The 54,284-nt window shown below is 70.6% G+C and carries 58 protein-coding genes, 1 tRNA gene and 1 riboswitch (2 of these 60 only partly in view); of the genes, 19 read left to right on the top strand and 40 right to left on the bottom strand.

Translation table 11 applies throughout. From position 1 onward, the window contains the following. Positions 1 to 1,279 carry the 3' portion of a transglycosylase domain-containing protein gene (locus tag ACFYW5_RS06235; RefSeq protein WP_389415764.1) on the top strand. 1,061 nt of this gene lie to the left of the window's left edge, so only the last 1,279 of its 2,340 coding nucleotides appear in the window; the start codon falls outside the window, past its left edge; its stop codon occupies positions 1,277 to 1,279. Here ACFYW5_RS06235 and ACFYW5_RS06230 read toward each other — a convergent pair whose 3' ends face one another. The 3 genes from ACFYW5_RS06230 to ACFYW5_RS06220 form a co-directional block, all read right to left on the bottom strand. Beyond that, entirely contained in the window at positions 1,280 to 1,600 is a 321-nt protein-coding gene (locus tag ACFYW5_RS06230; RefSeq protein WP_389415763.1) for a DMT family transporter, read from the bottom strand. A 36-nt stretch (positions 1,601 to 1,636) separates the two neighbouring features. Continuing rightward, a riboswitch (guanidine-III (ykkC-III) riboswitch) is annotated at positions 1,637 to 1,700 on the bottom strand. A gap of 56 nt (positions 1,701 to 1,756) precedes the next feature. Further along, positions 1,757 to 2,110: a co-chaperone GroES gene (locus ACFYW5_RS06225; RefSeq protein WP_250076311.1), complete on the bottom strand. Its 354-nt coding sequence runs from the start codon at positions 2,108 to 2,110 to the stop codon at positions 1,757 to 1,759. A gap of 43 nt (positions 2,111 to 2,153) precedes the next feature. Further along, the gene (locus ACFYW5_RS06220; protein ID WP_389415762.1) at positions 2,154 to 2,483 is read right to left on the bottom strand and encodes a DUF3618 domain-containing protein; all 330 of its coding nucleotides are present in this window, start codon (positions 2,481 to 2,483) and stop codon (positions 2,154 to 2,156) included. Positions 2,484 to 2,576: 93 nt separating this feature from the next. On the opposite strand from ACFYW5_RS06220, the gene bcp reads away from it, so the two are divergent. The 4 genes from bcp to ACFYW5_RS06200 all read left to right on the top strand — a co-directional run bounded on the left by bcp (position 2,577) and on the right by ACFYW5_RS06200 (position 4,426). Then, positions 2,577 to 3,044 carry a thioredoxin-dependent thiol peroxidase gene (bcp, locus tag ACFYW5_RS06215; protein ID WP_389415761.1) on the top strand — a complete coding sequence of 156 codons (468 nt, stop codon included), beginning with the start codon at positions 2,577 to 2,579 and terminating at the stop codon, positions 3,042 to 3,044. Between the two features lie 139 nt (positions 3,045 to 3,183). Then, on the top strand, positions 3,184 to 3,846 hold the full coding sequence (locus ACFYW5_RS06210; RefSeq protein ID WP_389415760.1) for an HNH endonuclease signature motif containing protein: 663 nt from the start codon (positions 3,184 to 3,186) through the stop codon (positions 3,844 to 3,846). Continuing rightward, entirely contained in the window at positions 3,843 to 4,343 is a 501-nt protein-coding gene (locus ACFYW5_RS06205; protein WP_389415759.1) for an HNH endonuclease, read from the top strand. Before ACFYW5_RS06210 ends, ACFYW5_RS06205 begins: the two co-directional genes overlap by 4 nt. Then, positions 4,343 to 4,426, top strand: a tRNA-Leu gene (locus ACFYW5_RS06200). Before ACFYW5_RS06205 ends, ACFYW5_RS06200 begins: the two co-directional genes overlap by 1 nt. 52 nt (positions 4,427 to 4,478) lie before the next feature. Here ACFYW5_RS06200 and rdgB read toward each other — a convergent pair. The 4 genes from rdgB to ACFYW5_RS06180 form a co-directional block, all read right to left on the bottom strand. Then, the gene (gene rdgB / locus ACFYW5_RS06195; RefSeq protein ID WP_389415758.1) at positions 4,479 to 5,081 is read right to left on the bottom strand and encodes an RdgB/HAM1 family non-canonical purine NTP pyrophosphatase; all 603 of its coding nucleotides are present in this window, start codon (positions 5,079 to 5,081) and stop codon (positions 4,479 to 4,481) included. A gap of 10 nt (positions 5,082 to 5,091) precedes the next feature. Next, on the bottom strand, positions 5,092 to 5,493 hold the full coding sequence (locus ACFYW5_RS06190; protein ID WP_389415756.1) for a hypothetical protein: 402 nt from the start codon (positions 5,491 to 5,493) through the stop codon (positions 5,092 to 5,094). A gap of 143 nt (positions 5,494 to 5,636) precedes the next feature. Next, positions 5,637 to 6,374, bottom strand: coding sequence for a ribonuclease PH (gene rph, locus ACFYW5_RS06185; RefSeq protein ID WP_389415755.1), 738 nt, complete (start codon positions 6,372 to 6,374; stop codon positions 5,637 to 5,639). A gap of 77 nt (positions 6,375 to 6,451) precedes the next feature. Continuing rightward, the gene (locus ACFYW5_RS06180; RefSeq protein ID WP_389415754.1) at positions 6,452 to 6,685 is read right to left on the bottom strand and encodes a glucose PTS transporter subunit EIIB; all 234 of its coding nucleotides are present in this window, start codon (positions 6,683 to 6,685) and stop codon (positions 6,452 to 6,454) included. A 127-nt stretch (positions 6,686 to 6,812) separates the two neighbouring features. On the opposite strand from ACFYW5_RS06180, the gene ACFYW5_RS06175 reads away from it, so the two are divergent. Both ACFYW5_RS06175 and ACFYW5_RS06170 read left to right on the top strand, forming a co-directional pair. After that, entirely contained in the window at positions 6,813 to 8,105 is a 1,293-nt protein-coding gene (locus tag ACFYW5_RS06175) for a PTS transporter subunit EIIC (RefSeq protein ID WP_389415753.1), read from the top strand. 134 nt (positions 8,106 to 8,239) lie between these two features. Beyond that, positions 8,240 to 9,496 (top strand): PTS transporter subunit EIIC, encoded by a 1,257-nt coding sequence (locus tag ACFYW5_RS06170; protein ID WP_389415752.1) that lies wholly within the window; start codon positions 8,240 to 8,242, stop codon positions 9,494 to 9,496. 63 nt (positions 9,497 to 9,559) lie between these two features. Here ACFYW5_RS06170 and ACFYW5_RS06165 read toward each other — a convergent pair whose 3' ends face one another. Continuing rightward, the gene (locus ACFYW5_RS06165; RefSeq protein ID WP_389415751.1) at positions 9,560 to 10,312 is read right to left on the bottom strand and encodes an MBL fold metallo-hydrolase; all 753 of its coding nucleotides are present in this window, start codon (positions 10,310 to 10,312) and stop codon (positions 9,560 to 9,562) included. 212 nt (positions 10,313 to 10,524) lie between these two features. Here ACFYW5_RS06165 and ACFYW5_RS06160 point away from each other — a divergent pair, with 212 nt between their 5' ends. Next, entirely contained in the window at positions 10,525 to 10,956 is a 432-nt protein-coding gene (locus tag ACFYW5_RS06160; RefSeq protein ID WP_389415750.1) for a type II toxin-antitoxin system PemK/MazF family toxin, read from the top strand. 4 nt (positions 10,957 to 10,960) lie between these two features. Here ACFYW5_RS06160 and ACFYW5_RS06155 read toward each other — a convergent pair whose 3' ends face one another. The 7 genes from ACFYW5_RS06155 to clpS form a co-directional block, all read right to left on the bottom strand. Beyond that, positions 10,961 to 11,911 (bottom strand): PLP-dependent cysteine synthase family protein, encoded by a 951-nt coding sequence (locus ACFYW5_RS06155; protein WP_389415749.1) that lies wholly within the window; start codon positions 11,909 to 11,911, stop codon positions 10,961 to 10,963. A gap of 6 nt (positions 11,912 to 11,917) precedes the next feature. Further along, a complete protein-coding gene (locus tag ACFYW5_RS06150) occupies positions 11,918 to 12,205 on the bottom strand; it encodes a MoaD/ThiS family protein (protein WP_389415748.1) in 288 nt (95 codons plus the stop codon). Positions 12,206 to 12,302: 97 nt separating this feature from the next. Continuing rightward, positions 12,303 to 12,398, bottom strand: coding sequence for a putative leader peptide (locus ACFYW5_RS06145; protein WP_389415747.1), 96 nt, complete (start codon positions 12,396 to 12,398; stop codon positions 12,303 to 12,305). An 89-nt stretch (positions 12,399 to 12,487) separates the two neighbouring features. Beyond that, a complete protein-coding gene (locus ACFYW5_RS06140; protein ID WP_250076341.1) occupies positions 12,488 to 12,910 on the bottom strand; it encodes a Mov34/MPN/PAD-1 family protein in 423 nt (140 codons plus the stop codon). Positions 12,911 to 12,987: 77 nt separating this feature from the next. After that, on the bottom strand, positions 12,988 to 14,412 hold the full coding sequence (locus ACFYW5_RS06135) for an amino acid permease (protein WP_389415746.1): 1,425 nt from the start codon (positions 14,410 to 14,412) through the stop codon (positions 12,988 to 12,990). Between the two features lie 334 nt (positions 14,413 to 14,746). Then, on the bottom strand, positions 14,747 to 15,349 hold the full coding sequence (locus tag ACFYW5_RS06130) for a DUF2017 domain-containing protein (RefSeq protein ID WP_389415745.1): 603 nt from the start codon (positions 15,347 to 15,349) through the stop codon (positions 14,747 to 14,749). Positions 15,350 to 15,361: 12 nt separating this feature from the next. Then, entirely contained in the window at positions 15,362 to 15,679 is a 318-nt protein-coding gene (gene clpS, locus ACFYW5_RS06125; RefSeq protein ID WP_389415744.1) for an ATP-dependent Clp protease adapter ClpS, read from the bottom strand. A 57-nt stretch (positions 15,680 to 15,736) separates the two neighbouring features. On the opposite strand from clpS, the gene ACFYW5_RS06120 reads away from it, so the two are divergent. Continuing rightward, a complete protein-coding gene (locus ACFYW5_RS06120; protein WP_389415743.1) occupies positions 15,737 to 17,083 on the top strand; it encodes a nicotinate phosphoribosyltransferase in 1,347 nt (448 codons plus the stop codon). Between the two features lie 74 nt (positions 17,084 to 17,157). Beyond that, complete coding sequence (locus ACFYW5_RS06115) at positions 17,158 to 17,748, top strand: isochorismatase family protein (protein ID WP_389415742.1); 591 nt, start codon at positions 17,158 to 17,160, stop codon at positions 17,746 to 17,748. Between the two features lie 12 nt (positions 17,749 to 17,760). Here ACFYW5_RS06115 and ACFYW5_RS06110 read toward each other — a convergent pair whose 3' ends face one another. Then, positions 17,761 to 18,105 carry a hypothetical protein gene (locus ACFYW5_RS06110; RefSeq protein ID WP_389415741.1) on the bottom strand — a complete coding sequence of 115 codons (345 nt, stop codon included), beginning with the start codon at positions 18,103 to 18,105 and terminating at the stop codon, positions 17,761 to 17,763. A gap of 121 nt (positions 18,106 to 18,226) precedes the next feature. Continuing rightward, a complete protein-coding gene (locus ACFYW5_RS06105; RefSeq protein ID WP_389415740.1) occupies positions 18,227 to 20,581 on the bottom strand; it encodes an immune inhibitor A domain-containing protein in 2,355 nt (784 codons plus the stop codon). A gap of 400 nt (positions 20,582 to 20,981) precedes the next feature. Here ACFYW5_RS06105 and ACFYW5_RS06100 point away from each other — a divergent pair, with 400 nt between their 5' ends. Then, positions 20,982 to 21,242, top strand: a complete 261-nt coding sequence (locus tag ACFYW5_RS06100; RefSeq protein ID WP_389415739.1) for a hypothetical protein — start codon at positions 20,982 to 20,984, stop codon at positions 21,240 to 21,242. A 9-nt stretch (positions 21,243 to 21,251) separates the two neighbouring features. Here the strand turns inward: ACFYW5_RS06100 and ACFYW5_RS06095 are convergent, their stop codons facing one another. Beyond that, on the bottom strand, positions 21,252 to 21,911 hold the full coding sequence (locus tag ACFYW5_RS06095) for an RDD family protein (RefSeq protein WP_389415738.1): 660 nt from the start codon (positions 21,909 to 21,911) through the stop codon (positions 21,252 to 21,254). Positions 21,912 to 22,000: 89 nt separating this feature from the next. Beyond that, positions 22,001 to 23,713 (bottom strand): RDD family protein, encoded by a 1,713-nt coding sequence (locus ACFYW5_RS06090; RefSeq protein WP_389415737.1) that lies wholly within the window; start codon positions 23,711 to 23,713, stop codon positions 22,001 to 22,003. Positions 23,714 to 23,932: 219 nt separating this feature from the next. On the opposite strand from ACFYW5_RS06090, the gene ACFYW5_RS06085 reads away from it, so the two are divergent. Next, positions 23,933 to 24,409 carry an SsgA family sporulation/cell division regulator gene (locus ACFYW5_RS06085; protein WP_389415736.1) on the top strand — a complete coding sequence of 159 codons (477 nt, stop codon included), beginning with the start codon at positions 23,933 to 23,935 and terminating at the stop codon, positions 24,407 to 24,409. 14 nt (positions 24,410 to 24,423) lie between these two features. Here ACFYW5_RS06085 and ACFYW5_RS06080 read toward each other — a convergent pair whose 3' ends face one another. Further along, complete coding sequence (locus tag ACFYW5_RS06080) at positions 24,424 to 25,794, bottom strand: FAD-binding oxidoreductase (protein WP_389415735.1); 1,371 nt, start codon at positions 25,792 to 25,794, stop codon at positions 24,424 to 24,426. A gap of 98 nt (positions 25,795 to 25,892) precedes the next feature. On the opposite strand from ACFYW5_RS06080, the gene ACFYW5_RS06075 reads away from it, so the two are divergent. After that, on the top strand, positions 25,893 to 27,284 hold the full coding sequence (locus tag ACFYW5_RS06075; protein ID WP_389415734.1) for a tetratricopeptide repeat protein: 1,392 nt from the start codon (positions 25,893 to 25,895) through the stop codon (positions 27,282 to 27,284). Here the strand turns inward: ACFYW5_RS06075 and hppD are convergent. Continuing rightward, positions 27,281 to 28,426, bottom strand: a complete 1,146-nt coding sequence (gene hppD, locus ACFYW5_RS06070) for a 4-hydroxyphenylpyruvate dioxygenase (protein ID WP_389415733.1) — start codon at positions 28,424 to 28,426, stop codon at positions 27,281 to 27,283. The two genes, ACFYW5_RS06075 and hppD, sit on opposite strands and share 4 nt — an antisense overlap. Before the next feature lie 124 nt (positions 28,427 to 28,550). On the opposite strand from hppD, the gene ACFYW5_RS06065 reads away from it, so the two are divergent. Genes ACFYW5_RS06065 through ACFYW5_RS06045 form a run of 5 tightly spaced genes read left to right on the top strand, consistent with a single transcriptional unit; the run spans position 28,551 to position 32,758 of the window. Beyond that, positions 28,551 to 29,033: an Lrp/AsnC family transcriptional regulator gene (locus tag ACFYW5_RS06065; protein ID WP_389415732.1), complete on the top strand. Its 483-nt coding sequence runs from the start codon at positions 28,551 to 28,553 to the stop codon at positions 29,031 to 29,033. A gap of 24 nt (positions 29,034 to 29,057) precedes the next feature. Continuing rightward, positions 29,058 to 29,705: an ABC transporter permease gene (locus tag ACFYW5_RS06060; RefSeq protein WP_389415731.1), complete on the top strand. Its 648-nt coding sequence runs from the start codon at positions 29,058 to 29,060 to the stop codon at positions 29,703 to 29,705. Then, positions 29,698 to 30,945, top strand: coding sequence for a betaine/proline/choline family ABC transporter ATP-binding protein (locus ACFYW5_RS06055; protein WP_389415730.1), 1,248 nt, complete (start codon positions 29,698 to 29,700; stop codon positions 30,943 to 30,945). Before ACFYW5_RS06060 ends, ACFYW5_RS06055 begins: the two co-directional genes overlap by 8 nt. Continuing rightward, positions 30,942 to 31,802 (top strand): ABC transporter permease, encoded by an 861-nt coding sequence (locus tag ACFYW5_RS06050; protein ID WP_389415729.1) that lies wholly within the window; start codon positions 30,942 to 30,944, stop codon positions 31,800 to 31,802. The genes ACFYW5_RS06055 and ACFYW5_RS06050 overlap by 4 nt, the downstream gene beginning before the upstream one ends. Then, positions 31,799 to 32,758 (top strand): glycine betaine ABC transporter substrate-binding protein, encoded by a 960-nt coding sequence (locus ACFYW5_RS06045; RefSeq protein WP_389415728.1) that lies wholly within the window; start codon positions 31,799 to 31,801, stop codon positions 32,756 to 32,758. Before ACFYW5_RS06050 ends, ACFYW5_RS06045 begins: the two co-directional genes overlap by 4 nt. A 3-nt stretch (positions 32,759 to 32,761) precedes the next feature. Here ACFYW5_RS06045 and ACFYW5_RS06040 read toward each other — a convergent pair whose 3' ends face one another. From ACFYW5_RS06040 to ACFYW5_RS05965, 16 genes are all read right to left on the bottom strand, one after another. Next, on the bottom strand, positions 32,762 to 33,562 hold the full coding sequence (locus ACFYW5_RS06040) for a S16 family serine protease (RefSeq protein WP_389415726.1): 801 nt from the start codon (positions 33,560 to 33,562) through the stop codon (positions 32,762 to 32,764). A gap of 47 nt (positions 33,563 to 33,609) precedes the next feature. Beyond that, positions 33,610 to 34,251: an IclR family transcriptional regulator gene (locus tag ACFYW5_RS06035; RefSeq protein ID WP_389415725.1), complete on the bottom strand. Its 642-nt coding sequence runs from the start codon at positions 34,249 to 34,251 to the stop codon at positions 33,610 to 33,612. Positions 34,252 to 34,551: 300 nt separating this feature from the next. Beyond that, the gene (locus tag ACFYW5_RS06030) at positions 34,552 to 36,345 is read right to left on the bottom strand and encodes a DEAD/DEAH box helicase (protein ID WP_389415724.1); all 1,794 of its coding nucleotides are present in this window, start codon (positions 36,343 to 36,345) and stop codon (positions 34,552 to 34,554) included. A 106-nt stretch (positions 36,346 to 36,451) separates the two neighbouring features. Beyond that, positions 36,452 to 36,826, bottom strand: a complete 375-nt coding sequence (locus ACFYW5_RS06025; protein WP_389415723.1) for a type II toxin-antitoxin system death-on-curing family toxin — start codon at positions 36,824 to 36,826, stop codon at positions 36,452 to 36,454. Beyond that, positions 36,823 to 37,023: a hypothetical protein gene (locus ACFYW5_RS06020; RefSeq protein ID WP_389415722.1), complete on the bottom strand. Its 201-nt coding sequence runs from the start codon at positions 37,021 to 37,023 to the stop codon at positions 36,823 to 36,825. Before ACFYW5_RS06020 ends, ACFYW5_RS06025 begins: the two co-directional genes overlap by 4 nt. Positions 37,024 to 37,045: 22 nt before the next feature. Then, positions 37,046 to 38,506, bottom strand: a complete 1,461-nt coding sequence (locus tag ACFYW5_RS06015) for an MFS transporter (RefSeq protein ID WP_389415721.1) — start codon at positions 38,504 to 38,506, stop codon at positions 37,046 to 37,048. 58 nt (positions 38,507 to 38,564) lie between these two features. Next, positions 38,565 to 39,098 (bottom strand): SUKH-4 family immunity protein, encoded by a 534-nt coding sequence (locus tag ACFYW5_RS06010; protein ID WP_389415720.1) that lies wholly within the window; start codon positions 39,096 to 39,098, stop codon positions 38,565 to 38,567. Positions 39,099 to 39,169: 71 nt separating this feature from the next. After that, the gene (locus tag ACFYW5_RS06005) at positions 39,170 to 41,482 is read right to left on the bottom strand and encodes a xanthine dehydrogenase family protein molybdopterin-binding subunit (protein WP_389415719.1); all 2,313 of its coding nucleotides are present in this window, start codon (positions 41,480 to 41,482) and stop codon (positions 39,170 to 39,172) included. Beyond that, positions 41,479 to 42,918: a 2Fe-2S iron-sulfur cluster-binding protein gene (locus ACFYW5_RS06000; protein ID WP_389415718.1), complete on the bottom strand. Its 1,440-nt coding sequence runs from the start codon at positions 42,916 to 42,918 to the stop codon at positions 41,479 to 41,481. Before ACFYW5_RS06000 ends, ACFYW5_RS06005 begins: the two co-directional genes overlap by 4 nt. Beyond that, a complete protein-coding gene (locus ACFYW5_RS05995) occupies positions 42,915 to 43,808 on the bottom strand; it encodes an FAD binding domain-containing protein (RefSeq protein WP_389415717.1) in 894 nt (297 codons plus the stop codon). Before ACFYW5_RS05995 ends, ACFYW5_RS06000 begins: the two co-directional genes overlap by 4 nt. Positions 43,809 to 44,033: 225 nt before the next feature. Then, positions 44,034 to 45,662, bottom strand: coding sequence for a beta-N-acetylhexosaminidase (locus ACFYW5_RS05990; protein WP_389415716.1), 1,629 nt, complete (start codon positions 45,660 to 45,662; stop codon positions 44,034 to 44,036). Between the two features lies 1 nt (position 45,663). Then, positions 45,664 to 46,509, bottom strand: coding sequence for a carbohydrate ABC transporter permease (locus ACFYW5_RS05985; protein WP_389415715.1), 846 nt, complete (start codon positions 46,507 to 46,509; stop codon positions 45,664 to 45,666). Then, positions 46,506 to 47,387, bottom strand: coding sequence for a carbohydrate ABC transporter permease (locus ACFYW5_RS05980; RefSeq protein WP_389415714.1), 882 nt, complete (start codon positions 47,385 to 47,387; stop codon positions 46,506 to 46,508). Before ACFYW5_RS05980 ends, ACFYW5_RS05985 begins: the two co-directional genes overlap by 4 nt. A gap of 5 nt (positions 47,388 to 47,392) precedes the next feature. Beyond that, positions 47,393 to 48,685 (bottom strand): extracellular solute-binding protein, encoded by a 1,293-nt coding sequence (locus ACFYW5_RS05975; protein ID WP_389415713.1) that lies wholly within the window; start codon positions 48,683 to 48,685, stop codon positions 47,393 to 47,395. Positions 48,686 to 48,885: 200 nt separating this feature from the next. Next, positions 48,886 to 49,197 (bottom strand): DUF3039 domain-containing protein, encoded by a 312-nt coding sequence (locus ACFYW5_RS05970; RefSeq protein WP_389415712.1) that lies wholly within the window; start codon positions 49,195 to 49,197, stop codon positions 48,886 to 48,888. A gap of 30 nt (positions 49,198 to 49,227) precedes the next feature. Further along, complete coding sequence (locus tag ACFYW5_RS05965) at positions 49,228 to 49,800, bottom strand: YqgE/AlgH family protein (protein ID WP_186287200.1); 573 nt, start codon at positions 49,798 to 49,800, stop codon at positions 49,228 to 49,230. Positions 49,801 to 50,053: 253 nt separating this feature from the next. On the opposite strand from ACFYW5_RS05965, the gene murA reads away from it, so the two are divergent. Further along, the gene (gene murA, locus ACFYW5_RS05960) at positions 50,054 to 51,394 is read left to right on the top strand and encodes a UDP-N-acetylglucosamine 1-carboxyvinyltransferase (RefSeq protein WP_389415711.1); all 1,341 of its coding nucleotides are present in this window, start codon (positions 50,054 to 50,056) and stop codon (positions 51,392 to 51,394) included. 302 nt (positions 51,395 to 51,696) lie between these two features. Here murA and ACFYW5_RS05955 read toward each other — a convergent pair whose 3' ends face one another. From ACFYW5_RS05955 to ACFYW5_RS05945, 3 genes are all read right to left on the bottom strand, one after another. After that, positions 51,697 to 51,978 (bottom strand): HU family DNA-binding protein, encoded by a 282-nt coding sequence (locus ACFYW5_RS05955; protein WP_007382399.1) that lies wholly within the window; start codon positions 51,976 to 51,978, stop codon positions 51,697 to 51,699. A gap of 320 nt (positions 51,979 to 52,298) precedes the next feature. Then, positions 52,299 to 53,735 (bottom strand): NAD-dependent malic enzyme, encoded by a 1,437-nt coding sequence (locus tag ACFYW5_RS05950; RefSeq protein ID WP_389415710.1) that lies wholly within the window; start codon positions 53,733 to 53,735, stop codon positions 52,299 to 52,301. 397 nt (positions 53,736 to 54,132) lie between these two features. Next, on the bottom strand, positions 54,133 to 54,284 hold the end of the coding sequence (locus ACFYW5_RS05945; protein WP_389415709.1) for a HelD family protein. Its footprint extends 2,146 nt past the window's final position; 152 of the gene's 2,298 nt are visible here — the last part of the coding sequence; its start codon lies off the right edge, out of view — the gene reads right to left on this strand; its stop codon occupies positions 54,133 to 54,135.

The raw sequence follows: 54,284 nt of genomic DNA, 5'->3' as shown, positions 1-54,284 counted from the left end.
CTCCGTCGACCCCAGGACGGGCAAGGTCGTCGCGATGTACAACGGCATCGACTACGTCAAGCAGTACACCCCCAACGCCACCCGCCGCGACTTCCAGGTCGGCTCCACCTTCAAGCCGTTCGTGTTCACCTCGGCCGTCGAGAACGACTCCACCACCCAGGACGGCCGCCCCATCACCCCCTACACCGTCTACGACGGCACCAACGAGCGCCCCGTCGAGGGCTGGACCGGCGAGACCTACGCCCCGGAGAATGAGGATTACGTCTCCTACGGCGACATCAGCGTCAGCGAGGCCACCGACAAGTCGGTGAACTCGGTGTACGCGCAGATGGCCGTGGACGTCGGCCCCGAGAAGATCGAGCAGACCGCGATCGACCTCGGCCTGCCCGAGGGCACCCCCGACCTGGAGCCCTACCCGTCGATCGCGCTCGGCACCGCCACCGCCAGCGTCCTCGACATGGCCGAGGCCTACGCCACGCTCGCCAACCACGGCAAGCACGGCACGTACACCATGATCGAGCGGATCACCAAGGACGGCGCCGACGTCATCGACCTGCCGAAGCGCAAGACGTCGCAGGCCGTCAGCCGGCAGGCCGCCGACACCACCACCTCGGTGCTGCAGAGCGTCGTCGAGTCCGGCACCGCCACCGCCGCCCAGGCCGCGGGCCGGCCGGCCGCCGGCAAGACCGGCACCGCGGAGGAGGACATGGCGGCCTGGTTCGCCGGCTACACACCCGAACTCGCCACCGTCGTCGCCGTGATGGGCCAGGACCCGGTCACGGCCGAGCACAAGTCGCTCTACAACGTGATGGGCCTGCCCCGCATCAACGGCGGCGGGGCGCCCGCGGAGATCTGGGCGCAGTTCACCAAGGACGCCCTGAAGGGCGAACCGGTCACCGACTTCGACCTGGAGCTCCAGGACGGCGCCGACGCCGTCCAGCCGCCGCCCGTGGAACCGTCCGGCGATCCGACCACGGACGGGACCGAGAGCGACGGCCCGACACCGGGCGCCGAGACGCCGACGGCGAGCGGCACCACCACCAGCGCTACCCCGACCACCGGGGGCGGCACGACGGACGGCGGCACCACCACCGACGGCGGCACCACCACCGACGGGGGGACGACGGACGGCGGCACCACCGGTGACGACACCACCACCGGCGGCGGTACGGCGGACGGCGGCACCACCGGTGACACGACCGAGGGCGGTACGGCGGACGGCGGCGTCACGGACGGGACGACGGCGGGCGCGATGTACTGGCCCCGGCGCAGCGACTGATCAGTGCCCGCTGGTCGCCTTGAGCCCCACCACGGCGACCAGCAGCAGACAGACGAAGAAGATCCGGGCGGCGGTCGCCGGCTCACCCAGCGCCACCATGCCGACCACCGCCGCACCGGCCGCCCCGATACCGACCCACACGCCGTAGGCGGTGCCGATGGGCAGGGAACGGGCCGCGTAGGACAGCAGCAGCATGCTGGCGACGATGCCGGCGCCGGTGAACAGGCTGGGCACGAGACGGGTGAACCCGTCGGTGTACTTCATCCCGACCGACCAGCCGACCTCGAGCAGACCGGCGACGACGAGCAGAACCCAGGCCATGGGGAAACCTCCGGGAGACGGAAACGGACGGACGTCGGTGCGTCGTCTTTTCCTTGGCCCGGTACGGCGCGTCTCGTCGGGGCTGCCTTCAAAGCTAGCAAAGGAACGGCGAAAGGGGCCGGTGACGATGGTCACCGGCCCCTCTCACCTGCGTCACTACAGGTACAGACCCGTGGAGTCCTCCGAACCCTCGAACCGGTCGGCGGCCACCGCGTGCAGATCGCGCTCGCGCATCAGCACATAGGCGATGCCCCGCACCTCCACCTCGGCCCGGTCCTCCGGGTCGAACAGGACCCGGTCACCCGGCTCCACCGTCCGTACGTTCTGACCCACCGCGACGACCTCGGCCCAGGCCAGCCGACGGCCGACCGCCGCGGTGGCCGGAATCAGGATCCCGCCACCGGAACGCCGCTCGCCCTCGCTGGTGTCCTGCCGCACGAGCACACGGTCGTGCAGCATCCGGATGGGCAGCTTGTCGTCATGGGGGGTGTCGTTTCTGTTGGCGCTCACACCTCGAACCTACCTGCCTTCACCGCCTCCGTACGCCGCCGGGTCAGCGCTTGCGGCGCCGGGCGCCGACGGCGAGCAGGCCCACGACACCGACGAGCAGCACCGCGACCGGCACCACCCGCTCCAGCCGGGGCGCGCCCTCCTCGTCGACGAACTGCGCCTTGACGTCACTGACGACCCGGTTGGCCTGGACGTAGGCCCGCCCGAGGGTGTGGTCGATGTTGGAGACCACCTTGGCCTTGGCATCCCCGACGATGGTCTTCGGGTGGACCCGAACCCCGATCTCGTCGAGCGTTTCGGCCAGCACTTCGCGGCGGCGCCTGATGTCCGCCTCGATCTGCGCCGGGGTTCTCGTGTCCGACGTTTCCGCCACCGTACGGCCTCCGAAGTCCGCTGATATTGTTCCGGACAGTCTGTCAGCTCTCCGCGCCATCGCACTGTCAGGACCCCCGGTTACGCTAGCGAGATGAGCGAGCGACTCCAGCCCGGGGACGTGGCCCCCGCCTTCACCCTCCCCGACGCCGACGGCAATGAGATCTCCCTGTCGGACCACAAGGGACGCAAGGTGATCGTCTACTTCTACCCGGCGGCCCTGACTCCCGGCTGCACCAAGCAGGCCTGCGACTTCACCGACAACCTCGACGTCCTGGCCGGAGCCGGCTACGACGTCATCGGCATCTCCCCCGACTCCCCGGAGAAGCTGGCGAAGTTCCGCGACAAGGAGTCGCTGAAGGTGACGCTCCTGGCGGACCCGGAGAAGTCGGTCACCGAGTCCTACGGCGCCTACGGCGAGAAGAAGAACTACGGCAAGACCTACATGGGCGTCATCCGCTCCACGATCGTCGTGGACGAGGAGGGCAAGGTCGAACGGGCCCTGTACAACGTCCGGGCGACGGGCCACGTAGCCAAGATCATCAAGGACCTGGACATCTGAGCGGACGCTTCCCCTGCCGAACGGCCCGCCCCGGAATCCCCGGGCGCGGGCCGCTTCGATGCGCCGGGCGTGACTGTCCGATAAACGGTTCGTTACTCCGTACGAGCTGCGAACACGCAGCCGGGACGGAGGGGGCGCGATGGGGGCTAGTACGTACACCAGGGAGCGGCTGGAGGAGGCGGCTCGGGGGGCGCGGACGTTGTCGGAGGCTTGTGGGCGGTTGGGGGTGGATCCGAAGGGCTGGAAGCGACGGTACGTCCATGATCGGATGAAGAAACTGGGCATCGACGTCTCGCATTTCGAGCGAGAGGGGATCAAGTGGACGCGGGAGATCCTTGCACCGGTGGTCTCCCGGTCGGTCAGCGTCAATGAGGTGCTGCGGCATCTGGGGCTCGACCCGGTCGGCGGGCACCACACCCACATCAGTCGGCGGATCAAGGCGTACGGCATCGACACCTCGCACTTCACGCCGACGGTCCGCACGGAACGGCAGCGGCACAACCAGCGTCGGCGGACAGCCGAGGAGATCCTGGTCGAGGAGACCTCGGCGCACGCCACTCGCGTACCGAGCAGCCGCCTCAAGCGGGCGATGCGCCGGCTGGGAGTGGAGGAGCGCTGCGCCCTGTGCGGTATCGAGCCGGTATGGCTCGGCGAACCGCTGCCGCTGGAGGTCGACCACGTCGACGGCAACTGGCGGAACAACCGGATCGAGAACCTGAGACTGCTCTGCCCCAACTGCCACTCCACGACCGACAGTTATCGAGGGCGTGGCAAGCGGCGGGTCAAGGGTGGGTCCTCATGAGGCTCCCTCGCCCCTCGGCATGCGAACTGCGGGCGGCGGTCGCCGAGTCGGCCTCGCTCGCGGAGGTGCTGCGCCGCCTGGGCCGCCCGGGCAACGGCTCGCAGCGCACCCAGCTGCGCAAGTGGATCGCCGAGCATCAGATCGCGACCTCGCACCTCCTGGGGCAGGCCCATCAGCGAGGCAGATCGCCGGCCAACGCCAGGCCCCCGCAGGAGGTGCTGGTCCAGCACAGCGGCACGCATCGGACGGCCACCAAGCGTCTGCGTCGCGCGCTGCTGGCAGTCGGTGTTGCCGAGGAGTGCGCCCGCTGCGGGGTCGGCCCAGCGTGGCTCGGCAGCCCCATGACCCTGGAGGTCGATCACATCAGCGGGGATTGGCGTGACAACCGGCGGGAGAATCTGCGGTTGCTGTGTCCCAACTGCCACGCGATCACGAGTACCTGGTGCAGGGGAGGCCGGAAGGCGCGATCGGATCCCGGTACGATGGCAGACGGCTAGCGGCGGTGGCGCAACGGCGACGCGGCAGACTTAGGATCTGTGGCCCTTGATCGGGCTTGAGGGTTCGAATCCCTTCCGCCGCACCTGAACGGCCTGCGAATCGAAGGACTGATGCGCAGGCCGTTCCCGTGTCTCTCAGCCCAGCAGCTCCCGGACCACCGGCACCAACCCCCGGAACGCCTTCCCCCGGTGGCTGATCGCGTTCTTCTCCTCCGGGGGCAGTTCCGCGCAGGTGCGGGTCTCGCCGTCCGGCTGGAGGATCGGGTCGTAGCCGAAGCCGTTCGTGCCGGTCGGGGTGTGCCGTAGGACGCCCCTCAGTCGGCCTTCCACCACCCGCTCCTGCCCGTCCGGCAGGGCCAGCGCCGCCGCGCACGCGAAGTGGGCGCCCCGGTGTTCGTCGGCGATGTCGGACAGCTGGGCCAGCAGCAGCTCCAGGTTGGCCCGGTCGTCCCCGTGGCGGCCGGCCCAGCGGGCGGAGAAGATGCCCGGGGCGCCGTTCAGGACGTCGACGCAGAGGCCGGAGTCGTCGGCCACCGCGGGCAGGCCGGTGGCCCGGGCCAGGGCGTGGGCCTTGAGGAGGGCGTTCTCGGCGAACGTCACTCCTGTTTCCTTGACATCCGGAATGTCCGGGAAGGCGTCCGCGCCGACGAGGTCGTGGGGCAGACCTGCGTCGGCGAGGATGGCCTTCAGCTCGGTGATCTTTCCGGCGTTGCGCGTGGCGAGGATCAGGCGGGTCATGCCCCCAGTATCAGGGTGTGCAGACCTTGGTCAGTTCGCCGGCGGCGTCGGTGACCGGGGTGAGGTCGGGGGTCTCGTCGCCGTTGTCGATGGCCGTACGGACGTTGTCGACCGCGGTGGCGAGGTCGTCGACGGCCTTGTCGACGTCGGCGTTGTCGGTCTTGTCGCCGATGTCGTTGAGGTTCTGGTCGATGGAGTCGAGGGACTCGTCGACCTGCGTCGGGTCGTTCGCCGCGCTCTCGACGGCCTGCTGGAGGTCGGTCACGCTGTCGGCGACGGCCTCGGCGGTCTGGACGCAGTCCAGGGCCTTGCTGACGGCGTCGCAGCCGGTGGTCAGTCCGGTGGTCAGCGCTACGGCCGCCACCGCGGCGACCATGGTGATACGGCTCCGTCTGCGTCGGCTCGCGCCCATGCTGGTGTCCTCCCGTGCTCAGGCCTTCCACAGGCCCCCGTGCCTGGCCGGGCGCCCGACGGTGTGTCGTGCGCCCGTACCCCTAGTGACGCGGGGGCGGTCGGCGTGGTTGCCCGTGCCGGACGCCCTGCTTGGTGCGTCCTTTACTTTTCGAGGACGGTATCAAGGGCCTTGCGCTGCAGGACAGCGAGTTCGGTGCAGCCCAGGACCGCCAGGTCCAGCAGGGAGTTGAGCTCGTCGCGGTCGAAGGGCTCCGCCTCCGCGGTGCCTTGGACCTCGACGAAGCGGCCGTCGCCGGTGCAGACGACGTTCATGTCGGTCTCGGCCTTCACGTCCTCCTCGTAGCGCAGGTCGAGGAGCGGGACGCCGCCGACGATGCCCACCGAGACCGCCGCGACGGTTCCGGTCAGGGGCTTGCGGCCGGCCTTGATCAGCTTCTTGCCCTGGGCCCATGCCACGGCGTCGGCGAGGGCCACGTAGGCGCCGGTGATGGCCGCGGTGCGGGTGCCGCCGTCGGCCTGGAGGACGTCGCAGTCCAGGACGATGGTGTTCTCTCCCAGCGCCTTGTAGTCGATCACCGCGCGCAGGGAGCGGCCGATGAGGCGGCTGATCTCGTGGGTGCGGCCGCCGATCTTGCCGCGGACGGATTCGCGGTCGCCGCGGGTGTTGGTGGCGCGGGGCAGCATGGAGTACTCGGCGGTGACCCAGCCTTCGCCGCTGCCCTTGCGCCAGCGCGGGACGCCTTCGGTGACGGAGGCGGTGCAGAAGACCTTGGTGTCGCCGAAGGAGACGAGGACGGAGCCCTCGGCGTGCTTGCTCCAGCCGCGTTCGATGGTGACGGGGCGGAGCTGTTCGGGGGTGCGGCCGTCGATGCGTGACATGGCGATGAGCCTAGCGGGACATGCGGAAGGGGCCCTTCCCGCGGGGGGACGGGCCCCTTCAGGGGTGAGCGGTGTGCTCACATCATGTCTTCGATCTCCGCCGCGATCGGGTCGGCGTCGGTGCCGATGACGACCTGGATCGCCGTGCCCATCTTGACGACTCCGTGGGCGCCGGCCGCCTTGAGGGCCGCCTCGTCGACGAGGGAGGCGTCGGCGACCTCGGTGCGCAGGCGCGTGATGCAGCCCTCGACTTCTTCGATGTTCTCGATACCGCCGAGTCCGATAACGATCTTCTCAGCCTTGCTGGCCATTTCGGTCTCCTCACGCACAGTTGGCCCAACTTTACGAGCGATTGCGCCGTACGTACCGAAAGATGACGTCACAGCAACCCAATCGTCGATAACTGGTCTACACCACCTGACAGGCGGTCGCCAACTGATGAATGCCCCCACCGAGATCTCTCCAGCACGTCGGCGGTGGCAGTCGGCGTTCCAGGGCCTGCAGAAGATGGGCCGCAGTCTTCAGCTCCCGATCGCCGTGCTGCCGGCCGCGGGCATCCTGAACCGGCTGGGCCAGCCCGATGTGTTCGGCGACGAAGGGCTCGGCTGGAACAACATCTCCCGGGTGATGGCCGGGGCGGGCGGCGCGCTGCTCGACAGCCAGCTCGGGCTGCCGCTGCTGTTCTGCATCGGTGTCGCGATCGGCATGGCGAAGAAGGCGGACGGCTCGACCGCGCTGGCGGCGGTGGCGGGCTTCCTCGTCTACTACAACGTGCTGCGCCAGTTCCCGGAGGACTGCCCGGACGGCACGGAGGCGGTCCCGAACGTCGGCTGCCAGGGGACCGTCGACGGCACGGTGCAGGCGTTCACCTACCAGAACCCCGGGGTGTTCGGCGGCATCGTCATCGGCCTGCTGGCGGCCTTCTTCTGGGCCCGCTACCACCGCACCCGGCTGGTGGACTGGCTGGGCTTCTTCAACGGCCGCCGGCTGGTGCCGATCATCATGGCGTTCGTCGCCATCGCCTTCGCCGCGCTGTGCCTGTGGGTGTGGCCGCCGATCGGTGACGCGCTGGAGAGCTTCAGCGACTGGCTGAGCGACGCGGGCGCCTGGGGTGCGGGCATCTTCGGCATCGCGAACCGGGCCCTGCTGGTGATCGGCCTGCACCAGTTCCTGAACGTGCCCATCTGGTTCCAGTTCGGCACGTACACCAAGCCGGACGGCACCGAGGTGCACGGCGACATCAACATGTTCCTGGCGGGCGACCCGGACGCGGGCCAGTTCACCTCGGGGTTCTTCCCGATCATGATGTTCGCGCTGCCGGCCGCGGCCCTGGCCATCACGCACTGCGCGAAGCCGCACCGCCGCAAGGAGGTCGGCGGTCTGATGCTCTCGGTGGCGCTGACCTCGTTCGTCACGGGCATCACCGAGCCGATCGAGTACTCGTTCCTGTTCATCGCGCCGCTGCTGTACGTGGTGCACGCGGTGCTGACGGGTGTGTCGATGGCGGTGACGTGGGGGCTCGGGGTGCACGACGGCTTCAGTTTCTCCGCCGGGCTCATCGACTACGTCATCAACTGGAATCTGGCGACCAGGCCGTGGGCGATCATTCCGATCGGCCTGGTCTTCGCAGTCGTGTATTACGTGATCTTCCGGTTCGCGATCACGAGATTCGATCTGAAGACGCCGGGACGGGAGCCGGAGGACGAGGTGGAGGACGTTACAAAGGTCTGACGAAAGCCTCGAATAACGGTTGCGCAACCCGCGGTTCCGGTGACGGAATCGCGGGTTCCTTATGTGCCCTTCATCGTGCTAGAACAGGTCTACACCACTGAGTGGTGTAGACCACCACCCGATGGAGGAAGTCTATGAGCACCGCCACCGCATCGGCGGCCCCCACAAAGAAGTGGGGATCCGGTCTGTTCCAGGGCCTGCAGAAGGTCGGCCGCAGCCTCCAGCTCCCGATCGCCGTCCTGCCCGCGGCGGGCATTCTGCTGCGCCTGGGTCAGGCCGACGTTCAGGAGAAGCTGAACCTGCCCGACAAGGTCACGGCGGTCTTCGCCACGGCCGGTGGCGCGATCTTCGACAACCTGCCGCTGCTGTTCTGCATCGGTGTCGCGATCGGCTTCGCGAAGAAGGCCGACGGCTCGACCGCGCTGGCCGCGCTGGTGGGCTTCCTGGTCTACAGCAATGTCCTCAAGGCGTTCCCGGTCACTGAGGCAAAGGTGCAGAAGGGCGCGGACATAGCCGCGACCTACAACAATCCGGGTGTCCTGGGCGGCATCCTCATGGGTCTGCTCTCCGCCGTGCTGTGGCAGCGCTTCCACCGCACCAAGCTGGTGGACTGGCTCGGCTTCTTCAACGGCCGCCGTCTCGTGCCGATCATCATGGCCTTCGTCGGCACCGTCATGGGCGTCTTCTTCGGCCTGGTCTGGGAGCCGATCGGTGAGGGCATCTCGGACGTCGGCGAGTGGATCACCGGTCTGGGCGCCGCGGGTGCCGGTCTGTTCGGTCTGATCAACCGCGCGCTGATCCCGATCGGCATGCACCAGTTCGTCAACACCGTCTCCTGGTTCCAGATCGGTGACTTCACCAACGCCGCCGGCGAGGTCGTGCACGGCGACCTGAACCGCTTCTTCGCGGGCGACCCGGACGCCGGTCAGTTCATGTCGGGCTTCTTCCCGATCATGATGTTCGGCCTGCCGGCCGCCGCGATCGCGATCGCGCACGCCGCTCGTCCCGAGCGCCGCAAGGCCGTGATGGGCATGATGGTCTCGCTCGCGCTGACCTCCTTCGTGACCGGTGTCACCGAGCCGATCGAGTTCTCGTTCATGTTCATCGCGCCGGTGCTCTACGCGATCCACGCGGTGCTCACCGCCCTGTCCATGGCGATCACCTGGGCGCTCGGCGTCCACGCGGGCTTCACCTTCTCCGCGGGTGCCATCGACTACGGACTCAACTGGTCGCTGTCCACCAAGCCCTGGCTGATCATCCCGATCGGCCTGGTCTTCGCGGCGGTCTACTACGTCCTCTTCCGCTTCGCGATCACCAAGTTCAACCTTCCGACGCCGGGCCGTGAGTCCGACGAGGAGCTGGCGGAGCTGCAGAAGGCCGAGGCCAAGTAGCCCGTACGACAGGACGGAGGCCCCGGAACCGAGCTGGTTCCGGGGCCTCCGTGCACGTGGCCTTCAGATCTCGTACGTCCGCCTCGGCGCCGCCAGTTCCACCGGACCGTCGTAGACCGCGCGCGCGTCGGCCAGGTTGGTCCGGGGGTCGGTCCACGGGGGAATGTGGGTCAGCACCAGGCGGCGGGCGCCCGCCCGGGCCGCCGTCTCACCCGCCTCGCGGCCGTTGAGGTGCAGGTCGGGGATGTTCTCCTTGCCGTGCGTGAACGCCGCCTCGCACAGGAACAGATCGGTGTCGCGGGCGAGTTCGTCGAGCGTGGCGGTGACACCGGTGTCGCCGGAGTACGTCAGGGACCGCCCGCCGTGCTCGACGCGGATGCCGTACGCCTCCACCGGATGGGCCACCCGCTCCGTGTGCACCGTGAACGGGCCGAGCTCGAAGGTGGAGGGCTTGACGGTGTGGAAGTCGAAGACCTCGCTCATCGAGGAGGCCGAGGGGGTGTCGGCGTAGGCCGTGGTCAGCCGGTGCTCCGTGCCCTCGGGTCCGTAGACCGGGATGGGGGCGCAGCGGCCGCCGTCGTGCCGGTAGTACCGCGCGACGAAGTAGGCGCACATGTCGATGCAGTGGTCGACGTGCAGATGGCTCAGGAAGATCGCGTCGAGGTCGTAGAGACCGCAGTGGCGCTGCAGCTCGCCGAGGGCGCCATTGCCCATGTCGAGGAGCAACCGGAAGCCGTCGGCCTCGACGAGGTAGCTCGAGCAGGCCGATTCCGCGGACGGAAACGACCCCGAGCAGCCGACGACGGTGAGCTTCATGAAGCAGAAACCTCCGCGGGCGGGGATGTCCGGATGGGGGGCGACGGGGGTGTGCGGTTCGTCGAGCGTAAGGCGCGACAGGGCGGGTCGCTCCTCCGCCAAGGGCTGTTGTGGGCGAACTCACCTGTGGTGTCACGCGTTCGGCTGGCAGTGGGGCGCCTGAGGCGCGGGAAGGGCGCGCGCAGCTGAGCGCGCGCCGGTAACGTCGTCGTATGGACACGTCATGGTGGTGGCTGGCGCTCGCCGCGGTGGTGCTGCTCGCGCTCGTCGCCGCACTCGTGGACGGGTGGGGGCGCAGAACCTCCGGGCGGCTGGACCGGCGTCGGCAGGCCGTGCGGCCGCGGCCCACGGAGATCTGGTGGGCGAGTGTGCCGTTCGAGGACCGGCCGGGGGCGAAGGACCGGCCGTGTCTGGTGCTGGCGGTGCACGGCAGGCGGGTGCGCGTCGCGAAGATCACCAGCCAGTACCACGACGAGCGGTCGGGGGTGATCCCGCTGCCGCCGGGTGCGGTGAGCGACGCTCAGGGGCGGGCGAGCTTCCTGGAGACGGACGAGCTGCGCGAGGTGCCGGTGCGGGACTTCCGCCGCAAGGCGGGGGTGGTGGACCCGGTCCTGTGGGACCAGGTCCGACACCTGGCGGGCTGAGGGGCTACGCCCAGAGCTGTCCTTGCAGCGTCTCGATCGCTTCCTCGGTCGTCGCCGCCGTGTAGACGCCGGTCGACAGGTACTTCCAGCCGCCGTCGGCGACGACGAACACGATGTCGGCGGACTCCCCCGCCTTCAGCGCCTTGTTGCCGACGCCGATCGCGGCGTGCAGGGCGGCGCCCGTGGAGACGCCCGCGAAGATGCCCTCCTGCTGGAGCAGCTCCCGGGTGCGGGTGACCGCGTCCGCCGAGCCGACGGAGAAGCGGGTGGTCAGCACCGACGCGTCGTACAGCTCGGGCACGAAGCCCTCGTCGAGGTTGCGCAGGCCGTACACCAGGTCGTCGTAGCGCGGCTCCGCGGCGACGATCTTCACGTCGGGCTTGTGCTCGCGCAGGAAGCGGCCCACGCCCATCAGCGTGCCCGTGGTGCCGAGACCGGCCACGAAGTGGGTGATGGACGGGAGGTCGGCGAGGATCTCGGGGCCGGTGCCGGCGTAGTGGGCGCCCGCGTTGTCCGGGTTGCCGTACTGGTAGAGCATCACCCAGTCCGGGTGCTCGGCGGACAGTTCCTTGGCCACGCGTACGGCCGTGTTGGAGCCGCCCGCCGCCGGGGAGGAGATGATCTGCGCGCCCCACATGCCGAGCAGGTCCCGGCGCTCCTGGGAGGTGTTCTCGGGCATCACGCAGACCATGCGGTAGCCCTTGAGCTTGGCCGCCATGGCGAGAGAGATGCCGGTGTTGCCGGAGGTGGGCTCCAGGATGGTGCAGCCCGGGGTGAGCCGGCCGTCCTTCTCCGCCTGCTCGATCATGTGCAGGGCCGGGCGGTCCTTGATCGAGCCGGTGGGGTTGCGGTCCTCCAGCTTGGCCCAGATCCGGACGTCGGCGGACGGCGACAGCCGCGGCAGGCGCACCAGAGGGGTGTTGCCCACCGCGGCCAGCGGGGAGTCGTAGCGCATACGGGATCAGACCATGCCGCCGGCCACGGCCGGCAGGATCGTGACGCTGTCGCCGTCGGTGAGCTTGGTGTTGATGCCGTCGAGGAAGCGGACGTCCTCGTCGTTGAGGTACACGTTCACGAAGCGGCGCAGCTGCTCGCCGTTCGCCTGGTCGATGAGCCGGGCCTGGATGCCCGCATGGCGGGTCTCGAGGTCGGTGAACAGGTCGGCAAGGGTGTCACCGCTGCCCTCCACCGCCTTCTTGCCGTCGGTGTACTGGCGGAGGATGGTGGGGATGCGGACCTCGATGGCCATGGCAAGGGGCTCCTGTCGGAAAAGTGGTCTGGTCTCAGTGGGCGCGCGCGTCGATGGCGCGCCGCGGCGGCACGGCCGTACGGCTGCAGCGGGACGGTCAACAGATGGCGCTGTTCAGCCTGCACAGGTCGACGTGCAGCCGCGCAACGAGCAGCGAGCCCGGCGCCTTGTCACTCACGTCGAGAAGAACCATGGGCTCATCGTATCGATTCCCGGACCGGCTCCAGGAGTGTGATCTCACCATCCGGACGTAAATCATCCACGATCCGAGATCGACGGGATTCAGTAGGCCTCCACGACCCTGACCTCCTCCTCCGTGACCTCGCCCTCCAGGATCCGGAAGGAGCGGAACTGGAACTCCCCGAGGCCGTCGGTGTCGGCGGTGGAGACGAGGACGTAGTGCGCGCCCGGCTCGTTGGCGTAGGAGATGTCGGTGCGGGAGGGGTAGGCCTCGGTGGCCGTGTGGGAGTGGTAGATGACCACCGGTTCCTCGTCCCGGTCGTCCATCTCGCGGTAGAGCTTGAGCAGGTCGCCGGAGTCGAACTCGTAGAACGTGGGCGACATGGCGGCGTTCAGCATCGGGATGAAGCGCTCGGGGCGGTCGGCGCCGGCCGGCCCCGCGATGACGCCGCACGCCTCGTCGGGATGGTCCTTGCGCGCGTGCGCGACGATCTGGTCGACGAGGGCCTGGGTGATGGTCAGCATGCCCGCCAGGATAAGCAGAAGGGCGACTCCGTACCGAAGAGTGGTACGAAGCCGCCCACATGCTAGGACGGTGCTGGTCAGCCGACCTTTTCGAACTCCGCCTCACGGCGCTGCGTGACCTCGGGGTTCCGGGACTTCAGCACGAGCCAGCCGATGCCCAGCGCCGCCGCCCAGCCCGCCATCACGTACAGGCAGACGCGGGAGTCGGCGTCGTAGGCGATGATGCCGGTGACGAAGAGCAGGAAGGCGATGGCGACCCAGCTGCACTTCGCGCCGCCGGGGGCCGGGAAGGACGAGGCCGGCAGCCGGCCCGCGTCGACCGCGCGGCGGTAGCGGACGTGGCTGACCAGGATCATCAGCCAGGTCCAGATACCGGCCGCGGTGGCGACGGAGACGACGTAGCCGAAGGCCTTCTCCGGGACGATGTAGTTCAGGATCACGCCGATGCCCATGAAGAGCACGGAGATCGTGATGCCGAAGGCCGGGGTCTTGGTGGAGGAGAGCTTCTTGAAGACCGCGGGGGCCTCACCGCTGTCGGCCAGGTTCCGCAGCATGCGGCCCGTGGAGTACATGCCGGAGTTGCAGGAGGACAGGGCGGCGGTCAGCACCACGAAGTTGACGATGGCCGCGCCCGCCGGGATGCCGATCTTCGCGAAGGCCGCGACGAAGGGGCTGACGCCCTCGCTGAACTCGGTCCACTTGACCACGCACAGGATGACGGTGAGGGCACCGACGTAGAACAGGGCGATCCGCCAGGGCAGGGTGTTGATCGCCTTCGGGAGGGTCTTCTCCGGGTTCTCGGACTCGCCCGCGGTGACACCGACCAGCTCGACGGCGAGGTAGGCGAACATGACGCCCTGGAGGGTCATCAGGGACGAGCCGACGCCCTTGGGGAAGAACCCGTCGAAGGCCCAGAGGTTGGACACCGCGGCGGTGTCACCGGCGGAGCTGAAGCCGAAGGTGAGCACGCCGAGACCGATCACGATCATGCCGATCAGGGCGGTGACCTTGACCATCGAGAACCAGAACTCGATCTCGCCGAACAGCTTCACCGAGATCAGGTTGGCGGCGAACAGCACCAGCAGGAAGACCAGGGCCGTGACCCACTGCGGGATCTCCGGGAACCAGTAGTTGACGTAGATCGCGGCGGCCGTCAGCTCGGCCATGCCGGTGACGACCCACATCAGCCAGTACGTCCAGCCGGTGAAGTAGCCGAAGAACGGGCCGAGGAACTCGCGGGAGTACTCCGCGAAGGAGCCCGAGACCGGGCGGTAGAGGAGCAGCTCACCGAGTGCCCGCATGATGAAGAAGATGATGACGCCGGCGAGGGCGTACATGAGGATGAGGCTCGGACCGGCCTTGGCGATGTTCGCCCCGGCACCCAGGAAGAGGCCGACGCCGATGGCGCCGCCGATCGCGATCATCTGGACCTGGCGGCTGCCGAGGCCGCGCTCGTAGCCCTCTTCCGGAGCCTTCTCCGTGTCGACCTGGACGGAGGTCATGTGATTGGTGCGCCTTTCTCCACACCGACCCGGGCCTGTCGTCGGCCGCGGACCGGATCTCGATCCCCCCGGATTGACTGGAGCGTTCTGCCTGACCGGCGGTCTGCCGGTCGGTGGCGCACCCGGACGGAACATGGGTGGTGTTCGCCGGGCGGTCGTGAAGATTTATCACGGCCGCCATCTTGATCAACGAGGCGATTTGTGGCGCATTGCACACGGAGAAGTGGGCAAAGAGGGCGCGAAAGGGACACAGTCGGCCGGGAGGGTGATGTGATCGTTATCCGGATTTGAGCGTCCGCTGAGCGAACACATCATCTGGGCACAACCGTCACGATCAGGGCATGAGTGTGGAGACGAGGGTCTCCTGGAGCCCGCCCAGCCAGAGGTAGGCCATCACCATCGGCTTGCGCGGGTCCTCGTCCGGCAGCCGGTAGAGCAGGTCGGTGTCGTCCTCGTCGACGATGTCGAGGCGGGAGCCGATCGCCAGGCGCAGGTCGTTGAGGGCGCTCAGCCACTGGCGGGACTGCTCCACCGACAGCTTCAGGACCGCCCCGCCGTCGCCCGCGGCGCTGAGCTCGTCCAGGGAGCGGATCACCGCGAGGGCGTTGTCCCGCTTGCCGGCGCGCAGGTCGTTCTCGGTGTAGCGGCGGAACTCGGCGGAGTACGCGCGCTGCTCCTCGGCCTGCTCGGGGCCGGGCGTGCCCTCGGGGTCGCCGTAGGCGTCCGGGAACAGCCGGCGCAGCACGGGATCGGCGGGCGGTTCGCTCGGGCCGTCGGCGAAGAGTTCGGCGAGCGGGTCCTCGGTGGTCTCCGCGCCGGGTCCGGGCCCGATCAGCTCCAGGAGCTGGACGGCCAGGGACCGGATGATGGAGATCTCGACGTCGTCGAGGGCGACGGCCGCGCCGCCGCCGGGGAGCGGTTCGAAGGTTCCTGGCATCAGCGGTCGTCGCTACTTCCGGTCCTGCTGGAGGGTGGCCCACAAGCCGTAGCCGTGCATGGCCTGCACATCGCGTTCCATCTCCTCGCGGCTGCCGCTGGAGACGACCGCACGGCCCTTGTGGTGGACGTCGAGCATGAGCTTGGTGGCCTTGTCCTTGGAGTAGCCGAAGTACGTCTGGAAGACGTACGTCACGTAGCTCATGAGGTTGACCGGGTCATTGTGGACGATCGTCACCCAGGGGACGTCGGGCTCGGGAACGGCGGAAACCTCTTCCGCCGACTCGGTGCGTTCGATCTCTACGGGAGCGGGTGACGTCACATGGCCCATGCTGCCACGGGCACCAGAAATCGTCACACTGACGCGAAGTGGGGTACAGTCCTCGCCATGAACACAGCGGACCTTGGGCTGCCGGTGGATGTTCCCTCGACGGCGCTCTTCACGGACCAGTACGAGCTGACGATGCTCCGGGCCGCCCTGAAAGCGGGCACGGCCGAACGGCGGAGCGTCTTCGAGGTCTTCGCCCGCCGGCTGCCGGAGGGGCGCCGCTACGGCGTGGTCGCGGGCACCGGCCGGGTGCTGGACGCCGTGGAGAACTTCCGTTTCGACCCGGGCGTCCTCGGCTTCCTGCGCGAGCGGGCCATCGTCGACGAGGAGACCCTGGACTGGCTCGCCGGCTACCGCTTCACCGGCGACATCTGGGGCTATCCCGAGGGCGAGGTGTACTTCCCGGGCTCGCCGATCATGCGGGTGGAGGGCTCCTTCGCCGAGTGCGTGCTGCTGGAGACGGTGATCCTGTCGATCCTCAACCACGACTCGGCCATCGCCGCGGCCGCCTCCCGGATGTCCTCGGCGGCCGGGGAGAGGCCGCTGATCGAGATGGGCGCCCGGCGCACCCACGAGCTCGCCGCGGTCGCCGCCGCGCGCGCCGCGTACGTCGGCGGCTTCACCACCACCTCCGACCTGGCGGCCGGGTTCCGCTACGGCATCCCGACCGTCGGCACCTCGGCGCACGCCTTCACCCTGCTGCACGACAGCGAGCGGGACGCCTTCCGGGCGCAGGTCGACGCGCTCGGCCGGGGCACCACCCTGCTGGTGGACACCTACGACGTCACCGAGGCCGTCCGTACGGCGGTGGAGGTCGCCGGACCGGGGCTCGGCGCCGTCCGCATCGACTCCGGGGACCTGCTCCTGGTGGCCCACCGGGTGCGCCAGCAGCTGGACGAGCTGGGCGCGCGGGACACGAAGATCATCGTGACCTCGGATCTCGACGAGTACGCCATCGCCTCGCTGGCGGCGGCGCCGGTGGACGCGTACGGCGTCGGCACCCAGCTGGTGACCGGCTCCGGGCACCCGACCTGCTCGATGGTCTACAAGCTGGTCGCCCGTGCCGAGTCCGCCGACCCGAAGGCCCCGCTGGTGCCGGTCGCGAAGAAGTCCTCCGGCGGCAAGACCTCCATCGGCGGCCGCAAGTGGGCGGCGCGCCGCCTCGACCGGTACGGCATCGCGGAGGCCGAGGTCGTCGGCACGGAGGCGGTCCCCGCTGAGCTGGCCGACCGGCAGCTGCAGGTGCAGCTGGTCAAGGGCGGCGAGGTGGTGGCCCGGGAGCCGCTGGACGTCGTACGGGAGCGGCACATCGCCGCCCGCGCGGGGCTGCCGCTGTCCGCGGCCCAGCTGTCCCGGGGGGAACCCGTCCTTCCGACGGAGTACGTCCCGGTTCGGTCGGGTAGCTAACTGCGGTGCCCCTCCCGCAGTGCCGTCCCAGTCTCTAGGCTCGTGAGTTCACCCATAGTCGAAGGACAGCCATCATGCGCCGCGCCTTGATCGTCGTAGACGTGCAGAACGACTTCTGCGAAGGGGGCAGTCTCGCGGTGGCCGGAGGCGCGGATGTCGCCGCCGCCATCACCGAGCTGGTCGGACAGGCCGCCGGTTCCGGCTACCAGCATGTGGTGGCCACCCGCGACCACCACATCGCGCCCGGCGGCCACTTCGCCGACAACCCCGACTACGTCCACTCCTGGCCGGCGCACTGCGTCGCCGGCACCGAGGGCGTGGGCTTCCACCCGAACTTCGCCCCGGCGGTCGCCTCCGGCGCGATCGACACCGTCTTCGACAAGGGGGCGTACGCGGCCGCCTACAGCGGGTTCGAGGGGGTCGACGAGAACGGCGTGACGCTCGCCGACTGGCTGCGGGACCGGGAGGTCTCGGAGGTGGACGTGGTGGGCATCGCCACCGACCACTGCGTCCGGGCCACGGCCGTGGACGCGGCCCGGGAGGGTCTGCGTACGCGTGTCCTGCTGGAGCTGACCGCGGGGGTCGCCGAGGAGACCACCGGCCGCGCCCTGGAGGAGATGCGCGAGGCCGGCATCGAACTGACCGGGAAGCCGGTCGTCGCGTAGGCGTGTGCCCGGTTAGGCCTGTGCCGTCGGTCTTCGCAGCAGGGCTCTGATCGGGCGCCACAGCTCCTGGGCGAGGTCCGGGGTCAGGGCGACACCGTTGTCAGGGGCCGTCCGCCATATCAGGCCGTCGGGGTGGTGCAGGACCGCGGTGATCTCGTCCGGGGTCGGCGGGGCGGCGTTGCCGCGCAGGTAGACCGCCCGCAGGCCCAGATTGCGGAGCCTGGTCAGGGCTCGCGCGCGGTTCTGGGCGTGCACCAGGAAACGGACCGACCCGGTGCCGTGCGGGGTGGGCGTCGGCAGGTTCAGCGCCACCACCACGCTGCCGGTCGGCAGCTTGCAGAAACCTCCTGCGGCCATGCGGTCACATCCCCGGGTGCGTCGGTGTCAATAAGAGAGCCACAGGACGCACCTAAACACGGATCGGCGGCAACCCGCCAGGGGGTGCCGCCGATACGCTTCTGACCTGCGGAAACGCTGCCTACTTCACCGCGGGCCCAACCTCGACCGAGATCGTCGAGCCGTTCTTGGCCTCCTTGACGATCTTGATCTTGGTGTTGGTGTCAGTGACGTTGACACCGGCGAGCGGGGTCGCCGCGTCGTAGTAGGTGTGGGTGTGGTCGTTGAAGACCGGCACCCCCTTCGACGAGGGGATCCTGGTCGCGACGTCCGCGTTGTGCAGCGTGATGCCGTCCGTGCGCTGCAGGCTGAACGGCGAGTCGTAGGCCTGGATCCGGCTGCGCATCGGCGTGCCGTCGGACCACTTCAGCGCCGTCGGGTGCGAGTCGACCGGCAGGATCAGACCGACGCCCGGGTGCTTGCTGGTGTTGTTGTCCGCCTGGGAGGTGTCCCACTTCCAGATCAACAGGCCGTTCTGGTACGGGTAGTGCTCCACCCAGTTCGGACGGGTCGTGGAGAAGCCGAAGTTGTACGGGCCGACCTTCAGTGTCTTGTCGTACGACACGTACTGGCGGTTCTCGGCGATGTAGTACTGCGCGTAGTCCTTGGTGAACGACGATCCCATGCGCTGGAAGCCGTTCGCCGTCCAGGCGGCGTCCGCCGTCTCGGCGTTGTCGGTGAACAGCGCGGCACCGTCCGCGGTGACCGAGATCCGGTCGGCCGCGAAGCCCTTCTCGGCCACGCCGCCGTCGGTGGCGTAGCGGAAGCGCAGGTCGATCTTCTTGCCGGCATAGGCGTCCAGCGGGAAGGACAGCTTCTGGTACGTCTCCGAGAAGCCGCTGAGCGCGGGCTTGTCGCTGCCGTCGCGCGGGATGGCCCGGCCGTCCGCGGTGCCGTCCAGGGCGGTCCAGTTGGCGCCGCCGTCGGTGGAGACCTCGGTGTAGAGGTAGTCGTAGCCCGCCTCGATGGCGTACCAGCCGTCGAAGGCCAGCGTCGCCGACGCCTTGCCGGTGAGGTCGACGGAACGGGTCAGCGTGTTCTTGAGGTTGTCGCCGCTGCCGCTCCACCACTGGTGCGTGCCCTCGGCCGGGGCGACGATCTCGGTCGTCACCGCCTTCTTGGGCAGGTCGACGATGAGCGCCTGCTTGTTCTTGGTGTTGTACGCGGCGACGCCCAGCTTGTGCTTCGACTTGGTCGCGGCCTTCGCCTTGGCGTAGTCGAGCCAGCCCAGCTGGAGCTTGTCCCAGGAGGTCATGTCACCGGGCAGGTCACCGATGGCCTCCTTGCCGGTGCCCAGCCAGGAGCCGGAGGACATGAGGGTCCAGAAGCCGGTGGAGTTCTCGCCGCCGCCGGTGGTGTCGTAGTGGTCCGGCAGACCGAGGTCGTGGCCGTACTCGTGGGCGAAGACGCCGAGTCCGCCGTTCTCCGGCTGGACCGTGTAGTCGCCGACCCAGATGCCGGTGGAGCCGATCTGCGCGCCGCCGAGCCGGTTGTTGTCCGGCCCGGTGGCGCCGGCGTCGGTGCCGAAGGCGTACCAGCGGTGGGCCCAGATCGCGTCCTCGCCCTGGGCGCCGCCGCCCGCGGACTCGTCCTCACCGGCGTGCACGACCTGGAAGTGGTCGATGTATCCGTCGGACTCGTTGAAGTCGCCGTCGCCGTCGAAGTCGTAGCGGTCCCACTGGTCGAACTGCTTGACGTCCGCCTGGATCTCGGCGTCGGTCCGCCCCGCTGCCTTCTGCTGGGCGACCCAGGCCGTCACACCGTCACTGACGATGTTCCACACGCTCGGGCAGTTGGTCTCACCGCACTTGTTGTTGCCGTAACGGGCTTCGTTGTAGGGGACCTTGACCCAGTCGGAGACCTCGCCCTCGATGGAGTAGCGGCCCGAGGACTGCTTCTCGTAGTACTTCTTCATCGACTCGACACCCTTGCCGGTGCCGAAGTAGAGGTCCTCGAAGTGCTTCTGGTTGTAGTCCGCCTGCCAGGCGGTGCTGTTGTCCTGGGTGCGGTCCGGCTCGGCTATCCGGTTGTGCAGCGGGCCGGGGGTGCCGCCGAACTCGGGCTTGGTCTGCTCGCCGAACTCCACCAGGATCGTGAAGATCTTGTCGGTCTTCTCGCGGCCGAGCTCGACGTACTTGCTGTCGCCCTTCCTGCTCTTGAGCTCGACGACCTTCGAGCCCTCGCGCTCGGTCACCTCGGCCTTGCCGGATATCACCTGCTTCAGGGCCTCTTCGCGCTGGGCGTCCTGCGTCTTGCTCAGCGGGCCTTCGAGGTCGTGCTCGTGCTCGTGGTGCACCGGCGCCGGGTCGTGCCGGTCGATGGGGCTCGTGGCCGTGTCGTCGGCCTGGGCCATGGTGAACGCCGAGAGCGTGGCGGTGGCCGCCGCGAGCGCGACAGCCGTCGCGGCCGCTCTGAACGTCCAGGTCCTGTTCGTCACTTGAGATCCTCCCCCGCGTTCGAGCGCGCGCGACGGGAGGGTTCCTGGTCATGGGTTTCGCGCGCGCGTGATCAACGCGTGTAGTCAAGTGACGTCATTCGACTAGAGGTTCACCGGAAAAGACAGACCTTGACTTGAACAGGTCAACTGCACTATGCGGAGTCGAATTCCGCTTTACGGACACCCGCGCCCCGCTGGACAGGCGCGCGAGCCCGTCCGCTGGGTGGACGCCATGACTCCGTGCGCCCCCCGTGCACCGGTACTGTTGGTTAGGTCACGCTTACTGTTCGTTCCGCTCGGGCATGCACGCGATTAGAGTCGATTGGCGGAACGCCCGGAAGTTGGCGGAATGCCAGGTCCACACCCCCCGTGTACCCCCGAATCCGAGGACACGATGACCATGCCTCGTCCGACCGCCGCACAGCTCGCCTACGGTTCGTGCACCGTGCTCTTCTCGACCCTCGCCATGCTGCTGCTGTCACAGACGAGTTCGGGTGCGGGCATCGCACTCATCGCCGTCGCGGCACTCGCCCTCGGGCTGCTGGTCGCGCTGACCGTGCCGACGCCCAAGGCCCGCGTGATCGCCCTGCGCAGGCCGGCCCAGGTCACCGCGCAGGGCGCGCCCGCCCCCGCCCCGGTACCCGAGCGCGCCGCTTCCTGACGTTCGGGCCTAGCGGGTGCTGACCACCACCGTCTTGGCCGCCTTGTCGTGCAGGCCCTGCTTGTAGGGCTTGTCGAAGAAGCTCCAGCCGCCGCAGATAGCGGTCCAGACGCAGGCGCAGCAGAAGGCGAACGGGATCCACAGCACCAACGAGCGGACCAGCGCGGTCTGCACGGAGGGCGTGGAGCCGTTGTCCAGGTTGGCCACGCGCAGGCCCAGCCACTTCTTGCCCAGCGTCTGCCCGGACCTGGAGATCATGAAGGTGTCGTAGCCGATGTAGAGCAGGGCGGCGATCAGGGACTGCCCGAGGGACTTGCCGTAGTCGACGTCGTCCGCGTTCACGTCCAGCTCGCTGACCCGGAACGCCCAGGTGAGCAGCCAGACCACGACGGCCACCAGCACCATGTCGATGATCCGCGCCAGCGTGCGCTTGCCGCTGTCGGCGAGCGGGGGCATGCCCGCGAGCGGATCGGCCGGGTAACCGCCGCCGCCGTAGGGGTCACCGCCGTAGGGCCCGCCGTACGGCGGCGGCTGGCCGCCCTGGCCCCCGGGCGGGGCGTCGTAGGGCGAGCCGGCGCCCGCACCGGTGTCCCCGGACGGGGGCTGCTTCCTGAACGGGTCGTCTTCCGGCGGCTGCTGACCGGATCCGGGGGGCGGTTCGCTGCTCATGGCCCGAGTCGACCGCGAACCCGGCGCCCGCGCATCCGGCGAGCGGCCGTCCGGGGTACGGCATCACCCCGGGGGGTCGCCGTACCCCCTCATCCCGCGACGAACGTACCCGCGGCCTTGTCGTGCCAGCACTGGCGCCACGGCTTGTCGAACAGGCACCACAGGATGCCGACGACCCCGATGACGAGCAGTCCGGGGACGCTGTAGACGAGCCAGCGGCCCAGGGCCCCGCCGAAGGACGGCGGCTCGTGCGCCTCGATGTCGCGCACCTCCAGGCCGAACAGCTTCTTGCCCAGGGTGCGGCCCCACTTGGCGGTGGGCAGCGCCTCGTAGAGAGCGCCGAAGACCAGCAGGACGGCCAGCACGATGCCGAGATACACCGACGTCGTGCCGTCCAGCAGCCATACGGTGACGGTCTCGCCGGAGAGCTTGGCCGCCTCGATCTTCTCGTCGACGTGGTCCATCGCCTTGAGGCCGAGCGGTACGGCGGCCACGCCGGTGACGGCCGCGAGGACGACGGTGTCGAGCAGCCGGGCGGCGAACCGCTTGCCGAGGGAGGCGGGCCGCGCGGATGCCTGGCGCCGGGCGGCCGCCTGGAAGATGTCCTCGACCGGCGGCTTCCAGGGCGCGACGGGCTGCTCCTCGCCGGGCGCTCCGGCGAGCCGGTGCACCTGCTGCGCCCAGGAGGGCTGACCACCGCCGGGGCCACTGGTGACGGGGGTCGCGGCCTGGGCGCCGCCCTGAGCACCGCCTTGGGCGGGGACCTGAGACGCGGGCTGCGGGCCAGGGGCCTGGGACACGGGCTGCGGGCCGGACCGCGGGCCCGACTGCTGGGGAACCGCCGAGGCCGCCTGCGGGCCGGAGAGGGCCGTGGGGGCGGGGACTTGGGCCTGCTGCGCGGCGGCCCGGTCCACGGCGGCCTTGCCCGCGGCGAACCCGGGACCCTGGGCGGCGGGAGCGCCGAACCCGCCGACACCGGCCGAGCCCGCACCGCCACCGGACTGCGCGCCGAAGCCGCCCGCACCGGCCGCAGCCCCCGGGGCACCGCCCGAACCCGCCGCACCCCCCGACGCCGTACCACCGCCGGGCCGCGCGCCGAAGCCGCCCGCACCGGCCGCGCCCGCCGACGCCGTGCCGGTGTCGGGTGTGTCTGCTGTACCTGCCGCACCACTTGCCCCCTGGGCGGGAGCCGAGCCCGGTGTGCGCCCCTGGTGTGCCGCGGGCGCTCCGTCCTGGCGACCCGTGCGCGGGGACACGGCGCGGAACGTCATGGTGCCCTGGTCCGTGTCGGGGGTGCCGTGGGCGGCGGGGCCCGGGGTCGGGCGGCGGAAGACGAAGGTGTTGTTGGAGGCCGCGTCCTCGGCCGGCGGGATCGTGGCCGTGCCGTCCGTGCTCGGGGTGGTGCCGTCGGCCGGGGCCGGGGTGCGCGGGTCGGGGGCGCCCCACGAGACCCGGCGGTCCTGGTCGACGCCGAAGCCGGACTGACGGGAGCGGTCGGCGCCCCACGCCACGGCGGGCTCGGGGCGGCTGCCGTGCTGGGACTGGCCCTGGACCGGGGCGGGTTCACCGGCCGGGTCCTCGTCGAAGAAGTGCGGGCCCGTCTCCTCGACCGGGGCCGGGGCCGGGGCCGGGGCCGCGCCGGGCGGCGGGGCGAGCGGTTCGCCGTCCGTGGGCGCCGGACGGCTGGTGCCCGGTACCCACGCGGCACCGTTCCAGTACCGGACATATCCAGGAATGGACGGGTCCGGGTAATACCCTTCGCGGGGCCTGTCGTCACCGGGGGCCGGGGTTGGGGCGCTCATGTCCGTCGTCCCGTATCTGCTCGGGGGTCATTTGGGGGGCTCCACATCTATCAGACGCGGGCAACCCCCACCGCCAGTCCCGCGGTACCCACCCCTTTCGGGAGACGGGAAAGAAAGTCCCGCTGACCCGCGTAATGCTCCGGGCCCACCCTTCTCTCCACTCGTACGGGCCCGTTGAAGGACCCGTACGAGAAGTCACCAGAGAGGACACCGGACGCCATGCACCCCACCGTGGTAGAGCGGGAGCTGGAGCTCAAGCTCGTCCTGTCGCCCGAGCGCAGCATCCCGGTCCCGGCCCGGCTGAGCTACCGCAGCGACGACCCGTACGCCGTCCACATCGCCTTCCACATCCACTCCGACCACCCCGTCCACTGGACCTTCGCCCGCGAACTCCTCGTGGAGGGGGTGTTCCGCCCCTGCGGGCACGGGGACGTACGGGTGTGGCCGACGAAGGTCGAGGGCCGCAGCGTCGTGCTGATGGCGCTGAGTTCACCCGACGGGGACGCCCTGCTGGAGGCCCCGGCCGCGCAGCTGTCGGCCTGGCTGGAGCGGTCGCTGCGGGTGGTCCCGCCGGGCTCGGAGGCCGAGCAGCTCGGCATCGACGACGGCCTGGCCGAGCTGCTCGCCCCGACCCCGGCCGACGACCTGTGGCTGGGCGACCCCTGGCCGGGCGACGAGTCCGCGGACGGGGAGTGAGCGCCGGGAGGGGGTCAGAACAGCTTTCCCGGGTTCAGGATGCCGAGGGGGTCGAAGACCTGCTTGATGCCGCGCTGCAGCTCCACTCCCACCGGGCCGATCTCGCGCGCCAGCCACTCCTTCTTCAGGACGCCGACGCCGTGCTCGCCGGTGATGGTGCCGCCGAGTTCCAGGCCGAGGGCCATGATCTCGTCGAAGGACTCGCGGGCGCGCCGGGACTCCTCGGGGTCCTGCGCGTCGAAGCAGACCGTGGGGTGGGTGTTGCCGTCGCCCGCGTGCGCGACGACGCCGATGGTCAGCTGGTACTTCTCGGCGATCCGGTCGACGCCCGCCAGCATGTCGCCGAGCCGGGACCGCGGCACGCACACGTCGTCGATCATCGTCACGCCCCGCACGGCCTCCAGCGCGGTGAGGGACAACCGCCTTGCCTGCAGCAGCAGTTCGGACTCGGCGGTGTCCTCGGCGGGGACGACCTGGGTGGCGCCCGCGGCCTCGCACAGGGCGCCCACCGCGGCGAGGTCGGGCGCCGGGTCGGGGGTGTCGAAGGCGGCGAGGAGGAGGGCCTCGGTGGTCTCCGGGAGGCCCATGTGCGCCAGGTCGTTGACGGCCTTGACGGTCGTACGGTCCATCAGTTCGAGGAGGGACGGCACGTGTCCGCCGGCCATGATCCGGCACACCGCGTCGCAGGCCTCGGCCGCGGAGCCGAACTCGGCCGCCAGCACCAACTGCCGCGGCGGCTGCGGCTTCAGCGCCAGGACGGCCCCTACGACGATGCCCAGCGAGCCCTCGGAGCCGACGAACAGCCGGGTCATGTCGTATCCCGCGACCCCCTTCGCCGTACGGCGGCCGGTGGTCATCAGCCGTCCGTCGGCGAGGACGACGTCCAGGCCGAGGACGTACTCGGCCGTCACCCCGTACTTCACGCAGCACAGCCCGCCGGAGGCGGTGCCGATGTTGCCGCCGATCGTGCACTGCTCCCAGCTGGAGGGGTCCGGCGGGTAGTACAGGCCGTGTTCGCCGACCGCGCGGGACAGGGCGGCGTTGACGACGCCCGGTTCGACGACGGCGATGCGGTCGACCGGGTTGATCTCCAGGATCCGGTCCATCCGGGTCAGGGACAGCACGATGCAGCCGTCGCTGGCGTTGGCCGCGCCGGACAGGCCGGTGCGGGCGCCCTGCGGGACGACCGGTACGCGCAGGTCGGTGGCGGTGCGCATGACGTGCTGGACCTGCTCGACCGTCCGCGGCAGGACGACCGCGGCCGGGACGCCCGCCGGGCAGAAACTGGCCATGTCGTGCGCGTAGGAGCCCGTGATGTCGGGGTCGGTGAGGACCGCCTCGGCGGGCAGCGCGGTGAGCAGACGGTTGACGAGGTCGTGGCTCATGATCACAGCCTGACACCGGGGGCCATCGGTGTGAACCCCGCCAGTGGGGGGCTTTCGGTACGGGAATGTGGTCGTCGTACTGACGCACAGTGAGCGCCATGGAGAAGCAACAGCAGGAGCGGCGCCGGTGGGCCGGCCGACGGGTGCTGGTCGGTTCGGTCGTGGGGTGTGCCGTGCTGGGCGGGGTGCTGACGCTGCTGCCGTGGGCGCCGCGGACGGGTGCGCCGCCCGCGCCGACGCCGGGTGCGCAGGCGCTGGCCGCGGTCACCACCGGCGTCCCGGCCGCGCTGCCCGACCTGGCGGTGCTGATCGGTGAGCGGGAGAGCCATCTGCGCGAGCACCCGAAGGACGCCCGGTCCTGGGCGGTGCTCGGGGCCGCCTATGTGGAGCAGGGGCGGCGGACCGCGGATGCGGCGTACTACCCGAAGGCCGAGCGGGCGCTGCGGACCTCCCTGAAGGTGCGGGCGAAGGGCAATGTCGAGGCGCTCGCCGGTCTTGCCGCGCTGGCGAACGCCCGCCGGGACTTCCCCGCCGCGCGGACGTGGGGCGAGGCCGCGCTGAAGCTGGACCGGAAGCGGTGGACGACCTATCCGCTGCTGATCGACGCCTATACCGGGACGGGCCAGTACAAGGCGGCGAAGCGGACCCTGGACCGGCTGCTGGAGCTGCGCTCCGGGCCCGCGGTGCTGGCCCGCGCCGGGGCCGTGTACCGGGACCACGGCTGGCGCGAGGACGCCGCGGCCGCCCTCTCCGACGCGGCGGCGGCCGCCGAGGCGCCGGCCGAGCGGGCCGCGTACCTGGAGCGGGGCGGGCAGCTGGCCTGGGAGCGCGGCGACCGGGAGGGGGCGCTGCGCCACTTCCAGGAGGCGGTGCGGCTCGACCCGGACCAGCGGGCCGCGCAGGCCGGGCAGGGCCGGGCGCTGGCGGCCCTCGGCCGCATCACCGACGCGCTGAACGCCTACCGGGTGGCCCTCGCCAAGCAGCCGCTGCCCGAGTACGCCCTGGAACTGGGCGAGTTGTACGAGTCCCTGGGGCTCGGGCAGGCGGCCCGGGTGCAGTACGACGTGCTGCGCGACCAGGTGCGCCGGGCGAGCGCGGGCGGGGCCGACGAGCAGGTGGTGCTCGGCCGGTTCGAGGCGGACCACGGGGATCCGCAGGCGGCGGTACGGCGGCTGCGGGCCGAGTGGAAGCGGCAGCCCGGGATCGCGGTGGCGGACGCGCTGGGGTGGGCGCTGCACCGGGCCGGACAGGACGAGGAGGCGCTGCGGTTCGCCCGGATCGCGACCGACAGGACGAAGGGGGGCGGGGTGCGCAGTGCGCTGTACGCGTACCACCGCGGGATGATCGAGAAGGACCTGGAGCGGTCCGGTCCCGCGCGGCGCCGCCTTCAGGAGGCGCTGCGGATCAACCCGTACTTCTCGACGCTGCACGTGGCGCGGGCCCGCCGGGCCCTGGACGAGCTGGGCGAGCCCGCGCCGGGGGCGCCCTAGAGGTTGCCGCGCTTGGCCTGCTCGCGCTCGATCGCCTCGAAGAGGGCCTTGAAGTTGCCCTTGCCGAAGCCCATCGAGCCGTGGCGTTCGATGATCTCGAAGAAGACGGTCGGACGGTCCTGGACCGGCTTGGTGAAGATCTGCAGCAGATAGCCGTCCTCGTCGCGGTCGGCGAGGATCTTCAGCTCGCGCAGGGTCTCGACGGGGACGCGGGTGTCGCCGACCCACTCGCCGAGGGTGTCGTAGTAGGAGTCCGGGGTGTCGAGGAACTGGACCCCGGCCGCGCGCATGGTGCGGACGGTGGCGACGATGTCGTTGGTGTTCAGCGCGATGTGCTGGACGCCGGCGCCGCCGTAGAACTCCAGGTACTCGTCGATCTGCGACTTCTTCTTGGCGATGGCGGGCTCGTTGATCGGGAACTTGACCTTGAGCGTGCCGTCGGCCACCACCTTCGACATCAGCGCGCTGTACTCGGTGGCGATGTCGTCGCCCACGAACTCCTTCATGTTCGTGAAGCCCATGACCTTGTTGTAGAAGCCGACCCACTCATTCATGCGGCCGAGTTCCACGTTGCCGACGCAGTGGTCGATCGCCTGGAAGGTGCGCTTCGCGGGCGGCTGGACGAGCGGGGCGGCGGCGGCGTAGCCGGGCAAGTACGGGCCGTCGTAGCCGGTGCGCTCGACGAGGGTGTGGCGGGTCTCGCCGTAAGTGGCGATGGCGGCGAGGACGACCGTGCCGTGCTCGTCCTTCAGCTCGTACGGCTCGGTGACGGAGCGGGCGCCGTGCTCCAGGGCGTAGGCGTAGGCGGCGCGGGCGTCCGGGACCTCGATGGACAGGTCGATGACGCCGTCGCCGTGCTCGGCCACGTGCTGGGCGAGGAAGCGGCCCCAGTCGGTGGTGGGCTTGATCACCGAGGTGAGGACGAAGCGGGCGGAGCCGTTCTCCAGGACGTACGAGGCGGTCTCGCGGGTGCCGTTCTCCGGTCCGGAGTAGGCGACCAGCTGCATGCCGAAGGCGGTGGAGTAGAAGTGCGCCGCCTGCTTGGCGTTGCCCACGGCGAAGACGACCGCGTCCATTCCCTTGACCGGGAAGGGATCGGCCTGCCGGGCGGTGTCGGGAGTGAGGTCTGTGGTCTGCGTCATAGCCGCAGCGTGGCCCCACCTCGCAAGGTGCGCAATAGTTTGCGTATTCGCTGGGCAATGTGCGCAGTGCTACGCCCGTCTCGGCGGGCTTTCTGTACAGGATGACCAGTGCCGGGAGGGGCCCATGGGGATCGATCGGCTGGACGGGCGCATCATCGTGCTGCTCGCGCGGGAGCCGCGGATCGGGGTGCTGGAGATGTCCCGGCGGCTGGGCGTGGCCCGCGGGACCGTGCAGGCGCGGCTCGACCGGCTTCAGTCGAACGGAGTCATCCGTGGTTTCGGTCCCCAGGTCGACCCGGCGGCGCTCGGCTATCCGGTCACCGCCTTCGCCACGCTGCAGATCCGCCAGGGCCAAGGGCCCGATGTCCGGGCGCACTTGGCGACGGTTCCGGAGGTGCTGGAGCTGCACACGACCACCGGTAGCGGGGACATGCTGTGCCGGCTCGTGGCCCGCTCGAACGCCGATCTGCAACGGGTCATCGACCGGGTTGTCGGTTTTGATGGGATCGTCCGGGCCTCCACCGCGATCGTGATGGAGAACCCTGTGCCGCTGCGGGTGATCCCGCTGGTGGAGCAGGCGGCGGAGGACCACCGGGAGCGGAGCTGACCGTCGAGCGGCTGGGGTGAGCGTGTGAACTTCTGGGAGTACCTGGGCACCCGCCACCAGCAGCTGCTCACCGACGCCTACCAGCACGCGAGCGCCGTGTTCCAGTGCATGGTCGTGGCGACCGCGCTGGGCGTGCTGATCGGGGCCGTCACCTATCGCAGCGAATGGGCCGGGAACCTCGCCACGACGACCACCTCGACCATCCTGACCATTCCGTCGCTCGCCATGATCGGTCTGCTCATCCCGATCGTGGGCCTGGGTGTCCCGCCCACGGTGATCGCGCTGACGCTGTACGGGCTGCTGCCGATCGTGCGCAACGCGATCGTCGGGCTGCGCGGGGTCGATCCCACCCTGGTGGACGCGGCCAGGGGCATCGGGATGTCCCGGCTGATGCGGCTGGCCCGGATCGAGCTGCCGCTGGCCTGGCCGCCGATCCTGACCGGCATCCGGGTCTCGACGCAGATGCTGATGGGCATCGCGGCGATCGCGGCCTACGCCTCGGGTCCCGGCCTCGGCAACGAGATCTTCCGCGGCATCGCCTCGCTGGGCAGCAAGAACGCGCTCAACCAGGTGCTCGCGGGCACGCTCGGGATCATCGTCCTGGCCCTGCTGTTCGACGCCGCGTACGTCCTGATCGGACGGCTGACCATTCCCAGGGGGATCCGTGCCTGAGTCCAGTACATCCGGTACGTCCGGTGCCTCGATCGAGCTGGAGAACCTGACGAAGCGGTATCCGGGCAATCCGAGCCCGGCCGTCGACAACGTCAACATGGAGATCCAGGCGGGCGAGATCGTCATCTTCGTCGGTCCGTCGGGGTGCGGGAAGTCCACGACACTCAAGATGATCAACCGGCTGATCGAACCGACCGGTGGCCGGATCCGGATCGGCGGCGAGGACGTCACCGACATCGACCCGGTGAAGCTGCGCCGGAAGGTCGGCTACGCGATCCAGTCGGCCGGTCTGTTCCCGCACATGACGGTCGCGCAGAACATCGCGCTGGTGCCGAAGATGGTCGGCTGGCCCAAGGGGCGGATCAAGAACCGGGTGGAGGAGCTGCTCGACCTGGTCGGGCTCGACCCCGGGGAGTTCCACGGCCGCTATCCGCGCCAGCTCTCGGGCGGTCAGCAGCAGCGGGTGGGCGTGGCCCGGGCGCTCGCCGCCGATCCACCGGTCCTGCTGATGGACGAGCCGTTCGGCGCGGTCGACCCGATCACCCGGGACCACCTCCAGGACGAGCTGATCAGGTTGCAGCACGAGCTGCACAAGACGATCGTCTTCGTCACCCATGACTTCGACGAGGCGATCAAGCTCGGTGACCGGATCGCCGTGCTGCGCGAGCACTCGCACATCGCCCAGTTCGACACCCCGGAGGCGATCCTCACCAACCCGGCCGACGACTTCGTCTCCGGGTTCGTCGGCGCCGGGGCGGCGCTGAAGCGGCTGAACCTGACCCGCGTACGGGATGTGGGGATCACCGACTATCCGACAGTGACCGTGGACGACCCGCTCCAGGAGATCTTCAACAAGCTCCGCTCCAGCGGCACCAACGAGATCCTGCTGCTCGACAAGCGCGGCCGGCCCTACAAGTGGCTGCGGCGCGGTGATCTGATGCGGGCCAAGGGCTCCCTGGCCCGGGCGGGCACGCTGGTGCACGACACGGTCACCCGGGACGCCACGCTGCGCGACGCCCTGGAGGCGGTCCTGACCGACAACGCGGGCCGGGTCGCGGTCACCGGGCGGCGCGGCGCGTACGAAGGCGTCGTGGACATGGAGACGCTGATGAACTCCGTGCACGAACTGCTGGAGGCGGACCGGCTGGAGGCGATGGAGCACCAGCACGACCTGGAGTCGGCGCGGGCCCCCCAGACGCACGCCGAGCAGGAGGGCATCGGAGGGGAGAAGAAGGCGTGACCACCTCTCCCGAGCAGCAGCGCCCCGAGGGCGAGCACGAGGTCAAGGGGCTCGCCTTCCGTGACGAGGGCGAGGCCGAGGCCGAGCCGGCCGCGCCCCCGCCGCCGGCGGTCACCGCACACCGGGTGACCTGGCAGAAGCTGACCTTCCTGCCGGCGCTGCTGGTGGCGGTGCTGCTGGCGACCTGGCTCTGGTTCCGGCAGGCGGACCTGGACTCGATCTCCGAGAACGCGCTCGCCGACGGCCAGGTGTCCAAGGCGCTGTGGCAGCACATCGAACTGACCGTGGTCTCCACCTTCTTCGTGCTGATCATCGCGATCCCGCTGGGGATCCTGCTGACCCGCACGGCGTTCCGCAAGGCGACGCCGGTGGCGATGACCATCGCCAACATGGGCCAGGCCACCCCCGCGATCGGCCTGCTCGCCCTGCTGGTGATCTGGCTGGGCACCGGCACGACATCGGCCCTGATCGGCATCACCCTCTACGCCATCCTGCCCGTGCTGTCGAACACGATCGCGGGCCTGAAGGCGAACGATCCGACGCTGCTGGAGGCGGCGCGCGGCATCGGCATGTCCCCCCTGGGCGTGCTGACCCGGGTGGAGCTGCCGCTGGCGGTCCCGCTGATCCTGGCCGGGGTCCGCACGGCCCTCGTCCTGAACGTGGGGACGGCGACGCTGGCGACCTTCGGCGGGGGCGGTGGTCTGGGGGTGCTGATCACCACCGGCATCACCAACCAGCGCATGCCGGTGCTGATGCTCGGCTCCATTCTCACGGTGGCCCTGGCCCTGCTGGTGGACTGGCTGGCCTCGTTGGCCGAACTGCTGCTCAGGCCGCGTGGACTGGAGGTGGGGACATGAGACGGGCCGCGTGTCTGCTGCTGACCGGGGCGCTGGTGTCGGCCTGCGGGCTGACCAGCGGCTCCCCCATGGTCGACGACGTCCGGCCCGGCTCGATCGGCCGGGGCGAGCCGCTGAAGGGCGCCGATCTGACGGTCACTTCCAAGGAGTTCAGCGAGCAGCTGATCCTGGGCGCGATCATGGGCATCGCCTTCGAGGCGGCCGGCGCCAGCGTCCTGGACCGCACCGGGATCCAGGGCTCCATCGGCTCGCGGGAGGCGGTCAAGAGCGGCGCGGCGGACGCGGACTACGAGTACACGGGCACCGGATGGATCAACTACCTCGGCAACGCCGAGCCGTTGCCCGATCCGCGGGAGCAGTGGGAGGCGGTGCGGGACGCGGACCGCGAGAACGGGGTGACGTGGCTGGAGCCGTCGCCCCTGAACAACACGTACGCCCTGGCGATGAACCGGGCCAACTTCGAGAAGTACGGCACGAAGACGCTGTCGGACGTGGCGGAGCTGGCGAAGAAGGACCCGGGCGCGGTGACGCTGTGCGTGGAGAACCAGTTCGCCAACCGGATGGACGGGCTGCCGGGCATGGCGAAGAAGTACGGCATGGACATCCCGGCGAGGAACGTCACGCAGATGGACACCGGGATCATCTACACGCAGGCGGCGAAGGGCAGTTGCACCTTCGGCGAGGTCTTCACCACCGACGGCCGCATCAAGTCGATGGACCTGGTGGTGATGGAGGACGACAAGAAGTTCTTCCCCCACTACAACGCCGCCCCGATGGTCCACACGAAGACGCTGGAGGAGTACCCGGAGATCGCGGACATCCTGGCCCCCGTCACGAAGAAGCTGAACAACTCGGTGGCGCGGGAGCTGAACGCGAAGGTGGACGTGGAGGGCGAGGACCCGCACGAGGTCGCGCTGGAGTGGATGGTGCAGGAGGGGTTCGTCAAGGAGGGCTGAGCGCTAGCAGCTCGGCACGTTGCCCTTGCCCTTCTCCAGGGCGATCAGGGAGTCGATGGTGCCCTGGAGGGTGGTGACCGGGATGAGGCGGAGGCCGTCGGGGAGTTCCGCCTTCGCGTCCGAGCACTCCGCCTTCGGCACGAGGAACACGGTCGCGCCGTCCCGGCGGGCGGCCTGCGTCTTCAGGGCGACTCCGCCGACGGCGCCGACCTTGCCGTCGGCGTCGATGGTGCCCGTACCGGCGATGCTGCGGCCGCCGGTGAGATCGCCGCCGCTGCCGTCGCCGTCCAGTTTGTCGACGATGCCGAGGGAGAAGAGGAGGCCGGCGCTGGGTCCGCCGACGTCGGCGAGTTCCAGGCCGACCTTGATCTTCCTGGCGTCGAGGTCGAGGTGGTTCAGGGCGGCCTCGGTGGCGGCGTCCTGGGACTTACGCATCTGCTCGGTGTTGTACTTCTCGATCTCGTTGGTGCTCTTGTCGCTGGGGTAGACCGCGTCCCGGGGCATGACGGCGCGGTCGGTGCGGAACCAGGAGTCGAGGATGTCCGTGAGGGAGACGCTGGTGTCGGGGCCGGTGGCCTCGATGGTCGTCATCCGCAGCTGCCCGCTGGTCTCCCGGGTGGCCGCCCCGGAGATCGTGATGACCGGCTCGCCCTTGTTCTCCCCGAGCACGTTCGCCGTCATCCCGGGCTGTGTGAGGGAGAACGGCAAGGGCGCGAAGGCGGCCGAGGCCAGCAGCCCGACGACGGGCAGCGCGCACACGGCGAGGGCCCGGGGGCGAGAGAGACGAGAGAGGCGAGAGAGCACGGGGTCAATCTAACGTGACGCCGTACGGCTCGGGCCGACAGGCGGCGTCAGCGCAGCGCCTCCGCCACCTCCCGGGCCGCGTCCACCACCCGCGGGCCGACCCGCTCCGGTACCGCGTCCGCCAGCATGACCACGCCGACGCTGCCCTCGACGCCGGTCACCCCCAGCAGCGGCGCCGCGGCCCCGCTCGCGCCGGCCTCCAGCTCGCCGTGGGTCAGCGTGTACCCGGGTTCCTCCTGCGACTGCCGCCGGGCCGCGAGGATCGCCTTGCCCGCGGCCCCGCGCTCCAGCGGATGCCGGAAGCCGGCCCGGTACGCCACGTGGTAGTCCGTCCAGGTCGGCTCGACCACCGCCACGGCCAGCGCCTCGGCCCCGTCCACCAGGGTCAGGTGAGCCGTCGCCCCGATGTCCTCGGCCAGCGAGCGCAGCGCCGGCAGCGCGGCCTCCCGGACCAGCGGATGCACCTGGCGGCCCAGGCGCAGCACCCCCAGACCGACCCGGGCCCGGCCGCCCAGGTCCCGGCGTATCAGCGCATGCTGCTCCAGCGTGGCGAGCAGCCGGTACACAACGGTCCGGTTCACGCCCAGTTTGTTGGATAGCTCGGTGACGGTCAGCCCGTGGTCCGTGTCGGCCAGCAGCTTGAGGACCCGTAGTCCCCGGTCGAGCGTCTGAGAGGTCTCCGCGGTCACGACGCCCACTCCTTAGTGGTGAGGTCGACGGCCCCCTCGCGGCAGATGCGTCACCGAGTCCCGTCGGTGACGCGCTTCAGAGGCCGCCGATCGGCCGGCGGTCCGGCCAGTCCGGACCGCGTCGCTTCACGGCTGCGCTCCGCGGCGGCGCTGCCACGGGGCGTGTGCGTAGCGGGACAGTAGCGAAGCCGGTTCGCTGAGCGGAAGGCTCCGTCCAGAATCCGGGCACCGGCCGGTACGGCCTGCTTGTGTTTGTCCAGTTACGTACAGCACACGAATCTCCGGGCATCACGTCCGGTCTCACCGCATCCGGGTCGCCCACTCCTGGACCTTCTCGATGCGCTGCCGCAGCTGGCCCGCCGTCGCCTCCGCGCTCGGCGGCCCCCCGCACACCCGCCGCAGCTCGGTGTGGATCACGCCGTGCGGCTTGCCGCTCTGGTGGACGTACGCGCTGACCATCGTGTTGAGCTTCTTGCGCAGCTCCATCATCTCCTTGTGCGAGACGACGGGCCGCCGCTCGGCGGGCAGTTCGAGGAGGTCGGCCTCGGCGTCCGGCTTCTTGCGGCTGTGCGCGATCTGCCGGGCCTGCCGCTTCTGGAGCAGCAGCTGGACCTGGTCCGGCTCCAGCAGGCCGGGGATGCCGAGGTAGTCCTGCTCCTCCTCGCTGCCCGGGTGCGCCTGCATGCCGAACTCGGCGCCGTCGTAGAGGACCCGGTCGAAGACGGCCTCGGACTCCAGGGCCTCGAAGGCGAACTGCTCCTGTTCGCCGGTGTCCTCGTCCTGCTCCTTGTTCGCCTCCTCCATCTCCTTCTCGGACTCGGCGTAGGGGTCCTCCTCGCCCTCCTTCTTCGGCTTGTCGAGGGCGTGGTCGCGCTCGACCTCCATCTCGTTGGCGAAGGTGAGCAGGTCGGGCACGGTCGGCAGGAAGACCGAGGCGGTTTCGCCGCGCCGCCGGGACCGTACGAAACGGCCGACCGCCTGCGCGAAGAACAGGGGCGTGGAGATGGTCGTGGCGTACACGCCGACGGCGAGCCGGGGCACGTCGACGCCCTCGGACACCATGCGGACGGCGACCATCCAGCGGTCGTCGCCGGCGCTGAAGGTGTCGATCCGCTTCGACGCGCCGACGTCGTCGGACAGCACGAGGGTCGCCTTCGTGCCCGTGATCTCGCGGATGAGCTTGGCGTAGGCGCGGGCGGAGTCCTGGTCGGAGGCGATGACGAGGGCGCCCGCGTCCGGGATGGCCTTGCGGACCTCGGTGAGGCGCTGGTCGGCGGCGCGCAGCACGCTCGGCATCCACTCGCCGCGCGGATCGAGCGCCGTGCGCCAGGCCTGCGAGACGGCGTCCTTGGTCATCGGCTCCCCGAGCCGGGCCGCGATCTCGTCGCCGGCCTTCGTCCGCCAGCGCATGTTGCCGCTGTAGGAGAGGAAGATGACGGGCCGCACGACCCCGTCCGTCAGGGCCGAGCCGTAGCCGTAGGTGTAGTCGGCGGCCGAGCGCCGGATGCCCGCGTTGTCCTCCTCGTACGTGACGAAGGGGATCGGGTTGGTGTCGGACCGGAAGGGCGTACCGGTGAGCGCGAGCCGGCGGGTGGCGGGCTCGAACGCCTCCAGGCAGGCCTCGCCCCAGGACTTGGAGTCACCGGCGTGGTGGATCTCGTCGAGGATGACGAGGGTCTTGCGCTGCTCGACGCGGTTGCGGTGCAGCATCGGGCGTACGCCGACACCGGCGTAGGTCACCGCGACGCCCTGGTAGTCCTTGCCGAGGGGGCCCGCGCTGTACTCGGGGTCGAGCTTGATCCCTATCCGCGCGGCCGCGTCCGCCCACTGCTTCTTCAGGTGCTCGGTCGGCGCGACCACGGTCACCTGCTGCACGACATGGTGGTGCAGCAGCCAGGAGGCCAGCGTCAGCGCGAAGGTGGTCTTGCCCGCGCCGGGCGTGGCGACCGCGAGGAAGTCACGCGGCTGCTCCTGGATGTACTTCTCCATCGCCCCCTGCTGCCAGGCACGCAGCTTGCTGGCGGTACCCCAGGGGGCCCGGCCGGGGAAGGCGGGGGAAAGGTGGTGCGAGGAGGAAGCGGCGGTGGTAGTCACGGTCTCCGTGGGGGTCGGGCTACGTATGACAACCGGGCCACCCTACCGGCGCGCGGGTCGGGTCAACGTGCCGACGACGCCCGGCGACCGGCGGGTGGGACCCACATCACAACTGCCGCAACCGCCCCGCGATCACCGCGATGTCACTCTCGCCTCCGGACGCGACATCGATGACCAGGTCGTACGCGGTGTCCTGGTCGCAGGCGGAGAGATCGACCCCGTTGACGGCGAGGAAGGTCGCGGCGGCGAGCCAGGCGGTGCGCTTGTTGCCGTCGACGAGGGGGTGGTTCGTGGCGAGGGCGTGCAGGAGCGCGGCGGCCTGCTCGAACAGGTCGACGTAGGCCTCCGTGCCGAACATCCGGGCGCGCGGCCGGCGCACGGCGGAGGCGAACAGCCCGGCGTCCCGCGCCTCTGGGGCCCGCCCGCCGAAGGCGATCCGGGCGATGGCCTCGACCTCCGCGACGGTGAGGTGTCTGGTCATTCGCCGAGCCTGCGCAGCAGATCCGCGTGGGCCCGCGCCAGCGACTCGGCGGCGCCCCGCACCGGCGCGGCCTCCTGCGCCACCCGCTGCGCCACGGCGTCCAGCGCAATGTCCTCCGGGCGGCGGCCGGTGGCGTCGGCGAGGTCGTCGAGCTCGTGACGGAGGGTGGACGGGAGGCGAAGGATCAACTGGTGCATGACGGGAAGCTACCGCTCCCGATCACTGGGCCACGACGGATTTACGGCTCACCCCGCCGCCCAGCCGTGTCGTCACCCACACTCCCGCCAGCGCCACCGCCGCCATCGGAAGGAACACCGCGGCGAAGGCCGCCGGGGGCGAACCGGAGGCCGCGGCGACCGTGTGGCCCGCCGTGCCGCCACCGAGGGCGGCGAAGGCGGCGCCGCCCACGCAGAGCAGGACGACGTTGGACAGGGCGTCGGAGATCTGCAGGGAGGCGGAGTTGGTGCCGGCCTCCTCGGGCGCGGAGAGCTTCAGCAGCAGCACGCTGGCGGAGGAGATCACCAGGCCCATCCCGAAGCAGCCGAAGGCCCAGACGACGGCCAGGGTCCACACGGGCACGGCGTCGATCAGCACGCTCGGCGCGGCGGCGATGGCAAGCGCCACCAGCACCATCCCGAACGTGGTCAGCCGCTCCCGGTACGGCTCCAGGCGCGACCGGGACTGCACCCAGGAGCCCGCCGCCCAGGTCCCGCCGCCGGCCGCGAGGGAGAACCCGGCCAGGGTCGGGGAGAGCCCCCGCTGGGTGACCAGCATCAGCGGTACGAACGACTCGGCGGCGATGAAGGAGCCCGAGGCGACCCCGCGCAACAGCACCACGGCCGGCAGACCCCGGGCGGCGCGGTAGGTGCCGCGCGGGAGGAGGCCCAGGACGGCCGGGACGAGCAGGGCGGCGCCCACCAGGCCGGGCAGCGCGGAGAGCGGGCGCAGGTCCTGGGCGGCGTACTGGAGGAGGCCCGCGCCGAGGGCGATCTGGAGGGCGAGCCGGATGCGGCGGCGGTCGAAGGAGGGGTCCATGCCGGGCACCGGCCCCGAGGCCCGGCGCCTTATCTGCGGCAGGGCGAGGGCGAGCGGGAACACGACGAGCACCGGGATGCCGAGGAACACCCACCGCCACCCGAGCCGCTCGGTCACCACGCCGGAGGCCAGCGGCCCGACGATCGACGGCACGACCCAGCTCGCCGCGAAGGCGGCCACGATGGCGGGCCGCAACCGGTCGGGATAGGCCCGGCCGATCACCACGTACAGCCCGACGATGACCAGCCCGCCACCGAGCCCCTGCACGGCCCGCCCGAGCACGAACGCCCACATCGCGGTGGCCGTCCCGGCCAGCAGCAACCCGGCGGCGAGCACCCCGATCCCGGCGGTCACCGGCCCCAGCGGCCCCCGCCGGTCCGCCCACTGCCCGGCCAGCACCATCCCGAACAGGGAGGTGGTGAAGAACCCGGAGAAGGCGAACGCGTACAACGCCACGCCGTCCAGCTCCCGGGCCGCGACCGGCATGGCCGTCCCCACGGCCGTCGCCTCGAACGCGATCAGCAGCACCACGGACACGATCCCGATGCTGAGCGACCGGTAGGACCGGCTCAGCACGGTGTCGACTGCTTCGGCATCGTCGGATGTCTTCAGGACATCGGTGTCACGCGGATCGAGGGCGGCCATGCCCGCCAGTGTGCTGCCCCGGCCCGCCCCTGCCCCCTGCCGGAAGTCCCCCCGCCCCTCAGACCTTGGTCGTACGACCCCCGGTTCGTGCCCCGTGCAGCAGCCAGAGGGTGAAGGCGAGGGTGGAGATGTCCGCGTCGAGGGGGTGGGGGATCTCGGCGGGGGTCCAGAGCAGGAGGGTGCCGGAGTCGCCGTCCAGGAGGAGGCGGTGGGGGTGGTCGAGGTGGCCGAGGAGTATCAGGCGGTTCGCCTCCGCGGGGAGGTCCGGGGCGGGCTCGTGCGCGTAGGCCTCCGTCAGGGTGGGCAGCACCAGGTCCGGGTCCAGGCGGAACAGGACGTGTTCCTCCGGCAGGCCCGTCTCGCGCAGGAAGCGGCGGGTCGGTTCATGGGTGAGCGCCGCCGGGAAGTCGACGTCCTCGAAGCGCATCACCCCGGCCCGGCCGAACTCCTCGGCGAGCAGCCGCGGCGGGACCGAGACCGCGAGTCCGGCAGCCGCCCGCCCGGCCGGTTCCGGGCCCGCGACCAGCGCCAGGGTGCTGATCAGACGCCCGCCCAGCAGCAGCGGATCCGGCCTGGTGATCGTCGCGTTCATGGTGTCCCCCCGTACGTGTCCCAACACCTCGGAACACTACGCGGCACCACTGACAACGCCCGCCCGACGGCTCACGCGCCGCCCGTCACCACCGCCGCCTGGGGGCGGATCGGCAGCCGGTTCACGGGGCGGCCCGTCGCGGCGCGCACCGCCGAGGCGATGGCCGCGGGCGACGCGACCACCGGCACCGCGCTGACCGCCTTCGCGCCGAACGGCGCCACCACGTCCCGTTCCTCCACCAGCTTCACGATCTTGATGTCCGGCGCGTCCAGGGCCGTCGGCAGGGCGTACCCCGTCAGGTCCGGGTGCCGGATCGAGCCGCGGGCGGTGCGCAGGTTCTCGGTGAGCGCGATTCCGACGCCCTGCGTGACGCCCGCCTCGATCCGGGCCACCAGCTGGGCCGGGTTGAGGATCCGGCCGACGTCCTGGGCGAGCGCCAGCTCCACCACGCGCACCGACCCGAGTTCGATGTCGACGTCCACGACCGCGCGGATCGCGCAGAACGCCATGCCCACGAAGGCGTCGCCCTGTCCCGACTCGTCCAGCGGCTCGGTGGGATGCGGACGGCACTGCGCGGTCGCCCACAGCTCCTTGCCGTCCATCGCCTCGGCCACGGTGGTCGACAGGACACCGTCGTACGAGGTGATCTTGCCGTCGGTGATCTGGAGGAGCTCGGTGGACATGCCGAACTTGTGCGCCAGGGGCTGGAGCAGCTGGGTGCGGACCATCTTCGCCGCGCGCTCCACCGCGCCGCCCGACACCCAGGTGTGGCGTCCGCGGCAGCCCGCGCCGGCCGGGGGCTGATCGGTGTCGACCGGGGCCACATGGACCTCGTCGATGCCGAGGGTGTCCTGGACGATCTGCCGGGCCAGCGTGGTGAAGCCCTGCCCGGTCTCGACCGCCGCGCACAGCACCGTGGCGACCCCGTCGTGGACCTTGACCGTGGCCGTGGAGACCTCGTCGGCGCCCTCCGCGCCCAGCATGTGCACCATGCCGAGCCCGTAGCCCACGCCCCGGCGCACCGCGCCCGGTTCACCGGCGCCCTCGGGTCCGCCGGGCAGCAGCCACTCGTCCTCGGGGGTGTCCTTGGGCAGCGGGGGAAGCGGGAAGTCGCGTACCGCCTGGAGGAGTTCGGCGACCGGCGCGGGGCAGGTCACCGTCTGTCCGGTGGGCAGGACGTCACCGGTGGCGAGGGCGTTGCGCAGGCGCAGCTCCGCCGGGTCGACGCCGAGCTTCTTGGCCAGCTTGTCCATCTGCGCCTCGTAGGCGGCGGCCACCTGCATGGCGCCCTCGCCGCGGACGTGGCCGGAGGGCGGGTTGTTGGTGCGTACCGCCCAGCCCTCGATGAAGGCGTTGGGGACGACGTAGGGCCCGCAGGCGAAGGCCACCGCGGCCGCGAGCGCCTCCGAGGAGGTGTCCGCGTACGCGCCCGCGTCCAGCAGGATCTGCGCCTCGACCTTCACCAGCGTGCCCTCGGCGTCCGCGTGATGGCGGTATCTGAGCAGCGTGGGATGCCGGTGGACGTGGCCGAGGAAGGACTCCTCGCGGGTGGCGGTCAGCTTCACCGGGCAGCCGGTGCGCAGCGCCAGCAGGCCGAGCGGGAGCTGGAAGCCCTGGTCCTCGCGGTCGGCGGTGGCGCCGGGGACGCCGGTGACCACGACCTTGACCTGCTCCGGCGCCAGTCCGTAGCAGGCGGCGGCGGTGTCGCGGTCGGTGTGCGGGTCGGTGGAGGCCAGGTACAGCTCCACCCCGCCGTCCGGACGGGGCACCGCGAGGCCCGCCTCGGCGCCGATGGGCGCCGGGTCCTGGCGGCCGATGCGGTAGAGGCCCTCGACGACGATCTCGCCGGCCGCGTCGGGGTCGCCGTGGCGCAGCGGGATGTGCCGGATCAGGTTGCCGTCGGGGTGCAGCGGTTCGGCCTCGAAGGCGTGCTCGGGGTCGGTGACCGGGTCGAGCACTTCGTACTCGACGATGACGGCCGCCGCGGCCATGCGCGCGGTGTCGGGGTGGTCGGCGGCGACGGCGGCGATGGGCTCGCCGTGGTGGCGGACCACCTCGGAGGCGAAGACCGGGCGGTCGGCCTTGCCGCGGCCGTGCACCGGGGTGCCGGGGACGTCCTCGTGGGTGACGACGGCGTGCACGCCGGGCATCTCGCGCGCGTGGGTGGTGTCGATCGACAGGATGCGCGCGTGCGCGTGCGGGGAGCGCAGCACGGCCGCCCACAGCAGGCCCTCGGCCCACAGGTCGGCCGCGTAGGGGAAGGTGCCCTCGGTCTTGGCCCGGGCGTCGGCGGACGGCAGGGAGGCGCCGAGGCCGTGCGGGATCGGTTCGGGGGCGGGGGCTGTCTCCGCGGGGGTGGGCGCGGTGGCGGCTTCGTTGCTCACGCCTGGCCTCCGTCCTGTCCGTACGCCTGGTCATGCGGTGCCTGGCGGGGCTCGAAGGCCGACGGATGCACCCCGCCGCCCCCGGGGCCCGCCTGGTGCGGGATGCGTGCCTCGTCGGAGTCGCCGTCGCCGGCGCTGTGCGCCTCGCGTTCGGCGACGACCTCCTTGACCGCGTCGACGACGCCCCGGTAGCCGGAGCAGCGGCACAGGTTGCCGCAGAGCGCCTGGCGGGTCTCCAGCTCGGTCGGGGCGGGGTTGCCCTCCAGCAGGTCGTGCACGGTCATCGCCATGCCGGGCACGCAGAAGCCGCACTGCACGGCGCCGCACCGGGCGAGCGCGCGCTGCACGTCGGAGGGCTGTCCGTCGGCGGCGAGCCCTTCGACGGTGCGGACCTCGCTGCCGGCGGCGGTCACGGCGGGCACCAGGCAGGAGGCGACGAGCCGTCCGTCGACCTGGACGTTGCAGGCCCCGCACTCGCCCTGCGAGCAGCCGTCCTTGGCACCCGCGAGCCCGAGCCGCTCGCGCAGCACGTACAGCAGCGACTCGCCGATCCAGGCGTCGGTGACGGGCCGGTCGGCGCCGTTCACCCGCAGCACGTAGGAGGCGAGGGGGTGTTCCTCACCGGGCAGCGAGGACTCGGAGGACGCGGACGGCTCTACGGCGCTCTCGGCGGCGTTCCCGGCTCCCCCGGGCTCCTGGGCCTCCTCGTCGGCCCCGTCGGCCTCACGGGCCTCTGGAGCGTCCTGTGAGGCCCGCTGAGACTCCTCGGGGGCGTCGGGCGCGGGCTGTTCGGGTTCGGCCGTCCCGGCGTCGGCGGGCACGTGCGCGTGCGGGGCGTGCGGCTCGGCGGTGTGCTCGGCCGGTTCGGGCGGGCGCGGCCCCCACGGCTCGCCGATCGCCTCGGTCGCCCAGGGCGCGGCCGCGCCGCCGGGGAGGGTGGCCGGCGGGGTGCCGCCCCACTGCTCGACCAGCGCGGAGGTGGTGAACTCGCCTGATTCGTCCGGAAGGTCGCCGCCCGCGACGGGGATCGACCACTGGCCGGTGACGTCATGGCCGGGCGCGCTCCCGGCGGCCGGGGCGTCCTCGAAGGTCCACTGCCCGGTGGCACCGGGGTTGTACGTGAACCGGTCGTTCCCGGCCTCCTCGGTGCCCGCGTTCGCGTCGGGCCACTGGACGCCGCCCGGGGGCATCGTCCAGCTCCCGGTGGCCGCGGGGTCGGTGCCCGCGGTGGTGGCGGGCGTGACCGTGATGGGCGGCGGCACATAGCCGTGGCCGGGGGCGGCCAGCGGGCTGTCGGCGGAGGCCGGCAGGGCGTCGACGCCGCCCTCGGGCAGCTCCACGAAGGCGGTGGCCCCGTCGTCGTAGTCGCCCTGCGGCAGCGGGTCCCAGCGGCCCGCGCCCTGCCGGGCGCCCTCTCCGTGCCGGTCGTCGGTCACGACAGCGCCCTCCCCAGTGCTCGTCGGGCCAGCGCGGCGACGGTGCGCCGCAAGTGCAGTACGGCGGGCGGCAGCGGCTCCACGGAGCCGTCCTCGGCCGGTCCCGGCTCGGGGATGCAGGCCGCGGCGACGTACTCGCCGAAGGCGGCCAGCGCCTCCGGCAGGATCGCGCGGTCGTTGTCCCAGTCGATCAGCTGCGCGACCCACTGCTCGGCCTCCAGGGGCCGCAGCGGCATCGGCGCTATGGCGCCCACGGCGCACCGCACACCCCGCCGGGCGGGGTCGAGGACCAGGGCCACGGAGGCGAGGGCGCGCCCGGGTCCGGTGCGGCCGGTCGCCTTGAGGAAGACCTGGGGGGCGTGCAGCAGCGGCACGCGCACGTAGCCGATGAGTTCGCCGGCCCGCAGCATCTCCATGCCGGCCAGCAGATGCGACACCGGGATCTCCCGGCGGGCCCCGCCCGGACCGGCGATGATCAGCGTCGCCTCCAGGGCGGCCAGCACCGGCAGCGCGTCGCCGGTGGGGGCGGCGGTGGCGATGTTGCCGCCCAGGGTGCCGGCGTTGCGGATCTGCGGCGGGCCCGCGGCGCGCGCGGACGCGGCGAGCGCCGGGATGAGGGCGGCGAAGTCGGGGCGGCCCATGCGGGCGTGGGTGAGCCCGGCGCCGAGCAGGGCGTGGCCGTCCTGGTACTGCCAGCCGCGGATCTCGCTGATCTTGCCGAGACCGACCAGCGCGGCGGGTCTGAGCTGCCCGGAGTTGACCGAGGTCATCAGATCGGTGCCGCCGGCCACGGGAACGGCGGCCGGCACGGCGGCGAGCGCCGCCACGGCCTCGTCCAGTGTCGTGGGCAGCGTGACGGCCTGCCCCGCCTGCGGTGCGTGCGTGGTCAAACCGGCTGCCCCTTCCCGCTGCCCCACCTGGTCCCACCTGTTGCTGCCGTACGGTACGTGCTGACAGGGCGGACGTGGCAACTCTGGCACATCTTCGCGGGGCCCGAACGCGGGGGTCCGCTAGGAGGCATTCGCCCACTTCACCGGGGAGATGGTCCGTTTTCTTCCGGTATTTCCGGTGCGTGCGAATTGCCTCTCTTCGGTGACCCTGCCGCGGTTTCTCCCCTACTTGTCGGGGGGCGGCCCGTCGAGCGGGCGGCCGAGCACTCCGGGACGCCGCTGCCACGGACGCGGCCCGGTGGGCGGGCGGTAGGCGACACCCAGGGCGTCGAGGCGGGCGTAATGGGCCGTCATCCGCCGCTCGAAGTCGGCGAAGTCCCGCTCGTCCGGGGCGGGCAGGCGGCTCCACGCCACCTCGGCGAAGGCCGCGAGCCGGGGAAACGCCTGGTAGTCCACGCGCGCGGAATCCTCCATCACCTCGGTCCACACATTGGCCTGCGTCCCGAGCACATGCCGGGCCTCCCGCTCGGTCAGGGCGTCCGGAACGGGCTCGAACCGGTAGACGTCCTCCAGGGTGCGGACGTAGCCGATGGGCACCGGCTCGTCCTCGCCCGCGTCCTGGCGGTGGTCCAAGTACACGTACTGCTCCGGGCACATGACGACGTCGTGTCCCGCGCGCGCGGCGGCGATTCCGCCCTCGTAGCCGCGCCACGACGAGACGGCGGCGCCCTTGGCGAGGCCGCCCTCCAGGATCTCGTCCCAGCCGATGAGCCTGCGCCCGCGCGCGGAGAGCCAGGTGTCGAAGTGCCCGATGAACCACGCCTGGAGGCCGTCCTCGCCGGCGAGTCCGAGTTCCGCGATACGGGCCTGGGCGGCCGGTGACCGCCGCCACTGGTCCTTCAGGCATTCGTCGCCGCCGACATGGATGAACTCCGAGGGGAACAGCTCCAGGAGTTCCTCGAACACCCCCTCGTAGAAGCGCAGGGTGTTGTCAGTGGGGGCGAGTACGTTGGCGGTGATTCCCCAGGTGTCCCAGACCGTCAGGGAGGCGGTGTCGATGACGTCGGTGTTGCCGAGTTCCGGATACGCGGCGATGGCGGCCTGCGAGTGGCCGGGCACGTCGATTTCGGGGACGACGGTGATATGCCGCTCGGCGGCGTAGGCGACGATCTCGCGGATGTCGTCCTGGGTGTAGTAGCCCCCGTGCGGCTTCTCCTCCCACAGCGGGGAGGCGCGGTGGCCGAATTTCGTACGGGCCCGCCAGGAGCCGACCTCGGTGAGCCGGGGGTACTTCCTGATCTCGACGCGCCAGCCCTGGTCGTCGGTCAAGTGGAAGTGGAGGACGTTGAGTTTGTGCGCGGCCATCAGGTCGAGGTAGCGCAGGACCCCGTCCTTGGGCATGAAGTGCCGGGCCACGTCGAGCATGAGGCCGCGCCAGCCGAAGCGGGGTGAGTCCTGGACGTGGAGCAGGGGCACCTTCCATCGCCGTCCGGGCAGCGGGGCGCGCCGGAAGGCGTCCGGGCCGAGCAACTGCCGTAGCGTCTGGGCGCCCCAGAAGAGACCCGCGGGGCCGCCGCCCACCACGTGCACCCCCTGGGGCAGGACGTCGACGCGGTAGCCCTCCTCCCCGAGGTCCTTGGTGACCATCGGGTGGATGGACAGGCGGATGACGTCGTCCTCGTCCGCCCTCCCGGGTGCCAGCGGCAGGCCGCAGGCCGCGCCCAGCGTGGCGCGCAGCCAGCGTTCCGTCCGTTCCGTGCCCTCTCCCGCGGACATCCTCGTCGCGGGGCCCAACTCGTAGAAGTGCGCACCACAGGTCGTCACCTGACCCGGCACCGGAATCAGTTCAGTCACGTCAGTCCTTTACCGCTCCGCCCAGCCCCGAGACCAGCCGTCGCTGTACGAGTACGAAGAACACCAGCACCGGAATCGTCATCACCGTCGACGCGGCCATCACGCCGCCCCAGTCCGGCTCGTCCGGCTTGTAGAAGACCAGCAGGGCCATCGGCAGCGTCGACTGCGAGGTGTCGCTGATGATGAACGACTTGGCGAACAGGAAGTCGTTCCAGGCCGAGATGAAGGAAAACACGCTCGTGGCCACCAGCCCCGGCAGTACGAGCGGGAAAAGGATCTGCCACAGAAAGCGCGCCCGGCTCGCCCCGTCGAGGTACGCGGCCTCCTCCAGGGACTCCGGGACCGCTTTCACGAAACCCCGCAGCATCCAGATCGCGAACGGCAGCGAGAAGGCGATGTGCGGCAGGATCAGCGAGCCCAGCGTGTTCAGCTGACCGGCGTCCCGCATGAGGAAGAACAACGGGATGGTGAGGGCCTCCACGGGCACCGTCTGGGCCACCAGAAACATGATCAGCAAGGTGGTCCGGAAGCGGAACCGGAATCGGGTCACGGCGGTCGCCGCGAGAAACGCGATCAGTGCCGAGGCGATCACCACGGCCCCCGCCACGACAAGGCTGTTGAGGAAGTAGCGGCCGAATTCCTGCTGTTCGAACACGCGCCGGAAGGAATCCAGTGAGGGCGCCGTCGTCCAGGGCCGCGCCTCGGTCGACTCGATCTCACCGGCCGGTTTGAAGGCGCTGAGCACCATCCAGTACAGCGGGAAGGCGACGACCGCCGCGACCAGCAGGGCGGTCGCTTCGGCGGCGAACCGCCACGGCCGGGCCACAAGGCCCCGAGGAAGTTTCACAGCTCCTCCCCCTGCCGGCGCAGCAGCCGCAGGTACCCCAGGGTCACGGCGAGCAGGATCAGCAGCATCACGACCCCGATCGCCGAGCCGAGGCCGTACTGCGAGGACGCGAACGCCTGCTGGTACGCGTACACGTTGAGCACCAGGTTCTGGCCCGCGATGCCGCCGCCGTTGGTCATGACGTAGATCTGCGTGAAGACCTTGAAGTCCCAGATGACCGACTGGACGGTGACGACGACCAGGATCGGGCGCAGGATCGGCGTGAGCACGGACCGCCAGATCCGCCACTGCGAGGCGCCGTCCAGGGCGGCGGCCTCCAGCACTTCGGCCGGTACGGCGCGGATGCCGGCGTAGACCGTGACCATCACGAACGGGAAGGAGCACCAGACCACTTCGAGCAGGACCAGGAAGAAGGCGCTGTACCGCCCGTACGTCCATGAGTGGTCGCCGAGGCCCAACAGGCGGTTTACCGGGCCGGATTCGGCGTCGAAGAGGAACAGCCAGACCGTGGAGCCGGTGACGGCGGGGGTGGCCCAGGCCCCCAGCGCCGCGAGCATCAGGGCGAGCCGGGGCACGGCACGCACCCGGGTGAGCAGGACCGCCAGCGCGCACCCGACGGCCAGCGTCGACACGACGCACGCCGCCGCGAACACCACGGTCGCCAGCAGCACCTCCCAGAACCGGGAGTCCCCGAACAGCTCGGCGTAGTTCCCGAATCCTTCGAAGGTGGTCGGCTCTCCCCCGCTGACCTGGGCCTGGGTGTAGTGGAAGAGGGAGATGAGCCCGAGCTGGTAGATGGGGTAGGCGAGCAGGCCGCCGAGGACGACGAGCGCGGGGGCGAGGTAGAGCCAGGGGGTCCAGGTGGCGCGGTGGGTCATGGAGGTCACCCGACGGAACCGAACGCGTCGTTCATCTTCCGCGCCGCGTCCGCCGAGGCCTCGGCCACCGACTTCTTGCCGCTCACGATCTCCTGGAACATCGTCGGCAGGACGAGCGAGGAGTCGATCTGCGACCAGGCCGGCGACGCCGGGACGAACTTCGCGCCGGCGCCCAGGGTCTCGACGAACGGCTTCACGAACGGCTCCTTCGCCGCCGCCCGCTGCCGTACGTCGGAGAAGGTCGGCAGGAAGCCCATCGCGTCGAACATGGCCGCCTGCGTCCGCTTGGACGCGAGCCGCTTCATCAGGTCGACCGCGAGGGTGCGGTGCGCGGTGCTCTTCAGTACGCCGATGTTGTTGCCGCCCGCGAAGGCGGGAGCGATGGAGCCCGCCTCCACTCCCGGCAGCGGCACGACCGCGTACTTGCCCTTGACCTTCCCCGCCTCCACGGCCGCATGGCTGAAGTCCCCGCCGATCGCCATCCCCGCCTTGCCGGAGGCGAACGCGGTCACCGTGTCGTTGCCGCCCATGCCGGCGCAGGTCGAGGCGGGGCAGTTGTCGTCGCCGAAGAGGGAGGTGTACGCCTTGATGCCCTTCCGCGCGGCCGGGCTGTCGATGGCGGAGGCGTACGAGCCGCCCTTGCCCGTGGCGAGTTCGCCGCCGTGGGCCCAGACGAACGGCATCGCGCCGTAGGTGTAGGCGCCGCCGACCGCGAGCCCGTACATCCCGGGCTCGGCGGCCCGGATCTCCTTCGCGGTGGAGACCAGTTCGGCCTGGGTCCGCGGTACGTCGAGCCCGAGCTCGTCGAAGAGGTCCGTGCGGTAGTACAGCGCCCGTACGCCGACGAAGAAGGGCGCGCCGTACACCTTGCCGTCCACGGTGACCGACTGTTTCGCCGTGGGGTCGGTGTCCTCGGCCTCCGCCCAGGCGCCGAACTCCCCGGTGACGTCGAGGAGTCCGCCGTCCCGTACATAGCCGGCGGTGTCAGTGTTGCCGTACTCGATGACGTCGGGCGCGCTGGCGGGGTCATTGAAGGCGGCCTTGATGCGCTGGGCGCGGGTCTCGACGGGGATGTACTCGACGGTGACGTCGGTGCCCTCGTGGGCCTTCTCGAAGGCGGCGAGGACGGAGTCGACGACCTTCTCCTTCGGCTTGTTGCCGACCTCCTGGAAGAGCCAGACCCGGAGCGTGCCGGTCTTCTCGTCCTTGTCGGAGGAGGAGTTGTCGGACGTCTGGGGAGCGCAGGCGGTGGCGGCCATGACGGCGAGGAGCACGGCCAGACGGGCGGGGAGCTTCATGGAGCAACCTCCGGGGTGTTGCAACATATGCAATGGCTGTTTTGCTCTGCACAACAACATCCGGAGGTTATGGACTACCCGAACAGGTCCACAAGAGGTCTCAACCACTTCGTGACAACGCGAAGGCCCCCGCGACGCGCCTCAGCGCGCCCCGGGGGCCTTCGAACGTCGGACGACCGCAGGGCCGGACGACGGGCGGTCTACTTCTTGTCGCCGCCCTTGCCCTTGCCCTTGTCGTCGCCGCCGGCGCCCATGGACTCGTAGATCTCCTTGCACATGGGGCACACGGGGTACTTCTTCGGGTCGCGGCCGGGCACCCAGACCTTGCCGCACAGCGCCACGACGGGCGTCCCGTCGAGGGCGCTCGCCATGATCTTGTCCTTCTGGACGTAGTGGGCGAAGCGCTCGTGGTCACCGTCGCCGTGGGACACCTGCGGCGTCGGCTCTACGAGGGTCCCCGTACCAGTCCCGCGCTGCGGCTGCGGCTGGGTCTCAGGCTCAAGAGTGCTCATAACAACCAAGAGTACTGAAGCTCACATGCGTCAGTTGAGCGAAGGGTCGTCCGGATACGTGGCCACCATCGCGAGTTCGTTGCGCTGCCTGCGCAGGACCTCGCGCCAGAGCCGCTCCGGGGCCGGGGACGACACGTCACCGGGCTCGGACTCCACGACGTACCAGGCGCCCTCCACCAGCTCGTCCTCCAGCTGGCCGGGCCCCCAGCCGGCGTACCCGGCGAAGATCCGCAGCGAGCCGAGGGCCGAGGCGAGCAGCTCGGGCGGGGCCTCCAGGTCCACGAGCCCGATCGCGCCGTGCACCCGGCGCCAGCCCAGCGGCGCGCTCTCGCCGCTCGCCCCGCCGGGGATGACGGCGACGCCGAGGGCGGAGTCGAGGGAGACCGGGCCGCCCTGGAAGACGACGCCGGGTTCACCGGCCAGGTCGCCCCAGCCCTCCAGGATGTCGCCCACGTCCACCGGGGTCGGACGGTTGAGGACGACGCCGAGGGAGCCCTCCTCGTCGTGGTCGAGGAGCAGCACCACCGCGCGGTCGAAGTTCGGGTCCGCCAGGGCGGGCGTGGCCACGAGCAGCCGCCCTGTGAGCGAGGACACCTCGGTCATGCCAGACATGATCCCGCATCTTCGCTTCGCGTGGGGAGGCAATGCGGGTAAGGGAGTGAACGCAGCTCAGCGACGGAATCGAGCGCTCCCGGCGCGCGCCGGGCCCCGGTGACCGCTCGTGCCCGGCGGCGAACGGTTCGTGTTGTGACACAGCTATGACGCATCCGGGCCGTACGCGGGCTTACAGAAGGGGGGCCCACGGCGATTACCCTGTTTCCTCGGCCCCTGCCCCACTCATCGGAACGCGAGATACATGACCGTCAACGACGATGTCCTGCTTGTCCACGGCGGAACCCCGCTGGAGGGCGAGATCCGTGTCCGCGGCGCGAAGAACCTCGTGCCGAAGGCGATGGTCGCCGCCCTGCTGGGCAGTGAGCCAAGCCGGCTGCGCAACGTTCCGGACATCCGTGACGTGCGAGTCGTACGCGGGCTGCTGCAATTGCACGGGGTGACGGTCCGTCCGGGCGAGGAGCCCGGCGAACTGGTGATGGACCCCTCGCACGTGGAGAGCGCGAACGTCGCTGACATCGATGCCCACGCGGGCTCCTCGCGCATCCCGATCCTCTTCTGCGGCCCGCTCCTGCACCGCCTCGGGCACGCGTTCATCCCCGGTCTCGGCGGCTGCGACATCGGCGGCCGGCCCATCGACTTCCACTTCGAGGTGCTGCGGCAGTTCGGGGCGACCATCGAGAAGCGGGCGGACGGCCAGTTCCTGGAGGCTCCGCAGCGGCTGCGCGGCACGAAGATCCGGCTGCCGTACCCGTCGGTGGGCGCGACCGAGCAGGTGCTGCTGACGGCCGTCCTCGCGGAGGGCGTCACCGAGCTCTCGAACGCGGCCGTGGAGCCCGAGATCGAGGACCTGATCTGCGTCCTGCAGAAAATGGGCGCCATCATCGCGATGGACACCGACCGCACGATCCGCATCACCGGTGTGGACAAGCTCGGCGGCTACAACCACCGCGCGCTGCCGGACCGGCTGGAGGCGGCCTCCTGGGCGTCCGCGGCGCTGGCGACCGAGGGCAACATCTACGTCCGTGGCGCCCAGCAGCGCTCGATGATGACGTTCCTGAACACCTACCGCAAGGTGGGCGGCGCCTTCCGGATCGACGACGAGGGCATCCGTTTCTGGCACCCCGGTGGCCAGTTGACGTCCATCGCCCTGGAGACGGACGTGCACCCCGGCTTCCAGACGGACTGGCAGCAGCCGCTGGTGGTGGCCCTCACCCAGGCGACGGGCCTGTCGATCGTCCACGAGACGGTCTACGAGTCCCGCCTCGGCTTCACCTCCGCGCTCAACCAGATGGGCGCCCACATCCAGCTCTACCGCGAGTGCCTCGGCGGCTCCGACTGCCGCTTCGGCCAGCGCAACTTCCTGCACTCCGCGGTCGTGTCCGGCCCCACGAAGCTCCAGGGCGCCGACCTGGTCATCCCCGACCTCCGCGGCGGCTTCTCCTACCTCATCGCAGCCCTCGCGGCCCAGGGCACCTCCCGAGTCCACGGCATCGAACTCATCAACCGCGGCTACGAGAACTTCATGGAGAAGCTCGTGGAGCTGGGCGCGAAGGTGGAGCTGCCGGGCAAGGCGCTCGGCTGACGGCGCACCCCTGACTGCGGCCCCGAGCACGCCTGCCTGCGGCTGGGGGTCCGGGGGTCATCCCCCGGGCAAGCACAGCATGGAGAAGCTCGTGGAGCTCGGCGCGAAGGTGGAGCTGCCGGGCAAGGCGCTCGGGTAGCCGGGGCCGTCGTACGAACGCCGATGGGGCGGTCACCCCGTTCAGGGTGACCGCCCCATGCGCGTTCACTGCACGCCGGTCAGGGGCGCGGGGAACTGCGCGAGGAACCACAACGGGCCCGCAGTCGCCCACGGCGCCGAGCCGCAACGGCGAACAGGCGCCCTTACTTGCCCTTGGCGGCTTCCTTGAGCTTCGAGCCCGCGGAGACCTTGACGCTGTAGCCGGCCGGGATCTGGATCGGGTCGCCGGTCTGCGGGTTGCGCGCGGTGCGAGCGGCACGGTGGGTGCGCTCGAAAGTCAGGAAGCCGGGGATGGTGACCTTCTCGTCGCCCTTGGCGACGATCTCGCCGACGGTCTCGGCGAACGCGGCCAGCACGGCATCGGCGTCCTTGCGGGTCACCTCGGCGCGGTCGGCCAGGGCGGCCACCAGCTCACTGCGGTTCATGTTGTTACTCCCGTGTTCTTCTTGCTGTTGAGGCGTGCCACGCGGCGGAGCCGCATAGTGGGCACAGCGAAGCCGATGCTGCCAGGGTCCTCGGACAGTCCCCGGACCCGGGTCCGTCGTCAGACCCTCGCGCCCAGAGACGCATCCTGCCCCTACCTGCGGCGGGAAAGCCAATCCGGCACCCGTCCGAGTCGTGAGAACACCCTTGGGAGTCACACGAAAAGAGGGTCTGAGCCTGGCCGTCACCATAAACGGATGCCCCGGGCCGCCGGTTCCACGACGCGCCGCGACAAAGACTTGCCGTGGCGATCGTCACGTCGTCAGACGCCGCCGGAGTGGTCGCCCGGCGCCAGCCCGGCCGCCTTCGCCGCTTCCCGCACCGCGCCCGCCACCGCGCCCGCGACCTTGTCATTGAAGACGCTCGGGATGATGTAGTTCGGGTTCAGCTCGTCCTCGGTCACCACGGCCGCCAGCGCCTTCGCGGCCGCGAGCATCATGTCGGTGTTGACCGTGCGGGACTGCGCGTCCAGCAGACCGCGGAAGACACCCGGGAAGACCAGCACGTTGTTGATCTGGTTCGGGAAGTCGGAGCGGCCGGTGGCCACAACTGCCGCCGTCTGACGGGCGATTGCCGGGTCCACCTCGGGGTCGGGGTTCGCGAGCGCGAACACGATGGCGCCCTCCGCCATCGCGGCCACGTCGGTGCCGTCGAGGACGTTCGGCGCCGAGACACCGATGAAGACGTCCGCGCCGCGCACCGCCTCCTTCAGCGTGCCGGTCAGGCCCTCGGGGTTGGTGTTGTCGGCGATCCAGCGCAGCGGCGAGTCGGGGGCGGCGTCCACCAGGTCCGCGCGGCCCGCGTGCACCACGCCGTGGATGTCGGCGACGACGGCGTTCTTCACCCCGGCCGCGAGCAGCAGCTTCAGGATGGCCGTACCGGCCGCGCCGGCGCCGGACATGACGACCCGGATGCCCTCGATCGACTTGGCGGCCACCCGCAGCGCGTTGGTGAGCGCCGCGAGCACCACGATCGCCGTGCCGTGCTGGTCGTCGTGGAAGACGGGGATGTCCAGCGCCTCGCGCAGCCGCGCCTCGATCTCGAAGCAGCGGGGCGCCGAGATGTCCTCGAGGTTGATGCCGGCGAAGCCGGGGGCGATGGCCTTCACGATCTGGACGATGGCGTCGGTGTCCTGGGTGTCCAGGCAGATCGGCCAGGCGTCGATCCCGGCGAACCGCTTGAACAGGGCCGCCTTGCCCTCCATGACCGGCAGTGCGGCCTTGGGCCCGATGTTGCCCAGGCCGAGCACCGCGGAGCCGTCGGTGACGACCGCGACGGAGTTGCGCTTGATGGTGAGCCGGCGGGCGTCCTCGGGGTTCTCGGCGATGGCCATGCAGACCCGGGCCACACCCGGCGTGTAGACCATGGACAGGTCGTCACGGTTGCGGATGGGATGCTTGGACTGCATCTCGATCTTGCCGCCGAGGTGCATCAGGAACGTACGGTCCGAGACCTTGCCGAGGGTGACGCCCTCGATGCCCCGGAGCTCCTCGACGATCTCGTCGGCGTGGGCGGTGGACGACGCCGCGATGGTGACGTCGATACGGAGCTTCTCGTGCCCGGACGCGGTGACGTCGAGGCCGGTGACCGAGCCTCCGGAGGACTCCACGGCGGTGGTGAGCTGCGAGACGGCCGTTCCGCTCGCGGGCACCTCCAACCGGATGGTCATCGAGTAGGAGACGCTGGGCGCCGTTGCCATGGCCGACTTCCTCTGCTTTCACCGTGTCGCGAAGTTGTGCCGTCCGATCGTCGCACCTACCGCTCAGTACGTGGTAGCCGCCCTGGATTGCGGACTTTTTGTTCACCGGTGGACGACGAGTTCGGAAAACATCTTCCACGATACGAGAATCGATCAGCCAGGGTTACGACAACAAAGAGGCCCACGTCACACGGACGTGGGCCTCTCGGTCGTTCAGTGACACCGACCCGCCATGCTCGCCTCGCGGCAAGTGGTCGCTCGTAGCGACGAAGGTTGGGCCCGGGGGCTTGGATCGGGCCGGTGCCACACCCAGGCTAACAAACCCGGCCCGTAAGACCATTCCCGTCCCGCGAGTCAGTCCCGCGGAAGGCCGAGCCGGTCCCGCCGAAGGGGCGAATCAGTCCCGCAGAAGGTCCGGCACCCCCGTCGCGTCCGGCTCGTCCCGCTCGGCCGAGACCACCGTCAGCTGCTGGGTGGCGCGGGTGAGGGCGACGTAGAGCACGCGCAGGCCGGCCGGGGACTCGTCGGCGATCTCCGCGGGCGAGACGA

This window comes from Streptomyces sp. NPDC002779, assembly GCF_042888685.1.
Classification (GTDB): domain Bacteria; phylum Actinomycetota; class Actinomycetes; order Streptomycetales; family Streptomycetaceae; genus Streptomyces.
The sequence above is the reverse complement of the archived record's forward strand: the minus strand, read 5'-3'. Positions and strand labels throughout refer to the sequence as shown.

Excerpts from the sequence above, each read along its gene's own strand:
- ACFYW5_RS05955 (WP_007382399.1), bottom strand. The coding sequence starts at position 51,978 with ATGAACCGCAGTGAGCTGGTGGCCGCCCTGGCCGACCGCGCCGAGGTG.
- ACFYW5_RS06230 (WP_389415763.1), bottom strand. The coding sequence starts at position 1,600 with ATGGCCTGGGTTCTGCTCGTCGTCGCCGGTCTGCTCGAGGTCGGCTGG.
- ACFYW5_RS06150 (WP_389415748.1), bottom strand. The coding sequence starts at position 12,205 with ATGGCCATCGAGGTCCGCATCCCCACCATCCTCCGCCAGTACACCGAC.
- murA (WP_389415711.1), top strand. The coding sequence starts at position 50,054 with ATGACCGTCAACGACGATGTCCTGCTTGTCCACGGCGGAACCCCGCTG.
- ACFYW5_RS05980 (WP_389415714.1), bottom strand. The coding sequence starts at position 47,387 with ATGACCCACCGCGCCACCTGGACCCCCTGGCTCTACCTCGCCCCCGCG.
- rph (WP_389415755.1), bottom strand. The coding sequence starts at position 6,374 with ATGTCACGCATCGACGGCCGCACCCCCGAACAGCTCCGCCCCGTCACC.
- ACFYW5_RS06090 (WP_389415737.1), bottom strand. The coding sequence starts at position 23,713 with ATGAGCGCCCCAACCCCGGCCCCCGGTGACGACAGGCCCCGCGAAGGG.
- ACFYW5_RS05950 (WP_389415710.1), bottom strand. The coding sequence starts at position 53,735 with ATGGCAACGGCGCCCAGCGTCTCCTACTCGATGACCATCCGGTTGGAG.
- ACFYW5_RS06010 (WP_389415720.1), bottom strand. The coding sequence starts at position 39,098 with ATGAACGCGACGATCACCAGGCCGGATCCGCTGCTGCTGGGCGGGCGT.
- ACFYW5_RS06160 (WP_389415750.1), top strand. The coding sequence starts at position 10,525 with ATGGACACGTCATGGTGGTGGCTGGCGCTCGCCGCGGTGGTGCTGCTC.
- hppD (WP_389415733.1), bottom strand. The coding sequence starts at position 28,426 with ATGACGCAGACCACAGACCTCACTCCCGACACCGCCCGGCAGGCCGAT.
- ACFYW5_RS06095 (WP_389415738.1), bottom strand. The coding sequence starts at position 21,911 with ATGAGCAGCGAACCGCCCCCCGGATCCGGTCAGCAGCCGCCGGAAGAC.
- ACFYW5_RS06135 (WP_389415746.1), bottom strand. The coding sequence starts at position 14,412 with ATGACCTCCGTCCAGGTCGACACGGAGAAGGCTCCGGAAGAGGGCTAC.
- ACFYW5_RS06190 (WP_389415756.1), bottom strand. The coding sequence starts at position 5,493 with ATGGGCGCGAGCCGACGCAGACGGAGCCGTATCACCATGGTCGCCGCG.
- ACFYW5_RS06145 (WP_389415747.1), bottom strand. The coding sequence starts at position 12,398 with ATGGTTCTTCTCGACGTGAGTGACAAGGCGCCGGGCTCGCTGCTCGTT.
- ACFYW5_RS06080 (WP_389415735.1), bottom strand. The coding sequence starts at position 25,794 with ATGAGCCACGACCTCGTCAACCGTCTGCTCACCGCGCTGCCCGCCGAG.
- ACFYW5_RS06210 (WP_389415760.1), top strand. The coding sequence starts at position 3,184 with ATGGGGGCTAGTACGTACACCAGGGAGCGGCTGGAGGAGGCGGCTCGG.
- ACFYW5_RS05970 (WP_389415712.1), bottom strand. The coding sequence starts at position 49,197 with ATGAGCACTCTTGAGCCTGAGACCCAGCCGCAGCCGCAGCGCGGGACT.
- ACFYW5_RS06075 (WP_389415734.1), top strand. The coding sequence starts at position 25,893 with ATGGAGAAGCAACAGCAGGAGCGGCGCCGGTGGGCCGGCCGACGGGTG.
- ACFYW5_RS06045 (WP_389415728.1), top strand. The coding sequence starts at position 31,799 with ATGAGACGGGCCGCGTGTCTGCTGCTGACCGGGGCGCTGGTGTCGGCC.
- ACFYW5_RS06175 (WP_389415753.1), top strand. The coding sequence starts at position 6,813 with ATGAATGCCCCCACCGAGATCTCTCCAGCACGTCGGCGGTGGCAGTCG.
- ACFYW5_RS06015 (WP_389415721.1), bottom strand. The coding sequence starts at position 38,506 with ATGGCCGCCCTCGATCCGCGTGACACCGATGTCCTGAAGACATCCGAC.
- ACFYW5_RS06020 (WP_389415722.1), bottom strand. The coding sequence starts at position 37,023 with ATGCACCAGTTGATCCTTCGCCTCCCGTCCACCCTCCGTCACGAGCTC.
- ACFYW5_RS06205 (WP_389415759.1), top strand. The coding sequence starts at position 3,843 with ATGAGGCTCCCTCGCCCCTCGGCATGCGAACTGCGGGCGGCGGTCGCC.
- ACFYW5_RS05965 (WP_186287200.1), bottom strand. The coding sequence starts at position 49,800 with ATGACCGAGGTGTCCTCGCTCACAGGGCGGCTGCTCGTGGCCACGCCC.
- ACFYW5_RS06155 (WP_389415749.1), bottom strand. The coding sequence starts at position 11,911 with ATGCGCTACGACTCCCCGCTGGCCGCGGTGGGCAACACCCCTCTGGTG.
- ACFYW5_RS06180 (WP_389415754.1), bottom strand. The coding sequence starts at position 6,685 with ATGGCCAGCAAGGCTGAGAAGATCGTTATCGGACTCGGCGGTATCGAG.
- ACFYW5_RS06085 (WP_389415736.1), top strand. The coding sequence starts at position 23,933 with ATGCACCCCACCGTGGTAGAGCGGGAGCTGGAGCTCAAGCTCGTCCTG.
- ACFYW5_RS06110 (WP_389415741.1), bottom strand. The coding sequence starts at position 18,105 with ATGGCCGCAGGAGGTTTCTGCAAGCTGCCGACCGGCAGCGTGGTGGTG.
- ACFYW5_RS06100 (WP_389415739.1), top strand. The coding sequence starts at position 20,982 with ATGCCTCGTCCGACCGCCGCACAGCTCGCCTACGGTTCGTGCACCGTG.
- clpS (WP_389415744.1), bottom strand. The coding sequence starts at position 15,679 with ATGGGCCATGTGACGTCACCCGCTCCCGTAGAGATCGAACGCACCGAG.
- ACFYW5_RS05975 (WP_389415713.1), bottom strand. The coding sequence starts at position 48,685 with ATGAAGCTCCCCGCCCGTCTGGCCGTGCTCCTCGCCGTCATGGCCGCC.
- ACFYW5_RS06170 (WP_389415752.1), top strand. The coding sequence starts at position 8,240 with ATGAGCACCGCCACCGCATCGGCGGCCCCCACAAAGAAGTGGGGATCC.
- ACFYW5_RS06065 (WP_389415732.1), top strand. The coding sequence starts at position 28,551 with ATGGGGATCGATCGGCTGGACGGGCGCATCATCGTGCTGCTCGCGCGG.
- ACFYW5_RS06120 (WP_389415743.1), top strand. The coding sequence starts at position 15,737 with ATGAACACAGCGGACCTTGGGCTGCCGGTGGATGTTCCCTCGACGGCG.
- ACFYW5_RS06165 (WP_389415751.1), bottom strand. The coding sequence starts at position 10,312 with ATGAAGCTCACCGTCGTCGGCTGCTCGGGGTCGTTTCCGTCCGCGGAA.
- ACFYW5_RS06025 (WP_389415723.1), bottom strand. The coding sequence starts at position 36,826 with ATGACCAGACACCTCACCGTCGCGGAGGTCGAGGCCATCGCCCGGATC.
- ACFYW5_RS06130 (WP_389415745.1), bottom strand. The coding sequence starts at position 15,349 with ATGCCAGGAACCTTCGAACCGCTCCCCGGCGGCGGCGCGGCCGTCGCC.
- rdgB (WP_389415758.1), bottom strand. The coding sequence starts at position 5,081 with ATGACCCGCCTGATCCTCGCCACGCGCAACGCCGGAAAGATCACCGAG.
- bcp (WP_389415761.1), top strand. The coding sequence starts at position 2,577 with ATGAGCGAGCGACTCCAGCCCGGGGACGTGGCCCCCGCCTTCACCCTC.
- ACFYW5_RS06115 (WP_389415742.1), top strand. The coding sequence starts at position 17,158 with ATGCGCCGCGCCTTGATCGTCGTAGACGTGCAGAACGACTTCTGCGAA.
- ACFYW5_RS06140 (WP_250076341.1), bottom strand. The coding sequence starts at position 12,910 with ATGCTGACCATCACCCAGGCCCTCGTCGACCAGATCGTCGCGCACGCG.